At 72.2% G+C, this 52,430-nt stretch carries 43 protein-coding genes, 1 other RNA gene and 2 pseudogenes; 16 read left to right on the top strand and 30 right to left on the bottom strand.

What is annotated here, in order from left to right:
• The 6 genes from ABZ562_RS04985 to eccD form a co-directional block, all read right to left on the bottom strand.
• A partial coding sequence (locus tag ABZ562_RS04985; protein WP_361474155.1) for an AAWKG family protein occupies positions 1-1,528 on the bottom strand: 1,528 nt, incomplete at its 3' end.
• Positions 1,529-1,595: 67 nt separating this feature from the next.
• Positions 1,596-2,081, bottom strand: coding sequence for a type VII secretion system-associated protein (locus ABZ562_RS04980; protein WP_361474152.1), 486 nt, complete (start codon positions 2,079-2,081; stop codon positions 1,596-1,598).
• A gap of 98 nt (positions 2,082-2,179) precedes the next feature.
• Positions 2,180-2,503: a WXG100 family type VII secretion target gene (locus tag ABZ562_RS04975; RefSeq protein WP_063787132.1), complete on the bottom strand. Its 324-nt coding sequence runs from the start codon at positions 2,501-2,503 to the stop codon at positions 2,180-2,182.
• Positions 2,504-2,599: 96 nt separating this feature from the next.
• Positions 2,600-2,950, bottom strand: coding sequence for a hypothetical protein (locus tag ABZ562_RS04970; RefSeq protein ID WP_361474525.1), 351 nt, complete (start codon positions 2,948-2,950; stop codon positions 2,600-2,602).
• 269 nt (positions 2,951-3,219) lie between these two features.
• Positions 3,220-4,689, bottom strand: a complete 1,470-nt coding sequence (eccB, locus tag ABZ562_RS04965; RefSeq protein WP_361474149.1) for a type VII secretion protein EccB — start codon at positions 4,687-4,689, stop codon at positions 3,220-3,222.
• 25 nt (positions 4,690-4,714) lie between these two features.
• Positions 4,715-6,115 carry a type VII secretion integral membrane protein EccD gene (gene eccD, locus ABZ562_RS04960; RefSeq protein ID WP_361474147.1) on the bottom strand — a complete coding sequence of 467 codons (1,401 nt, stop codon included), beginning with the start codon at positions 6,113-6,115 and terminating at the stop codon, positions 4,715-4,717.
• Positions 6,116-6,394: 279 nt separating this feature from the next.
• Between eccD and eccCa the strand changes: the two genes are divergently transcribed.
• Positions 6,395-10,363, top strand: a complete 3,969-nt coding sequence (eccCa, locus tag ABZ562_RS04955) for a type VII secretion protein EccCa (protein ID WP_361474522.1) — start codon at positions 6,395-6,397, stop codon at positions 10,361-10,363.
• A gap of 271 nt (positions 10,364-10,634) precedes the next feature.
• On the opposite strand, the gene ABZ562_RS04950 is transcribed toward eccCa, so the two are convergent.
• Positions 10,635-11,843, bottom strand: a complete 1,209-nt coding sequence (locus ABZ562_RS04950) for a S8 family serine peptidase (RefSeq protein WP_361474144.1) — start codon at positions 11,841-11,843, stop codon at positions 10,635-10,637.
• Between the two features lie 244 nt (positions 11,844-12,087).
• Between ABZ562_RS04950 and ABZ562_RS04945 the strand changes: the two genes are divergently transcribed.
• A complete protein-coding gene (locus ABZ562_RS04945; protein WP_361474141.1) occupies positions 12,088-15,399 on the top strand; it encodes a right-handed parallel beta-helix repeat-containing protein in 3,312 nt (1,103 codons plus the stop codon).
• Positions 15,400-15,411: 12 nt separating this feature from the next.
• On the opposite strand, the gene ABZ562_RS04940 is transcribed toward ABZ562_RS04945, so the two are convergent.
• Entirely contained in the window at positions 15,412-16,014 is a 603-nt protein-coding gene (locus tag ABZ562_RS04940) for a YkgJ family cysteine cluster protein (protein ID WP_361474138.1), read from the bottom strand.
• Positions 16,011-16,580 (bottom strand): hypothetical protein, encoded by a 570-nt coding sequence (locus ABZ562_RS04935; protein ID WP_361474520.1) that lies wholly within the window; start codon positions 16,578-16,580, stop codon positions 16,011-16,013. The genes ABZ562_RS04940 and ABZ562_RS04935 overlap by 4 nt, the downstream gene beginning before the upstream one ends.
• A 152-nt stretch (positions 16,581-16,732) precedes the next feature.
• On the opposite strand from ABZ562_RS04935, the gene ABZ562_RS04930 reads away from it, so the two are divergent.
• Together ABZ562_RS04930 and ABZ562_RS04925 are read left to right on the top strand one after the other, a co-directional pair.
• Positions 16,733-17,314 carry a DinB family protein gene (locus ABZ562_RS04930; protein ID WP_361474135.1) on the top strand — a complete coding sequence of 194 codons (582 nt, stop codon included), beginning with the start codon at positions 16,733-16,735 and terminating at the stop codon, positions 17,312-17,314.
• A gap of 1 nt (position 17,315) precedes the next feature.
• Entirely contained in the window at positions 17,316-17,753 is a 438-nt protein-coding gene (locus ABZ562_RS04925; RefSeq protein ID WP_361474133.1) for a VOC family protein, read from the top strand.
• A gap of 13 nt (positions 17,754-17,766) precedes the next feature.
• Here the strand turns inward: ABZ562_RS04925 and ABZ562_RS04920 are convergent, their stop codons facing one another.
• Positions 17,767-18,159 carry a MerR family transcriptional regulator gene (locus tag ABZ562_RS04920; RefSeq protein ID WP_361474130.1) on the bottom strand — a complete coding sequence of 131 codons (393 nt, stop codon included), beginning with the start codon at positions 18,157-18,159 and terminating at the stop codon, positions 17,767-17,769.
• A gap of 62 nt (positions 18,160-18,221) precedes the next feature.
• On the opposite strand from ABZ562_RS04920, the gene ABZ562_RS04915 reads away from it, so the two are divergent.
• On the top strand, positions 18,222-19,325 hold the full coding sequence (locus ABZ562_RS04915; protein WP_361474128.1) for an alkene reductase: 1,104 nt from the start codon (positions 18,222-18,224) through the stop codon (positions 19,323-19,325).
• Positions 19,326-19,335: 10 nt separating this feature from the next.
• Here the strand turns inward: ABZ562_RS04915 and ABZ562_RS04910 are convergent, their stop codons facing one another.
• The 9 genes and pseudogenes from ABZ562_RS04910 to ABZ562_RS04870 form a co-directional block, all read right to left on the bottom strand.
• Positions 19,336-21,270, bottom strand: coding sequence for a cellulase family glycosylhydrolase (locus ABZ562_RS04910; RefSeq protein ID WP_361474125.1), 1,935 nt, complete (start codon positions 21,268-21,270; stop codon positions 19,336-19,338).
• A 27-nt stretch (positions 21,271-21,297) separates the two neighbouring features.
• The gene (locus ABZ562_RS04905; protein ID WP_361474517.1) at positions 21,298-22,338 is read right to left on the bottom strand and encodes a LacI family DNA-binding transcriptional regulator; all 1,041 of its coding nucleotides are present in this window, start codon (positions 22,336-22,338) and stop codon (positions 21,298-21,300) included.
• 5 nt (positions 22,339-22,343) lie between these two features.
• Positions 22,344-23,171 (bottom strand): carbohydrate ABC transporter permease, encoded by an 828-nt coding sequence (locus tag ABZ562_RS04900; RefSeq protein WP_361474122.1) that lies wholly within the window; start codon positions 23,169-23,171, stop codon positions 22,344-22,346.
• Between the two features lie 14 nt (positions 23,172-23,185).
• Positions 23,186-24,121 carry a sugar ABC transporter permease gene (locus tag ABZ562_RS04895; RefSeq protein WP_361474119.1) on the bottom strand — a complete coding sequence of 312 codons (936 nt, stop codon included), beginning with the start codon at positions 24,119-24,121 and terminating at the stop codon, positions 23,186-23,188.
• Between the two features lie 41 nt (positions 24,122-24,162).
• On the bottom strand, positions 24,163-25,455 hold the full coding sequence (locus ABZ562_RS04890; protein WP_361474116.1) for an ABC transporter substrate-binding protein: 1,293 nt from the start codon (positions 25,453-25,455) through the stop codon (positions 24,163-24,165).
• 119 nt (positions 25,456-25,574) lie between these two features.
• Positions 25,575-25,760: pseudogene (locus ABZ562_RS04885) on the bottom strand (SDR family NAD(P)-dependent oxidoreductase); the annotation flags it as partial.
• 56 nt (positions 25,761-25,816) lie between these two features.
• The gene (locus tag ABZ562_RS04880) at positions 25,817-27,007 is read right to left on the bottom strand and encodes an FAD-dependent oxidoreductase (RefSeq protein WP_361474113.1); all 1,191 of its coding nucleotides are present in this window, start codon (positions 27,005-27,007) and stop codon (positions 25,817-25,819) included.
• Positions 27,004-27,201: a ferredoxin gene (locus ABZ562_RS04875; protein ID WP_361474110.1), complete on the bottom strand. Its 198-nt coding sequence runs from the start codon at positions 27,199-27,201 to the stop codon at positions 27,004-27,006. The genes ABZ562_RS04880 and ABZ562_RS04875 overlap by 4 nt, the downstream gene beginning before the upstream one ends.
• A gap of 59 nt (positions 27,202-27,260) precedes the next feature.
• A complete protein-coding gene (locus ABZ562_RS04870; protein WP_361474107.1) occupies positions 27,261-28,466 on the bottom strand; it encodes a cytochrome P450 in 1,206 nt (401 codons plus the stop codon).
• A gap of 168 nt (positions 28,467-28,634) precedes the next feature.
• Here ABZ562_RS04870 and ABZ562_RS04865 point away from each other — a divergent pair, with 168 nt between their 5' ends.
• Complete coding sequence (locus tag ABZ562_RS04865) at positions 28,635-29,288, top strand: TetR/AcrR family transcriptional regulator (RefSeq protein WP_361474104.1); 654 nt, start codon at positions 28,635-28,637, stop codon at positions 29,286-29,288.
• A gap of 709 nt (positions 29,289-29,997) precedes the next feature.
• Here the strand turns inward: ABZ562_RS04865 and rnpB are convergent.
• Together rnpB and ABZ562_RS04855 are read right to left on the bottom strand one after the other, a co-directional pair.
• Positions 29,998-30,404: RNase P RNA component class A (gene rnpB / locus ABZ562_RS04860), an RNA gene on the bottom strand.
• A gap of 40 nt (positions 30,405-30,444) precedes the next feature.
• On the bottom strand, positions 30,445-31,017 hold the full coding sequence (locus ABZ562_RS04855) for a Uma2 family endonuclease (protein WP_361474101.1): 573 nt from the start codon (positions 31,015-31,017) through the stop codon (positions 30,445-30,447).
• A gap of 169 nt (positions 31,018-31,186) precedes the next feature.
• On the opposite strand from ABZ562_RS04855, the gene ABZ562_RS04850 reads away from it, so the two are divergent.
• From ABZ562_RS04850 to eda, 3 genes are all read left to right on the top strand, one after another.
• Entirely contained in the window at positions 31,187-32,869 is a 1,683-nt protein-coding gene (locus tag ABZ562_RS04850) for a glycoside hydrolase family 13 protein (protein ID WP_361474098.1), read from the top strand.
• Positions 32,870-32,950: 81 nt separating this feature from the next.
• Complete coding sequence (gene yaaA / locus ABZ562_RS04845) at positions 32,951-33,748, top strand: peroxide stress protein YaaA (protein WP_361474095.1); 798 nt, start codon at positions 32,951-32,953, stop codon at positions 33,746-33,748.
• A 172-nt stretch (positions 33,749-33,920) separates the two neighbouring features.
• Positions 33,921-34,556, top strand: coding sequence for a bifunctional 4-hydroxy-2-oxoglutarate aldolase/2-dehydro-3-deoxy-phosphogluconate aldolase (gene eda / locus ABZ562_RS04840; RefSeq protein ID WP_361474092.1), 636 nt, complete (start codon positions 33,921-33,923; stop codon positions 34,554-34,556).
• Positions 34,557-34,576: 20 nt separating this feature from the next.
• Here the strand turns inward: eda and ABZ562_RS04835 are convergent, their stop codons facing one another.
• From ABZ562_RS04835 to ABZ562_RS04820, 4 genes are all read right to left on the bottom strand, one after another.
• Positions 34,577-35,746 carry a bifunctional RNase H/acid phosphatase gene (locus ABZ562_RS04835; protein ID WP_361474089.1) on the bottom strand — a complete coding sequence of 390 codons (1,170 nt, stop codon included), beginning with the start codon at positions 35,744-35,746 and terminating at the stop codon, positions 34,577-34,579.
• Positions 35,747-35,749: 3 nt separating this feature from the next.
• The gene (locus tag ABZ562_RS04830; RefSeq protein ID WP_361474514.1) at positions 35,750-36,493 is read right to left on the bottom strand and encodes a C4-type zinc ribbon domain-containing protein; all 744 of its coding nucleotides are present in this window, start codon (positions 36,491-36,493) and stop codon (positions 35,750-35,752) included.
• A gap of 46 nt (positions 36,494-36,539) precedes the next feature.
• On the bottom strand, positions 36,540-37,415 hold the full coding sequence (locus ABZ562_RS04825) for a Nif3-like dinuclear metal center hexameric protein (RefSeq protein WP_055550763.1): 876 nt from the start codon (positions 37,413-37,415) through the stop codon (positions 36,540-36,542).
• A gap of 90 nt (positions 37,416-37,505) precedes the next feature.
• Positions 37,506-38,540 carry an iron-siderophore ABC transporter substrate-binding protein gene (locus ABZ562_RS04820; protein WP_361474085.1) on the bottom strand — a complete coding sequence of 345 codons (1,035 nt, stop codon included), beginning with the start codon at positions 38,538-38,540 and terminating at the stop codon, positions 37,506-37,508.
• 202 nt (positions 38,541-38,742) lie between these two features.
• Here ABZ562_RS04820 and ABZ562_RS04815 point away from each other — a divergent pair.
• Together ABZ562_RS04815 and ABZ562_RS04810 are read left to right on the top strand one after the other, a co-directional pair.
• Positions 38,743-39,768 (top strand): annotated as a pseudogene (locus ABZ562_RS04815) (hypothetical protein); the annotation flags it as partial.
• A 720-nt stretch (positions 39,769-40,488) separates the two neighbouring features.
• Entirely contained in the window at positions 40,489-40,653 is a 165-nt protein-coding gene (locus tag ABZ562_RS04810; RefSeq protein WP_361474082.1) for a hypothetical protein, read from the top strand.
• A gap of 97 nt (positions 40,654-40,750) precedes the next feature.
• On the opposite strand, the gene ABZ562_RS04805 is transcribed toward ABZ562_RS04810, so the two are convergent.
• From ABZ562_RS04805 to ABZ562_RS04785, 5 genes are all read right to left on the bottom strand, one after another.
• Positions 40,751-41,713 carry a 3-oxoacyl-ACP reductase gene (locus ABZ562_RS04805; RefSeq protein ID WP_361474079.1) on the bottom strand — a complete coding sequence of 321 codons (963 nt, stop codon included), beginning with the start codon at positions 41,711-41,713 and terminating at the stop codon, positions 40,751-40,753.
• Entirely contained in the window at positions 41,698-42,783 is a 1,086-nt protein-coding gene (locus ABZ562_RS04800; RefSeq protein ID WP_361474077.1) for a Zn-dependent alcohol dehydrogenase, read from the bottom strand. Before ABZ562_RS04800 ends, ABZ562_RS04805 begins: the two co-directional genes overlap by 16 nt.
• 65 nt (positions 42,784-42,848) lie before the next feature.
• Positions 42,849-43,703 carry a MaoC/PaaZ C-terminal domain-containing protein gene (locus tag ABZ562_RS04795; protein WP_361474074.1) on the bottom strand — a complete coding sequence of 285 codons (855 nt, stop codon included), beginning with the start codon at positions 43,701-43,703 and terminating at the stop codon, positions 42,849-42,851.
• 257 nt (positions 43,704-43,960) lie between these two features.
• Positions 43,961-45,427, bottom strand: a complete 1,467-nt coding sequence (locus tag ABZ562_RS04790) for an MFS transporter (RefSeq protein WP_361474071.1) — start codon at positions 45,425-45,427, stop codon at positions 43,961-43,963.
• Between the two features lie 71 nt (positions 45,428-45,498).
• Complete coding sequence (locus ABZ562_RS04785) at positions 45,499-47,691, bottom strand: acyl-CoA dehydrogenase (RefSeq protein ID WP_361474068.1); 2,193 nt, start codon at positions 47,689-47,691, stop codon at positions 45,499-45,501.
• Positions 47,692-48,324: 633 nt separating this feature from the next.
• On the opposite strand from ABZ562_RS04785, the gene ABZ562_RS04780 reads away from it, so the two are divergent.
• From ABZ562_RS04780 to ABZ562_RS04760, 5 genes are all read left to right on the top strand, one after another.
• Positions 48,325-48,921 (top strand): class I SAM-dependent methyltransferase, encoded by a 597-nt coding sequence (locus ABZ562_RS04780; protein WP_361474511.1) that lies wholly within the window; start codon positions 48,325-48,327, stop codon positions 48,919-48,921.
• A 120-nt stretch (positions 48,922-49,041) separates the two neighbouring features.
• On the top strand, positions 49,042-49,863 hold the full coding sequence (locus ABZ562_RS04775; protein WP_361474509.1) for an N-acetylmuramoyl-L-alanine amidase: 822 nt from the start codon (positions 49,042-49,044) through the stop codon (positions 49,861-49,863).
• Positions 49,864-50,023: 160 nt separating this feature from the next.
• Positions 50,024-50,848, top strand: coding sequence for a hypothetical protein (locus ABZ562_RS04770; protein WP_361474065.1), 825 nt, complete (start codon positions 50,024-50,026; stop codon positions 50,846-50,848).
• Between the two features lie 133 nt (positions 50,849-50,981).
• Positions 50,982-51,992 carry an LLM class F420-dependent oxidoreductase gene (locus ABZ562_RS04765; RefSeq protein ID WP_361474062.1) on the top strand — a complete coding sequence of 337 codons (1,011 nt, stop codon included), beginning with the start codon at positions 50,982-50,984 and terminating at the stop codon, positions 51,990-51,992.
• Positions 51,993-52,030: 38 nt separating this feature from the next.
• Complete coding sequence (locus tag ABZ562_RS04760) at positions 52,031-52,324, top strand: hypothetical protein (protein WP_361474059.1); 294 nt, start codon at positions 52,031-52,033, stop codon at positions 52,322-52,324.
• Positions 52,325-52,430 lie beyond the last annotated feature (106 nt).

Raw genomic sequence — 52,430 nt, 5'->3', positions numbered from 1 at the left:
CCTGCTTCTGCTCCGCCTCCTTCTCCTTCTGCTCCTGCTTGGCCTCCTGCTCCTTCTCCTTCTTCTCCTGTTCCGCCTTCTCCTGGGCGGCCTTCTCTTCCGCCTCCTTCTTCTCCTTCGCGTACTTCTCCTCGGCCTCCTTCTTCTCCTTCGCCGCCTTCTCTTCCGCCTCCTTCTTCTCCTTCGCGTACTTCTCCTCGGCCTCCTTCTTCTCCTTCGCGGCCTTGTCCTCCGCGTCCTTCTTCTCCTTGTACGCCTTGTCCTCGGTGTACTCTTCCTTAATGCCCTTGTCGCCCTTGGTCCGGATGGAGCCCAGATCGAAGTGCGACGATCCCCAGGCCGTGGCCAGATCCTTCAGCGCCTGCTCGGCGGGGTCGATCAGATTGGTCTTGACCGACGCCTCCCAGTCGGCGATCGCCTGATCGCCGACTTCCTTCCAGGTGCTCAGCTCCTTCATGTCGCCATAGGACCGCTTGGCACGATCGCCCTTCCCGTTGTCCCAGGCGTTCTGCGTGAAGTCCGAGGTCGTGCTGTAGTCCCAGTAACCGGTGCCGCCATAAGCGCTGTAACTGTACTGGTAGTCGGCGTCGACCTGGGTCAGATTCCACTTCCAGGTCTCAGTGGCGATATCCGACAACAGGTCGACAAGCCACCGCAGCGGGTTGCCCATGGCCACATTCCAGTAATCCCATTTGTTGTAGATCTTCTGGGCCTGTGTCCTGAGATCCGTCCCCGCCTGCCTGAGCGCCTTGCCCTGCTTGGACACGCTGCCGACTGCCTCCATGTCGTCGGCGTAGTGGCCGTATCGCCTGCCGAGTTCATGGATGAGGTCCCAGAAGACGCCGGCGGCCTGTCCCTTCCAGGCATCGTTCTCGTCCTTGCCCACCTTGTTCTGCCACTCGGTCATGGTGGCGTTGCTGTCCCAGAAGAATTTGGCCACCCGGTCGAAGGCATCCCCGGCCATGTCGAAGGAAGCCAGCCGCACGCCCTTGTCGAGCGGAATGGGAGGCTTCCCGCCCCAGGAGAACCCGAGGGTTCCATTGGGCTCTTCCAGCAGAGCCTTCAGCGCCTTACCCGTCCCATACGAGTAACTGGTCAGGTCGAAGGTGTTCCAGACCGTCCCGTTGTCGCTCGGCTTGAAGTGGCCACCCTCCAGCTCCTTGCCGTACCTGCTCTTTCCCTCACCGCCGACGACCTCGCCACCCACCGGCTTGCCGTCCGCGATCTTGGCCCCGAGCAGCGTGAAACGGGCCTTGTAATAATCGACGTCGCCTCCGCTGTACGTATAGAACGGGATCACGAAGTCGGTGTTCTGGATGTCCCACCCGGCGTTCTCGACCATCCAGTTGAAGTCATTCGCGTCGATGGTTTCGACGCTGCCCTGCTTGGTGATCTCCACCTTCATCTGCTTGATGCCGGCGTTGCCGACGATCTGGTCGAACAGCGTGTTCCTCGCCGGCGCTTCATAGCCGGTGAAGAGCTTGACCGCTTTCCACCAGTAGTCGTCGTACTCTTTGTTATCGGCCATGGCGAGGCTCCATCAGAAGGGTCGGTTACTCAAGCAGGGAAAGACTCAACGACGTCGGTGACCGGGCTTATTTGTCGTCCCCGCCGCCCTCCTCCTCGTTCGCCGGCGTCGTCAGGTCGTCCTCCACATCCTCGAAGATGTCGACCAGCTTCTGACCCTCGACGGCATCAAGGCTCTCTCCCTGGGTCTTGAACAGGGAGTCAATGGTTTCCTCGATGGCGTCATCGATGTCATCGAAGAGTGTCACATGGCTCTTCAGGATCCCGTCGAGGAGCGTCACCATGTCCACCACGGCCTTGTTGATCGATTCCCCGTGCGTGCCCGGATCCGACGCCAGATTTCCGATCGCCAACGGAACGGGCGTGCCGAACGGAAGGTTGGGGACGCCGTCGTCGTCCCCCTTGAGCGCCTTCATCGAAGGAATCACAGGGTCCGTCTTGCCGTTCTCGGTTACCGTTTTGAGCGCCTTTTTGAAGTCCGCGAGATCAACTTTGCGGAAGTTCTCGAGCCACTCCTTGTTGAGCTGTGTCGTCGGCTGATTGGTCTCGGCCATGCTCTCGCCCTTTCTCTTACCTCACTGTCCGGATGACACAGCGGGCGGCCGCCCCACGTCTTTCCTTATGTGGAACGGCCGCCCGCACAGCGCTGAGATCAGCCGCCAATCTTCACGTCCTGCCAGCTCTGCGTCTGGCTCTTCTCGTTCTGCGTGTACAGATCGCGGATGTGGTTCAGGGTCTGGGCATTGTCGCCGAGCCACTTGCGCATGTTCTCGACGGCCTGGTTCCAGGCGGCCTGCTTCTCGTCGTAGGCCTGGCGGTCGTCACCTTCCCAGGTGTTCTTCAGCGCCTGGAGTTCGTCGTTGAGACTGTTGATGATCTTCGCGATCTCCTGCGTCTGCAGCCGCATGTCATCAACGGCGTTGTCGACGTGCGCATAGCTGACGTAGATATATCCGTCAGTGAGGTTGTCGGACATCGGGGACCTCATCTCGCTCTGGGGGTATGGGGATGCGGAATATGCTCCGGCCCGCACAGACCGGAACCGGGCCGGTGCGACACCGGCCGCTCAGGGTCACTTTCCGGCGGTGCTGCCCATCAGATTGTCGAAAATGGTCTGTGACTGGGAGAACGCCTGGTTGACGGCCTCGTTCGACGACCCCTGAGTCATACCCTTGGAGCGAAGCGTGTCGTTGAGCTGGTTGATCATGTCCTGAAGGTTCTTGGAGATGATTTCCGCGTGCTCGTCCCAGGAGTCCAGAAGCTTCTGGAAGGCGCCACCGTCACTGCCCTGGAGGGCCTGCATCATGCCCTGCTTGGTGTTCTCGACGTCCTGCCGACGGCTCTGAACGCCCGAGAAGGCCATCTCGAGGGCCTGGATGCCGTTCCGTGTTCCCTGCTCTTCTGACCGCTGCATGCCTGCCATGACGCTGCCCTTTCCGGTGGATTTCCGCCGCCAGGCCCGATGCGCTGGCGTGGCTTGCGCAACCGGATGCAGATGCACCAACATCCAGTTGGTCCAGACAAGGATGGTAGGTGGCCGAACAAGCGATGAGCAATACTTGCCGGCCAGAAAAGCCGCAACAGACGGGTTTCAACAATTTCCCTAGTTTTGCCCGTCGCGACCCCGCTCCGACAAAAGCTCAAGCCATCCTCAAATGTCGATATGCCGATGGGGAAGACGGCCAATTACCGTCAGTACCCGTTCCCTTTCTTGTCTTTGTCGCCGCACGGCGGGGCCGTCGCCTCGCCCCGGCCGGACACCGCGGCCGCGGGCGTCAGATCCGGGCCCGTCGGCACCATGGACAGCAGCGACGACGGCAGCCGCTGCGCCTGCCCCGCGGTGTAGCCCAGCGCCTCCAGTGACTTGGCCGTCGGCACCCGGTACTTCACCCCGCTGTCCGTCACCAGGTACACGGTGCTGCCGACGTTCGAGCCGTCCGCGCCGAGCGTGTGCACCAGGGCGCCACCGCCGGGGGGCGTCACGATCCGGTTGACCGTCACACACGCCGGGGTCAGCCCCTCCGGTGTCGCCTGCGCGGCCCGTCCGAGCTGGTCGCTCGCGGCCAGGGTCACACTCACCCGCGTACCGTCGTCGCCGGACTGGATGCCCACGCACGGGGTCTCGCCCTCGCCGAGGTCCACCGCCTTCGGCGGGCTCGGGGGCAGGTCCTCGGTGGTGTCGGCGTCCTCGGCGCCGGGCGCCAGGTGGCCGATCACCGCGTCGGCGCCCAGGGGGACGGCGCTGACCGCCCCGCCCCCGTACGCCTTCTGCCTGGTCTCCGGGTTGCCCATGAGCAGCGCGGCGACGGTGGCGTTGACGGGGGTCAGCCCCTCCTTGCGCAGCACGTAGTACCGGGCGTCGGCACCGGGCGCGGAGACCTGGAAGACCTGTCCGATCCGGGTCTGACCGCCCCCCAGGGACGGCCCCCGGTTGCCGCGCAGGGGAACGTCGGGGGCGGCCAGATCGGGGCCGGTGGGCAGCGAGTTGAGCAGCGCCGCGGACACCTTCACCGAGGTGCGGGAGGCGTAGCCGAGGGCTTCGCGGGCCTGGCCGGTGGTGTCCATCCGGAGCTTGCTGCCCTGCCACACCAGGTAGTCGGCCTTGTCGGGCCCGGTGACCAGCAGCCCCTCGGAGTCGCCGAGGCCGGTGCCGTCGATGTCCTGGCCGACGGCCAGGGCGGTGGCGGTGGAGCCGCCGGTGGTGCCCGAACACACCTGCCACGGGTCGGTGGTGAGGCTGTCGCCGCCCGGCAGGTCGTCGGGGGCCCCGGCGATGCCGACCGGCGCGCCGTGCGGGGTGCCGCCGAGCGATGTGCTGCCGACGGAGGCGGTCTTCATCTTCGCGCCGAGAAGCAGCCGCGCCGAGGTGTAGTTGCGCACCGGGCGCAGCCGTCCGTCGAGGTAGAGGTAGCGGCCGCCGGTGTCCTTGTTGACCACCAGGGTGTCCTGGGCCCGCCAGGAGTTCTTCGCACCGGGCTTGATCAGGCCGAAGACGAAGGATCCGGCGGCGATCAGGATCGCGATGATCACGCTGATGGCCACGCCCCGGTTGGTCCGGCCCTGGGGGCTCTCCGGGGCGTCGGGGTCGGCGCGCAGCATGCCCGAGGTGAGCCGCCCCATGATGAACATGTGCGCCTGGACCTGGTCGCGCTTGGACTGCACTGTGCGTTTCCTCCGGTTCGGACGGTCAGCCGTTCAGGCCGCGCAGGGCGCTGTACACCCCGAGCACCCACAGGGCCAGCGGCAGCAGGGCGATGGCGGCGGCGGTGTGCAGGATCTCCGCCGCCCGGCCCCAGTACGGCACGAGCCGTCGCCCGGGCACGGTCCACGAGGCGATGGCGATGCCCGCGGTGGCGGCGAGCAGGCTCGCGGCCAGCAGCAGCCGGCGGTCCGGCGAGTAGGACAGGGCGTTGAAGAGGACCAGGAGGAGGAAACCTCCGGCCCCGGGGAGGAAGAGGGAAAGCCGCTGCCATACGTTCCCCAGACCGCGTCCGTGCAGCAACAGCAGCAGGGAGAGCACGACGGACATGATGACCTCGGGGAGTCCGCCGTCGTGGGTGAGCACGGCCAGGCAGACCGCGCAGGCGGCGCCCACGGCTCCGTACAGCGAACTCATCCAGCCGTCGGCGAGCACCGCGCGGGCGGCGACCACGGAGGTGGCGTGCGGCTCGATGCCCTCCTGGAGCTGCTGGGCGTTGGTCGGCAGCGGGGGCATGCGCATGCCGGACATCCGGAAGGACAGCGAGGGGACGAACGCCCCGAGGATGACGGCCACCAGGGCGAGGATGCCGGCCACATGAGCCGGTCCCAGGTCGGTGATGACCATCAGGGCACCGGCGAGGGTGCCGAAGACCATGACCACGGCGAGACCGAGGTAGAGCGCGGCGAAGGAGGCCACGGCGGCGAGCGCGACGATCGCGCCGCCCGCGCCCGCGGCGCAGGCGGCCAGCATCCGGGCGCCCAGCACCTCGTGGCTGTGCGGGCCGTCGAAGTCGCCGCCGGGCAGCAGCCATCCGGCGAGTGCGAGGTAGGGGCCGACCATGAAGCCGAGGACCGCGCCGGCGGCGGCGTCGCCGACCGCGCGGCTGGCCGAGCCGGCCCCGGCGAGCAGCAGCACTCCGGCCGCCGCCGCGCACAGGGCGCGCAGCCAGGGGGAGCCGCCGGGCAGGGCGAGCACGGCGAGCCCGGCCGCCAGGGCGGTCACCGCGAAGCCGCGCAGCAGCCGGGTGCTGGCCAGCGGGGACCAGCCGTGCGGCCGGTCCTGCATGGTGGTGGAGATACCGTCGACCAGGTCGTCGAGGTGGACCTCGGGGAGGGCGTCGATACGCGGCCGGAGGTAGATCGTCTCGCCGTCGCGCAGGTCGTAGGAGTCGAGGGTGCGCTCCTCGTCCATCGGTTCGCCGCCGAGGCGTTGCAGCACCCAGCCGCCGTGGTCGATGCCGGTCTCCGCGAGGTCGTCTCCGCTGTAGCCGAGGACGGCGGGCAGCAGGTCGGCCACCGGGACGTCGGAGGGGACCGCGAGGTCGATGGTCTTCGCCGGTGCACGTACGGTCAGGCGGCACAGACCGGCCACCTGGTTGTCAGTCATCGGGCTGGCTCACGCTTCTTCCGGGGGTCTGCGAGGGGGGTTCCCGGGTTTCCGTGGTGACGGAATGATGTGGGACGGATGATGCTGATGAGACACCAGCGTATGTGCGTGCCAAATGTGTCTCCGGGAGGGTGCACATTACTGGCCGCCTCCCTCTACTGGTATACCGAGTTGCACAGTTGTTGTATTCCGGTTGTCTGTGCGGACGTGACGATACGCCACCGACCGAGAGCATTGCCCCCACCGTTGTCCCACCCGTGAGGAGACCATTCCTTGAGTGTGGTCCTGTTCCGCCGCCCGGCCCGTCGGCGCGGCCCCGAAATGCCCGACGGCGAGCTGAAGCTGCAGGAACCCCCCACGCTGCCCGAAGTGGTTCCGGACAGCTCCGCCATCTGGACCTACCTGCCCATGGCGCTCATGTCGGTCTCCATGATGCTGATGTTCATGAGACCGGGCATGAGCGGCGGCGGCAGCAGCCACTTCATGTACCTGGCCATGGGCCTGATGGTGCTGTCCTCGGCGGCCATGATGCTCGGTCAGATGATGCGCAAGACAAGCGAGCGCAAACAGCGCCTGAAGGGTGAGCGCCGCGACTACCTGCGCTATCTCACCCAGATCCGGCGCAAGGTCCGCACCGCCGTGACCGATCAGCAGAAGGCGCTGGCGTGGCGGCACCCGCCGCCCTCGGCCCTGTGGTCGCTGGCGGGCACCACCCGGCTGTGGGAACGCCGCCCGCAGGACGAGGACTTCGGCGAGATCCGGGTGGCCGTCGGGGAGCAGAAGCTGGGCCTGCGGCTGTCGCCCACGGCAACCACCCCGGTCGAGGACCTGGAGCCGCTGACGGCGCACGCGCTGCGCAGCTTCATGCGGGCCTACTCCACCGTGCCCGAGCAGCCCATCGCCATCTATCTGCGGGCCTGGGCACGGGTGCTGTTCCGGGGCGACGAGGAGCGGATACGCTCCCTCGCCCGCGCGATCATCGCCCAACTGGCCACCTTCCACGCCCCGGACGACGTGTGGGTGGCGGTGTGCGTGTCGGACGAGCGGCGCGCGGACTGGGAGTGGGTGAAGTGGCTCCCCCACAACCTCCACCCCCAGGAGAACGACGGCGCGGGGGCGGCCCGGATGTTCGTCTCCGCCCTCAACGAGCTGGAGGACCTGCTCGGCGCGGAGTTCATGGAGCGGCCCTCGTTCGACCCGGACGCCTCGACGGGGCGTGACGAGCCGTTCACCGTGATCGTGGTGGACGGCGGTGCCGTCCCCGGCCGGCACCGGCTGGACGGGGCGGGCTTCCGCAACTGCGTCGTGCTCGACCTGACCGGCGCGCTGACCTGGCGCCCGGGGCGGGTCACCCTGCGCTTCGACGTCAGCGAGGACTCCTTCGAGCTGGTCCGCACCGACCGCGAGCGCAAGGAGCAGACCACCCGGCTCGGCCGCCCCGACACCTTCGGGCCGGTCGGCGCCACGGCCCTGGCCAAGCGCCTCGCCCCGTACCGGATGGGCATGGGTGGCGGCGACGCCGCCGAGCCGCTGTCCTCGGACGTCGAACTCACCACCCTGCTGGGCATCTCCGACCTGTACCGCCACGACCCGGACACCCTGTGGAAGCAGGCCACCGGGTCCAACCGGCTCAAGGTGCCGATCGCGGTCGGCCCCGACGGCACCCCGGTGGAGCTGGACATCAAGGAGTCCGCGCAGGGCGGCACCGGGCCGCACGGCATGCTCATCGGGGCCACCGGCTCCGGCAAGAGCGAACTGCTGCGCACCCTGGTGCTGTCGCTGGCGCTGACCAACTCCTCCGAGACGCTGAACTTCGTCCTGGTGGACTTCAAGGGTGGCGCCACCTTCCTCGGCCTGGACGAACTGCCCCACACCTCCGCGGTGATCACCAACCTCGCGGGGGAGGCCGCGCTGGTGGGCCGCATGCAGGACGCCCTGCACGGTGAGCTGATCCGCCGCCAGGAGCTGCTGCGCTCCGCCGGCAACTACACCTCCGCCCTGGACTACGAGAAGGCGCGGGCCTCCGGCACCCCGCTGGAGCCGCTGCCCAGCCTGTTCGTGATCGTCGACGAGTTCAGTGAACTGCTGGCCGCGCACCGCGAGTTCATGGAGCTGTTCGTGATGATCGGACGGCTCGGGCGCAGCCTCGGCGTCCATCTGCTGCTCGCCTCGCAGCGGCTGGACGAAGGGCGGATGCACCAGCTGGAGAGCCATCTGTCGTACCGCATCGGCCTGCGCACCTTCTCCGCCATGGAGAGCCGCGGCGTGCTGGGCGTGCCCGACGCCTACCAGCTGCCGCCGCAGCCCGGCAGCGGCTACCTCAAGTCGGGTGTGGAGGCGCTGACCCGGTTCCGCGCCGCGTACGTCTCCGGCCCGTACCAGCAGCGGCGCAGCCGGGTGAACCAGGCCCGGGTGGCCAGCCAGACGGTGCCGTGGACTTCGGGCTACGTGGTGCCCCGCCAGCTCCCCGACGTGCCCGAGCCCGAGCCGGAGCCGGAGGAGGAGACCAGCGACACCCTGCTGTCGGTGGCCGTGGACCGGCTGCTGGGCGCCGGACCCGCCGCCCACCAGGTGTGGCTGCCGCCGCTGGACCTGCCCGCGACGCTGGACCAGGTGCTGCCGCCGCTGACGCCCGATCCGGAGCTGGGGCTGACCACGGTCGGCTCGCCGCTGCGCGGGCGGCTGGCGGTGCCGATCGCCATCGTGGACAAGCCCTTCGAGCAGCTGCGCGACCTGCTGACCATCGACCTGTCGGGGGTCGGCGGCCACGTCGCCATCGCGGGCGGTCCGCAGAGCGGCAAGAGCACCATGGTGCGCACCATCCTGACCGCGCTGGCCCTCACCCACACCCCGCGCGAAGTGCAGTTCTACTGCCTGGACTTCGGTGGTGGCACGCTGGCGTCACTGGCCGAGCTGCCGCACACCGCCGGGGTCGCGGCGCGCCTGGACTCCGAGCGGGTGGGCCGTACGATCTCCGAGGTCACCTCGCTGCTGGCGGACCGCGAGCGGTTCTTCCTGACCCACGGCATCGACTCGATGGCGACGTACCGCCGCCGCCGGGCCGCGGGCGAGTTCGCGGACCAGCCGCACGGCGATGTGTTCCTCGTGATCGACGGCTGGTCCACGGTGCGCCAGGACTACGACCGCAACATCCAGACGTTCGCCTCCATCGCCTCCCGGGGCCTGAACTACGGCATCCACCTCATCGTGACCACCGCCCGCTGGGTGGAGCTCACCGCGGCGGTGCGCGACCAGGCCGGCACCCATCTGGAGCTGCGGATGGGTGACGCCATGGACTCCGAGATCGACAACCGCCGCGCCTCGACCGTGCCGCGCATCCCGGGCCGCGGCCTCACCCGGGAGGGCAAACTGCACTACCTCACCGCACTCCCCCGCATCGACGGGATGGAGTCGGCCGAGGACCTGTCGGAAGGGGTTTCCGGTCTGGTGTCGGCCATCAAGGAGAGCTGGACGGGCCCGGCGGCACCGCGGGTGCGGATGCTGCCGACAGAGCTGCCCGCCAAGCAGCTTCCCCCGGCCGGGGGCGACTTCCGGGTGCCGATCGGCCTGGAGGAGGAGCGGCTGTCGGTCGTCTGGCACGACTTCAGTGAGAGCCCGCACATGGTCGTGGTGGGCGACACCGAGAGCGGCAAGACCAACCTGCTGCGGCTGATGGCCAAGTCCATCATGGACCGGTACACCCCCGCCGAGGCGCAGATCGTGCTCGTGGACTACCGCCGTGACCTGGTGGAAGCGGTGCCGGAGGAGTACCGGCTGGGCCACGCGGTGTCCATGAGCGCGCTGAAGGACATGATCGACGGGACCGCCCGCGCCGTACAGACCCGGGTGCCGGGCCCGGACATCGCCCCGGGCCGGATGAAGCAGGCCGACTGGTGGCCCGGGCCGCGGCTGTTCATCCTGATCGACGACTACGACATGCTGGGCGCCGGCATCGGCAACTCGCCGTTCGACCCGCTGCTCAACCACCTCGCCCTGGGCTGGGAGGTCGGGCTGCACATCATCGTCACCCGCTCCGCGTCCGGCGCCGGGCGCGGGCTGAACGAGATGCTCATGCGGCGGCTGCTGGAGGTCAACACGCCCGCCCTGCTGATGTCCTGCCCGCCCTCGGAGGGCTATCTGCTGGGCAACGTCAAGGGCCGGAGCCTGAACCCCGGGCGGGCCATCCGGGTCGCCCGCCGCAAGACCACTCAGGTCCAGACGGCGCTCGTGGACACGTCGGCCACGTAAGCCGTGCAAGAGGAGTAAAACCCGTAAATGGATCCGCCCCCGGTGCTCGGCACCGGGGGCGGTTCCCGTTCTCGGCGGGGATTCCGGCGGAGATTCCGGCGGGGGCATCCGCCGGGGTATCCGGCCGGGATTCCGGTTGCGGGTATCCGGCCGGGGCGTCCGGGGGTCCTTTCCGGCCGGGGTAACCGGCCGGGGCAGCGGAAAATCCGGTGCGGATATCTAGGGGATTCCCCAGAATTCGCGGCGGAGATCACACGCGGTCCGGGCGTTCTCAGACCGCCGGCCGGTCCTCCTGGCCCGCCGGGCGCCAGCCCCGCGCCCGGCCTCGCGGGATCACCACCGCGGCGGCCGCCACGAGCAGCACCACTCCGCCGCCCGCGCCCGCGATCAGCAGCGCGCGGTGGAGCGGCTGCGGGGAGGCGGCCGGGGGAATCTTCGCGGGGGCCGGACGGGGTGTGGTGCCCTGCCGGTCGGTGAGGACGGTGGTCAGCGCCGCGTACGGGTCCAGCCGCGGCGGGACCGCCGGATAGGCCGCCGTGACCAGCTGGCGGGACACCTGGGCGGCGCTCATCCCCGGGTGCCGCGAACGCACCAGCGCCGCCGCCCCGGCGACGTTCGCCGCCGCCAGCGAGGAGCCGGAGCCGATGAAGTGCCCGGAGCCGCTCGGGCCGACGCTGACCGCCACGTCCCCCGGCGCCGCCAGATCCGCCCCCTCCTTCTCCGGCGCGTTCTTCGGGCGGGTGCCGTCCGGGCCGTAGTCCATGACCGACAGCACCCCGGGCGCGGCCGCGGGCCAGTACCAGGGGGCGGGCTCGGCCGGTTCGTTGGTCTCGGGGTCGTCGGGCATCGCGTCCGGCGCGAACGGGGCGACGACCAAGGCGTCGTTCCGCGTCGCGTACGCCACGGCGGCGGTCAGCACGGCCTTGCCGGTGGGCACCGCGCGCCCCACGTAGACGACCTTCGCGCCGCCGTCGACCGCGGCCCGGATCCCGCTCGCCAGCCGGTCCGCCGTGGGGTTGCCGCGGCTGTCCGTACCGCGCACCGCGAGGATCCGCGCCCCGGGCGCCGCGCCCGCCACGCCCGAACCCTTGCCGGGCGCGGCGGCGATCAGGCCCGCGGCGAAACTGCCGTGCCCCACGCAGTCGGTGCCCGCGCCACCGGCCGCGGTGACCCGCCCGGTCAGGGCCGGGATGTCCGTCCCCACACCGGTGTCCACCACCCCCACGGTCACGCCGTGGCCGTCCGCCAGCCGCCAGCTGCGGCTCAGGCCCAGCGCCTGCCGCGTCCACGGCTCGTCGCGGGCCGTCTCGCCCGACGCCTTGGTGCAGGGCGCGTCGGGGCCCAGAACGGCCGGGATGACGGGCAGTTCGACGGAGTCCGCGGTGGCGGGGGGAGCCTGGGCGGCCAGGGGTGCCGTGGCCAGCAGGGCGGCGGCCACCGCCCGTGCCGCCGTACGGCGAGGAGAACGAGCACGTCGCATGGCGCGCACGATACGCGCAGGACGTCACCACGGGGTAACGTGCACCGGGTACCAACTACCGTGGTGCGACCCGGGAGCGGGTCCACGGCCGGTCCCGCGGACCGGCGCCGGAGACACCTGGATGAGGGTGCCGCGGTTCCCGTAGCCTTTCCCCGCGTGCTCGTCCCTCCCTCCCCGGCTTCCGGCAAGCCCGGGCTCCGGGCACCGAGGGTCGGCAGCGGCATCACAACGAGGAGGTCCCAGCGTGTCACGGCAGTTGCTCACGGTCGGTCCGGACCAGCCGGAGGGCTTCCGGACGATCGGCGAGGCCCTGGAGAAGGCGCGCACGGGAGCGGTGATACGCGTCCGGCCCGGCCGTTACCGCGAGAACCTCACGGTCCGCACGCGCATCACCATCGCCGGTGACGGTGAGCGCGGCAGCGTGGAGATCTGCCCGCCCCGGGGCACCGCCGTGGTGCTCGTGGCGGACGCGGTGATGCTCACCGACCTGACCCTGCGCGGCGGCAACGAGGACCTGCCGGTGGTGGACGCGCCCCGGGGCCAGGTGGCCATGGACGGCTGCACCGTGGTGGGTTCGGGCTGGACGGCCGTCCTCGCCCGCGAGAACGGCTCGGTGGCCATCCGGGACTGCCGGATCTCCAACCCCGAGGGCGCCGGGGTCGTGGACACCGCGCCCACCGGCAGCGTGGTGGCCGACTCGGTCTTCGAGCACCTGGGCACCTCCGCCATCGTCCTCGGCGAGCAGGCCCGCACCACCGTCCGCGGCTGCCGGGTGCGGGACGCCCAGGGCAACGGCATCCTCGCCAACGGCGAGGCGCAGGGCCGGGTCGAGGACTGCGACGTGTCCGGCACCGAGAAGCCCTCCATCGCCCTCGAGGGCAAGTGCTCCACCCATGTGCTGCGCGCCCGTGTGCACGACACCTCGGTCGGCGTCTACATCACCAGCAGCTCCCGGCCCACCCTCGAAGAGGTCACGGTCACCGACACCTCCGGCCCCGGCATCGTCCTCTCCTCCGGTGCCGACCCGGAACTGCTGCGCTGTGTCACCTCCCGCACCAAGGGCAACGGACTGGCCGTCACCGAGCGCTCCCGTGGCACCTTCCAGGACTGCGCCTTCGACACCGCGACCGCCCCCGCGATCCGGGTGATCGGATCGAGCGCGCCGCTGCTCACCGGCACCACCGTGCGCGACTGCGCCGACAAGACCGCGTCCGTGCTGCTGGCCGAGGGGGCCTCGGCGGAGTTCGACCGGCTGGAGGTGGCCGACGCCGCCGGAGTCGGCATCTCCATCCGTACCAACGCCAATCCGCTGCTGAGCCGGGTGCGGGTGGCCGACGCACGCGGCCACGGCCTGGAGGTGGCCGAGGACGGCCGCGGGCGTCTTGAGGTGTGCACGGTCGAGAACGCGGAGGGCGCCGGCATCCGCATCTTCGACGGCGGCGCCCCCGACATCCGCGACTGCGCGGTGCGCGGGGCGGGCCAGGCCGGGATCGCGGTCGGCTCCGGCGGCCGCGGCACCCTCAGCGACTGCGAGGTCCGCTCCAGCGCCACCTCGGCCCTGCACGTGGAGGGCGGCGGCGAGGTGACCGCGCACCGCCTCCACCTGGCCGAGTCCGGCGCGCACGGCGCCCTGGTCGCCGAGGGCGCCCGGGCCACGCTGGAGGCCTGCCAGGTCACCGGCAGCACCGGCGACGGCATCCGGGTCGACAGCGCCGAGAAGGTCACCCTCACCGGCTGCACCACCCGGGACAACCGCGGCGCGGGGCTCAAGCAGTCCCGGCCCAGCGACCGGCTCACCGTCGAGGGGCTGGACAGCAGCGGCAACGCCGCCGAGGACGCCTGGGGCGAGACCGCCGGCGGAACCGGCGCCGAGACGGCCCCGGGCGGCTCGGGGAAGGCGCCGGAGGGCCCGCTGGAGGAGCTGGAGTCGCTCATCGGCCTGGCCGACGTCAAGCACCAGGTCCGCACCCTGATCAACCTCAACCAGCTCGCCCAGCGCCGCGCCAGCCTCGGCATGCCCGCCCCGCCGATGAGCCGCCACCTGGTGTTCTCCGGCCCGCCCGGCACCGGCAAGACCACCGTCGCCCGGCTCTACGGCGGCATCCTCGCCGACCTCGGCGTGCTGCGCTCCGGCCATCTGGTGGAGGTCTCCCGGGCCGATCTCGTCGCCCAGATCATCGGCGGTACGGCCATCAAGACCACCGAGGCGTTCAACGAGGCCCTCGGCGGGGTGCTGTTCATCGACGAGGCGTACACCCTGCTCTCCGACAGCAAGGGCTCCGGTGCCGACTTCGGCCAGGAGGCCATCGACACCCTGCTGAAGCTCATGGAGGACCACCGCGACGACGTGGTCGTCATCGCCGCCGGATACACCGACCAGATGACCACCTTCCTCGGCTCCAACCCCGGTCTGGCCTCCCGGTTCACCCGCACCATCGAGTTCGCCAACTACTCGGTGGACGAGTTGGTCACCATCACCGAGTCCATGTGCGGGGCCCACCGGTACGAGCTCGACCCGAGCACCCTGGGCGCCCTCGCCCGCCTCTACGAGCGGATGCCGCGCGACTCCACGTTCGGCAACGGCCGCGCGGCGCGCCGGGTGTTCGAGGAGATGGTGGACCGGCAGGCGTTCCGCCTGGGGTCGATGGCGAACCCGGCCGAGGCGGACCTCACGCTGCTGCTGCCCGAGGACGTCGCCGACGACGCGTCCGTCGGCGGCGCGGACAGCCCCCGTAACTCCAAGGACCTGCTGGCCGAGCTGGACGCGATGGTCGGCCTGGGCGCGGTCAAGCGCGAGGTGACCGACCTGGTCAACCTGCTGGAGGCCACCCGGCAGCGGCAGGCCGCGGGCCTGCCGACGCCGAAGATCAGCCACCATCTGATCTTCTCCGGCCCGCCCGGCACCGGTAAGACCACCGTCGCCCGGCTCTACGCGGACCTGCTGCACTCCCTCGGCGTGCTGAACACCGGTCAGCTGGTGGAAGTGGCCCGCGCCGATCTGGTCGGCCGCTACGTGGGACACACCGCGCAGCTCACCAAGGAGGTGTTCGAGCGCGCCTTCGGCGGGGTGCTGTTCATCGACGAGGCGTACACCCTCACCCCCGAGGGCGCGGGGTCCGACTTCGGCCAGGAGGCCGTGGACACCCTGCTGAAGCTCATGGAGGACCACCGGGACGAGGTGGTGGTCATCGCCGCCGGATACACCGAGGAGATGCGCCGCTTCCTGGCCTCCAACCCCGGTCTGGCCTCGCGCTTCAGCCGCACCGTCGAGTTCGAGCACTACGACTCGGAGGAGCTGGTCACCATCATGAGCGGCTACGCGGCCGCCTCCGGCTACGACTGCCCCGAGGAGACCCTGGCGGCGCTGCGCGCCTATGTGGACCTCATCCCGCGCGACCGTTCCTTCGGCAACGCGCGCACCGCCCGCCAGCTGCTGGAGGCGATGATGACGCGGCAGGCCCGGCGCATCGGCACCATGGCCGCGCCCGGGCTGGAGGACCTGCGGCTGCTGCGGCCCGAGGACCTGCCGGCGGGTTCCGCGCAACCCGCCGGCTGATCGGCGCCGCCGCTACGAGGAGGCCGTCTTCGCGGAGACGGCCTCCGTGTCCTCGCCGGGGGCGGTGGCCAGGATGAACTCGTACAGGTCCTCGTGGGTCAGCCCCAGCTCACCGGCGTCGATCCTGGCGTTCCACCGCTCCACCAGGTCCAGGTGCTCGCGCCAGGCCGCCCGGTTGCGCATGATGTCGCGCCGGTAGGTGACCAGGTCCATGGTGGCGAGGTTCCAGGAGTCCGGGCCGCCGCACAGGGTCTTCGCACGGATGCCCACCGAGCCCTGGTCGAGCGCGGCCGGGAAGGTGGCGCACACCATCGGGCGGTGGACGTACGCGCCGCACCGGGCCTTGCCGGGGGCGATCTCCATCAGGAACACGCACCCCTTGGTGTCCGGCCGGTGCCGGAGGTGGAGGTCGTACAGCGGGCCGCCGGGCCGGAAGCGGAAGTCGCTGTTGTCCTCCTCCTTGCCCTCCTTCAAGTAGACGAACTCCCTGGGGTGGACGGCCATTCCGGTCGCCAGCCTGCGGACGTCCGCGATGGTCACATGGACGTTGTACTCCCGGCAGCACCGGCCGCCGCAGTCGGCGCAGCCCGCCAGGTTCGCTCCGCCGCCGTTCACGCGACCACGTCCTCGGGCCAGGGCGCACCGGCTTCGCGCGCGGCCTGCGCCTCCAGCAGGTAGCGCTGGAAGTCCTCGGCGTCCGGCGGGGTCTCGGCCTCCCCGGCCAGCGCGTTCCAGCGGGCGACCAGCTCGAACCAGTGGTCCCGGTCGGCGGTCCACTGACGCTCGGCCTCGGCCAGCTCCTCCTCGTCGAGCCGGTGTCCGGGCCCGTCCGCGCGCTCGGTCTTCGCACCGGGCAGCGAGGGGAACATGCGGCAGGACACGGGGGCGAGTTCGCCCAGCCCGCAGCGGCCGGTGCCCTCCAGGGTGCGGATGTGGAAGACGCAGCCGTGGGCGGCGTTGGCCACCCGGAAATTCACCCGGCGCCGCGCGTTGTCCAGCACCACCCCGGTCGGATCGTTGGCGGCGGCCGGCGCGGTCTGCGTGAAGTGCCACGGCTCGAGGGCCAGGGTGCGGGCGATACGGACGAGGTCCGCGCCGGTGACGTAACGCGGTCCGCGATAGCACAGCGCCTTCGCTCGGGAGGTCTGCCATTGGGCTTCGGGGCCCGCGAGGCTGTCCACAGTCAATCCATCGTCCCCTTCGAACAGGGCGAACCGAGAAGCTTTTTCAACGTAGTCGCCAGTGAGCGTAGTCGAACGGATCTGTGAATCTCCCTGGAAAACGCCACCGATCGCGGAACGATCCTGTCCGCAAGGTGCGCGAGGCTGCGCTCATGACCGACCAGATGTGGAACCCCCTGCTACGGGACCAGCTCGCCCGGCACTGGACCCACCAGCTGCGCGACCGGCTCGACGGACTCACCGACGACGAGTACTTCTGGGAGCCCGTGCCCGGCTGCTGGAACGTGCGCCCGCGCGGCACCGGCACCGCCCCGGTGCGGGCCGGGTCCGGCGCGATGACCATCGACTTCGCGATGCCGGAGCCCGACCCGCCGCCGTTCCCGACGATCGCCTGGCGCCTCGGCCATGTGATCGTCGGCGTGCTGGCGATGCGCAACGCCGCGCACTTCGGCCGCACCCCCACCGACTACCAGTCCTACGCCTACGCCGCGACCGCCGCCGAGGCGCTGGCCCAGCTCGACGCGGAGTACGCCACCTGGCAGACCGGGGTCGAGGCCCTGGGCGAAGCCGGGCTCGCCCGCCCGTGCGGGGCGGCGGAGGGGCCGTACGCCGACCATCCGATGGCGGCGCTCGTGCTGCACATCAACCGCGAGATGATCCACCATCTGTCCGAGGTGTGCCTGCTGCGCGACCTCCACCTGCACACCCATCGGACCCCACGGGAGGCGAGCTGAGATGGCCCGCGACGTACAGATCACCTTCGACTGCGCCGACCCGGCCGGGCTGGCCGCGTTCTGGGCCGAGGCCCTGGGCTACCGGGTGCAGGACCCGCCCGGGGGCTTCGAGTCCTGGGATCAGGCCCTGGAGGCGATGGGTGTGCCGCCCGGGAGACGCGGCGACGCCTCGGCGCTGCTCGACCCCGACGGCTCCGGGCCGCGGCTGTTCTTCCAGCGGGTGCCGGAGGGCAAGCGGGCCAAGAACCGGGTGCACCTCGACGTACGGGCCGCGCCCGGGCTGGAGGGCGAGGCGCGGATGGCGGCCCTGGAGGCGGAGGCCGAACGGCTGATCTCCCACGGCGCCACCCGGCTGGAGCGCCACGAGCCCGCTCCGCCGCTCCTCACCGGGCACCTGGTGATGGCCGACCCCGAGGGCAACGAGTTCTGCCTCGACTGACCGGGGACTCCTCTCAGCCCCGCTCGGACGGCTCCGGGCGGGGCGCCGAGGCGTCCGCGGCCGCGTCGATGACCTCGCCCAGGGTCGCCCGGGAGCGCTGCAGGTCCCCGATCATCCGGTCGATGCGGTCGCGCTCCGCCAGCAGGTCGGTGACCAGCCGGGCGTCGGCGGTGGCGGAGGGGCCGCCGTCCGCGTCCCGCATGCAGGGCAGCAGCTGCGCGATCTTGGAGCTGCACAGCCCGGCCGCGTACAGCTCCTGGATGCGGACCACGCGGTCGACCGCGCCCTCGGTGTAGTCGCGGTGCCCGCCGGGGGTGCGCTCCGCCGTCAGCAGGCCCTGCTCCTCGTAGTAGCGCAGGGACCGCTCGCTCACCCCGGTACGCCTGGCCAGCTCACCGATCCGCATGACGCACCTCACTGTCTTCGCGGTTGAACCTGACACTGATGTTAACTCCTAGCTTGGCGGGCATGACGGATACACACCTGGCCCCGGACCTCTTCGCCCCCGCCCGCCTCGGCCCGCTGCGCCTGGCCAACCGCCTGGTCATGGCACCGATGACGCGCAACCGCGCCACCGCCGACGGCGTTCCCACCCCCCTCATGGCCACCTATTACGCCCAGCGCGCCTCCGCCGGGCTCATCATCGCCGAGGCCGCCACGCCCAACGCGGTCGGCCAGACCTACCCGAACATCGCCGCCATCCACAGCGCCGCGCAGGTGGCCGGATGGCGCCGGGTCACCGACGCGGTACGCGCCGCGGGCGGCGGACAGATGTTCCTGCAGCTCCAGCACGGCGGCCGGAACGGCCACCCCGACACCAGCGGCCTCACCCCGGTCGCGCCCTCCCCCATCCCGCTCCCCGAGCCGATCCACACCCCGGCCGGGAGGCAGCCCGCGGTCACCCCGCGCGCGATGACGGCCGACGACATCCGCACCACCGTGGCCGACTTCGCGACCGCCGCCCGCAACGCCCTGGAGGCAGGCTTCGCCGGTGTCGAGGTGCACAGCGCCAACGGCCATCTCCTCCACCAGTTCCTCGCCCCGAACACCAACCGGCGCACCGACGCCTACGGCGGCCCGATCGGCCACCGCGTCCGCTTCGCCGTCGAGGTCGCGGACGCGGTGGCCGCCGAGATCGGCGCCGAGCGGACGGGCCTGCGCATCTCCCCCGGCAACACCGTCAACGGCATCGAGGAGGGCGAGGAGACCGGCGACCTGTACGCGGCGCTCGTCTCGGCGCTGGCCGACCGGGGCCTGGCGTATCTCCACGTCGGCTTCGCCGACCCGGACTCCCCCGTCTACCAGGACATCCGCAAGCGGTGGCCGGGCACGCTGATGGCCAACCCCGTGCTCCCCGCCGACCGGATCCCCGACGACGGCGGCAGGCACGCGGCCGAACGCCTGCTGGCGGCCGACGCCGACCTCATCGCCCTCGGCCGCCCGTTCCTCGCCAACCCCGACCTGGTCGCGCGGCTGCGCGACGGCAGCGCCGTCAACCCGGTCCGGGACCGGTACCTGATGTACGTGGGCGGGGAGACCGGCTACACCGACTACCCCGTCGCCGGCGCGTAGCGGACGCCGCTCAGATCAGCTCCAGGACCCGCACGCCGTAGGGGTCCAGCCCGATCTCGGCGACGGGTTCGCCCGTCGCGAGGTCGTGCGGTTGCCCGTCCGCCACCGGCCGTACCGTCAACGCCTCCGGCGACTGGCTGACCAGCCACATGAACCGCCGCCCGTCCTCGTGCACCAGCACATCGGCGCCGACATACGGGGTGTCGACCGTCACCGCCCGGTCCGCACCGGCGAGTTCGGCGAGCGCCGCGTACAGCCGGTGGGTCTGCTCGGGGTTGACGTGGGCGGTGCGCGCCGCCATGTGCTCCAGCGGGTACGTGGCCAGCACGGTGCGGCCACGACCGGTCTCGTGGACCAGGAGCGCGGGCCGGCCGTGGGCGTCGGTGGCCACCACCCGGGCACCACGGGGGACGACGGGGAGGTAGGCGCGGGAGTCCTCGTTGCCCGCGACGGGGAACCGCAGCGTCTCCCCGGCGGCCAGCGGGCCGAAGTCCTCGGTGAAGGTCATGGCGAGGATGTCGTCCTCGATGGGCTCCGCCACCCCGTACGACAGCTGCAGCTCGACCCCGAACAGCGCGTCCAGGCCGTCGAACCAGGGGCCACGGGTGCCCGGGTGTTCACCGGAGCAGAAGGAGAGGTACACGGTGGCGCCGTCGCGGGCCCGCCGCTCCAGCGCGCGCCGGGTGCGGGTGGTCAGCTGGCGCGTCGAGGGCAGCAGATACAGCGCGGCGTCACCGGCCAGGCCGTCCGTCTCACGGGTGAGCCCCACCGGCAGGTCGGCGGCGCGCGCGGCGGCGTACGCCTGGTGGAGCGAGGTGAAGATGAGCGGCCGGTCGGCGGGGCGGCTGTAGGGGTAGTCACGCTCCAGGAACGCGGGCACCACCAGCGCCGCGCCCGTGTCCGAGCGGCGGCAGCGCGGGAAGTCCACGCGCCGCAACACCTCCGCGAACGAGCGGAGTTCGAGGAGCGGGGGCTTGGGCGCGCCGGTGGAGTCGGTGATGCCGAAGTGCATTTCGAAGGGGTGGTGGTCGTACGGGGACCGGTCCCACAGGTCGTCGTAGTCGGTGTTGTTCCAGGCGATCCAGCCGGTGGCCCCGCCGAGGAGGGAGTTGTGCAGCGTCTGGCGGTAGTACACGGCGGCGTTCTCGGCGGACACCGTGTCGGTCGACACCCCGAACTCCTCCAGCACCACGGGCGCGCCGGTCACCGCGGCCAGTTCGCATTCGAAGGCGGCGCGGTGGTGCTGCCGTACCCGGTCGGTGTCGGAGCGGTAGACGTGCGGGCCGACGAAGTCGACGTAACCAGCGGTCTCCCGCAGCGAGAAGCCGTTGTCCCGGCCGGACACCTCGATGCCCCACGCGCCGTCCCCGAGCGACACCGGCTGGGTGCCACCGGCCGCCCGCACCGCGTTGCACATGGCCTGGGCCCAGGCGGTCACGATGTCACTGGAGGGCGGATCGACCTGGTAGACACGGCCGTAGCCCGGCATCTCGTTGGTGATCAGCCAGCCGGTGACCGCCGGGTGGTCGGTGAAGCGGCGGGTCATCTGCGACACGAACCACGCCTGGCGGCCGACCATCCACACGTCCTCGTACAGGTCGCGGCCCCCGCGCCAGGCCGGATCCCAGTTCTCGCCGGACATGTGGCCGACGATGAAGGTGGGGATGGTGGCCATGCCCGCTTCGGTGTGCGCGTCCAGGAAGTCGCGGAAACGCTCGCACGACGCCTCGTCGATCCGGTGCGGTTCGGGGTGGAAGTCGGGCCAGTAGAAGAAGGAGCGGGTCATGGTCAGCCCGTGTTCGCGCAGCACCCCCAGCTCCTCGCGGACCGTCGTGGGGTCGTAGTCGCGCCACATCAGGGGCCCGCCGGTGCGGGACCAGAAGTTGGCGCCGAGCCAGGGCAGGACGGCGGGGTGGTGGGTGAGCTGGGCGCTGTGGCGTCGCATGGGCTCTCTATCTGTCGCGTATTCGAATCAGCGTGGCGCGGGGCCGGTGGAGTCGCGGGCGACGAGGCGGGGACGCCCGTCGAGCCGGGCGTCCCCGGCGTCCTCGCCGCAGCGGGCCAGGAGCAGCCGCGCGGCGGCCGCGCCGACCTGCCGCACCTGCTGGTCGACGGTGGTCAGGCGCGGGTGCAGCCAGCGGCCGATCGGCAGGTTGTCGTAGCCGACGACGGACAGGTCGGCCGGGACCCGCAGGCCGGTGCGCTGTGCGGCGCCGATGCCGCACACCGCCATGGAGTCGTTGGCGTACACGATGGCCGTGGGCGGGTCCGCCGCGTCCAGCAGGGCCTCGGTGGCGGCGGTGGCCGCCGCTTCGGAGAAGTCCGTGTGCAGCACGGCGAAGGGCCGCCGGCCCGCGGTGCGCAGGCCCTCCTCGAAGTGGCGGCGGCGCAGCCGGGTGTGCTGCAGTTCGGCCGGTCCCGCCACATAGGCGACGCGCCGGTGGCCGAGACCGATCAGATGGCCGACCACCTCGCCCACGCCCGCGCCCTGGTGCCCCAGGCCGACGCCCGGCACGGCCGCGTCCGGGTCGGGCGCGCCGAGCATGACGGCGGGCAGGCCGAGCCGGGTCAGCAGCGCGGGCCGGGGGTCGTCGGTGCGCGCGTCGGTGAGCACGGCACCGTCGACGCGGCCCTCCGCCGCCAGGCGTTCGTACAGCGTGCTCTCCTCGTCGACATCGGTGACCAGGTGGAGGAGCAGCCCGTATCCGCGCGGCGCCAGCTCGCCCTCGATGCCGGTGATCAGCTCGCTGAAGTGCGGGTCCGCGCCGAGGACATCGGTGGGGCGGCGTACGACGAGGGCGAGGGTACGGGTGCGGGCGCTGCGCAGCGCGGCGGCCGGGGCGCTCGGCGACCAGCCGAGGTCCACGGCGGCGTCCAGGATGCGGCGCCTGGTGGCTTCGGAGAGCCGCCCCTTGTTGTTGAAGGCCTGCGAGACGGCGGCGGTCGATACGCCGGCGACGGCGGCGACGGCCTTGATGGTGGGCCGCCGCCCCTGGACACCTTGGCCGGGCACCGTGCTCACATCTTCACCGCCCCGCTGATGAGCGCCCGCTGCATGCGCTTCTGCAGCACGGTGTAGACGGCCCACACCGGCACGAGGGTGAGGATCGTGCCCGCGGTGAGCACACCGTAGTCCGTTCCCGTGATGGCCTTGAGGGTGGGAAGCGCCACCTGCACGGTGCGCTGGGCGGGGTCCGGGCCGATGATGACGAGCGAGTACAGGTACTCGTTCCAGAAGGTCAGAAAGTTCAGCAGCAGCACGGTCGCGATCCCCGGCAGGCACATCGGTGTGTAGACGTGGCGCAGGACGGCGAAGGTGGTGGCGCCGTCGATGCGGGCGGCCTCCTCCATCTCCGCGGGCACGGTCCGCATGAACTGCACCAGGATCACCACCGACAGCGGCATCGCCGTGGCCGGGAGGAACAGCACCATGAAGGTGCGCGTGTGGAACAGTCCGGTCGCCGCGGCCAGCAGGAACGTCGGGAAGAGCGCGGCGAAGGTGGGGATGAGGAAGCCGAGCGAGAACACCTTCTCCAGCGCCGAGGCCAGCCGCCCCGTGGAGCGGGCCAGCGCGAACGCGGCGGGGATGGCCAGCGCGAGGGTGAGGACGAGTGACGCCACCGTCACCAGGCCGGAGTTGACGACCGCGAGTCCGAGGTCGGCGCGGTGGAAGGCGGTGGAGAAGTTGCCCGGGTCCAGGGACGACGGCGGCGCGAAGGGGCCGGCGAAGATCTCCTCGTTGGTCTTGAAGGCGGAGGAGAGGAAGTAGTAGAGCGGGACGACCAGCAGCACCACATAGGTCCACACGAGGACGTGCGCGGGCAGCCAGGACTTGCCGAGCTTCATGGTGAGCTCTCCCCTCAGTAGTTCTGGCGGAAGGTGCGGCGGATGAGCAGGAGGCCGACGAGTCCGGTCAGGAAGAGGAACACGCCCACGGTCTGGCTGTAGCCGAGGTCGGCCGCGATGAACGCCTTCTGGTAGACGAGGAAGGACAGTGTCGTGGACGAGGCGCCGGGGCCGCCCTGGGTGAGCAGCAGGACGTGCTGGGCGGAGCCGAAGAGGGTCCACAGGAACTGCAGCATCGTCACCACGCCCACGTAGTCGCGGATGACGGGGAAGTGGATGCGCCACATGGTCCGCCAGTGCCCGGCCCCGTCCAGCTGCGCGGCCTCCCCGACCTCGTCCGGCACGCTGGACAGGCGGGCGGCGAACAGGACGGCCGTGAAGCCGATGCCGCTCCACAGGTCCAGGGCGATCAGACAGCTGAGCGCCGTCGACGGCGACGCGAGCCACGCGTCGGTCAGCGACTCCAGCCCCACCGCCCCCAGCGCCCCGTTGACCAGGCCGTCCGGGGAGAGGGCGGCGTAGAACACCATCGCCTTGGCGGGGGTGGAGATCAGCCCCGGGACGAACAGCAGATACCGGATGACCCGGTGTCCCGGTGGCCGCTGCGCCACGTAGTAGCCCAGCATGTACGCGCACACGATCATCACCGGCAGCGCCACGGCCAGCTGCACGGCAGTGTTGCGCACCGCGTCCCAGAACACCGGATCGTCGAGGACGGTACGGACGTTGCCGAGCCCGGCGAACGTGACCGGCTGCAGCATCCCCGGCCAGCGCAGGGCGGCGACGACGAAGATGGCGGCCATCGGGCCGACCATGAAGACCAGGTACCAGACCAGGGCCGGTACGGCGAGGATCGTGCCGCCGTCGCGCCGTACGCGGCGCGGTGCGGACGATGACGGGACCGGGCGCCGGGAGGCGGTCCCGCCCCGGGTGGGCGTCAGCGTCGTCATGGGGTGACTCCCGGAAGGTTCGGGCAGACGGGGAGGGGGTCTCACGCGCCGCGGTAGGCGGCTTCGAGGGCGGCGCGCACCTTCGCGGCGCCGGTCCCGCGGGTGAAGGACGTGCTCGTCGCGGTGATGAGCGGCTGGGTCGCGGCGGGCGGGACGTACACGTCCGGCAGCAGCGCCTGGCTCACCCGGCCGCCGAGCCGCTGCGCCGCGGCCACCAGCGGGAAGCCGGTACTCACCGTGCCGGTCCGCAGGGCCATGTCCCGGCCGCTCTCCTCGATGAACCGCGCCACGGTGTCGGGCCGGTACATGAAGCGCACGAACTTCCTCACGGCCTCGATCTTCTTGGTGCCGTTCGGGCTGATCCAGAAGCCGATCAGGGTGTAGGTGCGCAGGATCGTGGGCTTGTCGTGGGCCGCTCCCGGCGCGAGCGGCCAGCCGCCCACCTCGGTCCGCCGCGCCACCTTCTTTGGCACCTCGGCCAGCGCCGAGGACATCGCGGATTCGATGGCCGCGGCGCCGGTGTTGAACTGGGTGGTCATCGAGTCCGAGGTGAGGCCCTGCGCCTTGTCGACGAAGACACCGGCGTCGCGCAGCTCCACGAAGTAGTCGATCCCCTGCCGCGCGCCCCGGCTCCCGCTGAAGTCGCCCGTGGCGAAGACGTGCCGGGCCTCGTCCCCGGTGAGGAAGGTCTGGATGATCTGCGCCAGCAGCTTCTGCCCGGTCCAGTCGTTGCCTCCGACGGTCACCGGGCCGATGCCCTTGGCGCGCAGCTTCCGCGCGGCGCCGATCAGCGCGTCGCCGGTACGGGGTATCCCGTCCACCCCGGCCCGCTCCAGCAGCGTGGTGTTGTAGGCGATGGGCCAGTTGGTGGCGAAGTACGGGAAGGCCCGCAGCCGCCCCTTCCCGTCGGTCCAGGACGTGAGGGCCTCCGGCAGGACCCGTTCCCGCAGCCCCCAGTCGTCCAGATAGCCCGCGACGTCGACCGTGGCGCCCACATCCGTCCAGGCCAGTGTCTTGGCGTACAGGTTGACCATGACGACGTCCGGCTCCTTGCGGGCCAGCCGCGAGGTTTCGTAGACCTGTGCCAGATCGTCGCCGTTGACGAGGTTCTTGACCTTCAGCCCGGGGTTCTCGGCGCGGAAGCGCCGCAGGGCCGCCAGATAGGTCGGGGAGCCCGGCGCGGTGGTGCCCAGCTGGCTGTGGACCACGAGCGTATGCGGATCGGAATCCGCGGCGGCCAGCGCGGAGCAGCCGGACAGGGCGGGCAGGGTGGTCGCGGCGGCGAATCCGGACCCGGCGGCGAGGAAGCCGCGCCGACTCAGGCGTGAGCGCACAACGGATGTCTCCAACCAGGGCGGTTAACGGATTGGTTAATCGATATACCGGCGAGGGTGCGAGGACAGTAAGGGCCGCTCCGGCACCGGTCAACCCCTTGAGCGCCTACGGGCCGGGCTTCCACGGCCGTGCTGATCACCTCGTCGGCGGTGTGCTGGTCGCTCAGGTCGCCGACGACCGCGCGGGCGGTGCCGCCGCCCGCTTCGATCTCCTTGACGACCGCCTCGGCGCCGTCGGCGTTGAGATCGGCGACGAGGACCTTGTCGCCGAGCTGCGCGAACCGCAGCGCCGTGGCGCGTCCGATCCCCTACCCGGCGCCGGTGACGACGACGCCGCGCCCTTGTGATCCGGTGGTGCTGCTCATGCTGCCGCTCCTTCCAGGAGGGACACGGCCTGCCGCCAGGGCCTGCGGGCGGCGAGGGCCTGTTGCCAGGGGCGGATGCTCTTGGGTGGCATGCCGACGGTCAGGACGCCGGCGAGGTGGTCACCGGTGCGGTAGACAGCGGTGAACTTCCGTTGCTCCAGGCTGCCTTCGGCGATCCGCATCTCGTCGTGGCCGCGCAGGTAGCCGTAGGCGCGGATCTTCATGTCGTACTGGTCGGACCAGAAGTAGGGGACGGGCGCGAAGGGACGCTGGGCGCCCAGGAGGTTGCGGGCGGCGGCCATGCCCTGCTCGGCGGCGTTCGTGCGGTGCTCGATCCGCATCGACGTGCCGAAGAGCGGGTTGTGCCAGCGGGCAACGTCACCCGCGCCGTACACCCCGGGCGCGGCGGTGCAGTACGCGTCGCAGACCAGCCCGTCGTCCAGGCCCAGCCCGCTGCCGGTCAGCCACTCGGTGTTGGGCCGGGAGCCGACGGCCACCAGCACCGTGTCGGCCTGCACCGTGCTGCCGTCGTCGAGGCGTACGCCGCCGGGGACGATCTCGCTGACCCCGGTCCCGGTGCGCAGGTCCACGCCGTGGTCCACGTGGGCCTGGGCGAGCATGCGGCCGACGTCCTCGCCGACCGCGTGGGCCAGCGGGACGGGCGCGGGTTCCAGGAGGGTCACGTGGGTGCCCAGGTCGGCTGCCACAGCGGCGGCTTCGGCGCCGAGGAATCCGGCGCCGACGACGGCCAGGGTGCGGCCGGGGCCGAGGCGGTCCTTGAGGGCGAGGGCGTCGTCTGGGGTGCGCAGGACGTGGGCCGGTGGGCCGGGCAGACGCCGGGGGCGGACTCCGGTGGCCACGATCAGTCCGTCGTACGGCACTTCGGAGCCGTCGGACAGCAGCACTGTCCGGGCCGCGACGTCCGCCCCGATGGCCTCGTGGCCGTAGCGGGCGTCCAGGTCAAGGGCGTCGAGGTCGGCAGGGGTGCGCAGCGGCAGCCGGTCGGGGCTCCAGGCGCCGGAGAGGATCTCCTTGGACAGGGGCGGGCGGTCGTAGGGGGCGGCGGGTTCGTCACCCATGAGGGTGAGGGGGCCGATGTGGCCCTCCCGGCGGAGGGTTTCGGCGGCGGCGAGGCCGGCGGCGGAGGCGCCGACGACGACCACGCGGCCGGTCGGGGGCACGCTCACGACTCCTCCAGGCGGATGGCGGCCGCGGGGCAGACGGTGGCGGATTCGCGGACGGCGTCGTGGAGTTCGGCCGGCGGAGTCTCGTCGAGGAGGACGACCATGCCGTCCTCGTCGCGCTGGTCGAAGACGTCGGGGGCGAGCAGTACGCACTGGCCCGAGGCGACGCACTTGGGGACGTCGACTTCTACACGCATGACGTTGTGCATGACGTTTCTTCCCTGCTCTTGGTGGGGGGGGGATCAGGTGGTTGCGGTCACCACGTGACGGGCAGTTCGCGGACGCCGTAGACGGCGGTGGCCTGCTTGAAGGCGACCTCCTCCATCGGTACGGCGATCTTCAGACGGGGAAGCCGGCGGAAGACCTCGGGCAGGACGATCTGGAGTTCGGCGCGGGCCAGCGGCTGGCCCAGGCACTGGTGGATGCCGTAGCCGAAGGCCAGGTGCTGGCGGACGTTGGCACGCTCCAGGTCCAGGTCGTCGGGGTTCGAGAAGAACTCCGGGTCGCGGTTGGCGACATGGACGGGAACGATCACGCCCTCGCCCGCGTGCAGGGTCACACCGCCGATGGTGACGTCCTCGACGGCGGTGCGGCGCAGTCCGCCGTGCACGATGGACAGGTAGCGCAGGAGTTCCTCCACTGCGCTCGCGACCTGGTCCGGTCCGCCGAGGATGTGCGGTATCTGGTCGGGGTGGCTGAGGAGGGTGATGGTGCTCAGCGCGATCATGTTCGCCGTCGTCTCATGGCCGGCGAACAGCAGGAAAGCGCTCAGGTCGGCGGCGTCCTGGTCGGTGATCACGCCCCCGTCCACCTGAGCGGCGAGGCGGGTGACCACGTCGTTCCCGGGCGTGGTGTGCTTGGTCCGCACGAGGCCCAGCAGATACTCGCCGAGGTTGGCGAACGCCCGGGCGGATTCCTCTGCCGGGGCGTTCAGATCGACGAGGGCCTTCGACTGCTCCTGGAAGAACGGATGGTCCTCGTAGGGCACACCCAGCAGCTCGCAGATCACCAGGGACGGCAGCGGCAGCGCGAAGTGCTCCACGAAGTCGGCGGGACCGCTCAGCTCGGTCAGGCCGGTGAGGAGCTCGTCGGTCAGGCGGGCGATGGCCGGGCGCAGCTCGTTGATGCGCTTGACCATGAACTCCCGGGTCAGGGTGCGCCGCATCGCCGCGTGGATGGGGTCATCGTGGCTCGCGAAGAAGCCGCGCGGGTTCTGCGGCTGGCCTTCCCTGAAGGTGGGTGCGCCGGGGTGCGCCGGGTCGGAGCTGAACGCCGGGCTGCCCAGTACCGCCCGGGCGTCCTCCCAGCGGGTCACCAGCCACGGAGTGAGCCGTCCCTCCCACAGGGAGACACGGGTGACGGGCTGTTCCTCACGTAGCTGCGCATACAGCGGCGGGGGGTCCAGGGGCGCGGCCTGCGGGCGGGTGAGCGTAAACGCGGGGAGGGTCGGAGACGAGGTCATGACTGTGCCTTTCCAGCATCGATTAACGCCGTTAGCCGAAGGATTGTTAGACTAACAGCGTTAACCGATGAATCGGAAGCCCGGATGTCGGACCCGACGAAGCACCGACCGCCGGCGACAGGAGGTACCGAGGGTCGGTAGGCTGCTGCGGGAAGCGAGGAGAAGGCCATGAAGTCGCAGGTCGAGCGGGTACCCAACGTGCGGGGCGAAGGCGAGCGGCTGCGGCAGGAGATCCTCGACGCGGCGACCCGCATCCTGGAGGAGACGGGGCGCGAGGACGCGCTCTCTCTGCGCGGGGTCGCTCGCGAGGTCGGCATTTCCGCGCCCAGCGTCTACCTGCACTTCAAGGACAAGGCCGACCTGGTCTCCACCGTCCTCGACGCCACCTACCGCACACTGGCCGTCGTGATGAGCGAGGCCGGCGAGTCGGCCGCCGCGGCAGGCGCGAGCCCGTTGGGGCGCGTGCGGGCCACCGTCAAGGCCTACCGCAGGTTCGCCATCGACAAGCCCCGCCGCTACCGGCTGATGTTCAGCCTGGAGTACGAGCCCGAGCGTCGGCCCTCCACCGACCACCCCATCGTCACCGTGCTCCAGGCGTGGACCGATACGGCTGACGCCTACCTCGCCGAAGCGGCCCCCGGCCGTCGGACGGAGGCACGGAACTTGGGTATCCACCTGTGGACCGCCCTGCACGGCCAGCTCGTCCTGTGGCACACCCTGCCGGGCCCCGTAGCCAGCAGCGAAGCCATCCTGATCGAGCTGGAGGAGTCCTTGCTGCGCTGCCTGCTCCCGGCATCGCAGACTCCGAGCCCCACTGAGTGACAGGCCGGGAAGGCTCCTTGTCCCCGGAAGGTGGACGGGAGCGCCCGATCACTCTTTGAGCGGTCGGCAGGCCCGACCAGGAAGTCGGCAAGCGGTGATCCCGGGGTATCGGCGTCGAGCCCGGCACCCGGGCGGCGCCGACGGGGACGCCGGGCACACTCGCTCTCCTCGCCGACCCGCCGCGCACCGCAGAGCCGGCACCCGTTGCGGATCGCGGGACGTCGCGATCACCTCGCGCCGCGTCCGTGTCTTGCACCGTGGCGTAGAGCTGCCATTCGAGCCTGACGCCACCCCTTCCTCGACGGCGTCCGCCAATCGCCGTCCGTGATGGCGAGACGCCGCGCTCGGATCAACCCCGACCAGGGTGCCACCTCGCGCTTGGGTAGTCCCACCGGGATCTGATTGACGCATTGAGACAGATGAGCTGGTCGGAATCGCCGGCCTGTTGCTGTTGGCCGGACATGAGACGACCTCGAACATGCTGGGTCTGGGCACCCTGGCCCTGCTGCGGCACCCCGAACAACTCACCTTGCTCCGCGACGATCCCGCCCGGATCGAGCCGGCCGTGGAAGAGATGCTGCGCTGGCTGTCCATCGTGCAAATGGACGCGCTGGCGCGACGCCGCCGTCTCCGGAGTCCGGGTGCAAGGCCTTGGGGGTGCAACGGAAGCGCTGCCCACCCGGTGTGGCCTGGTGGGCAGCGTGGGCGGCGGACGAGTCGGCCTGTACGCCGGGTTCTGTCTCCCGTGGGCCTTACGGCCCGCGGGGAGGCGGCCATCCATCTAGGGCCGACGTTGCCGCCGGCCTCGTGCGGTCTACCCGCGGACTCGGGCGGGCAGCCCTCGATCATCCGCGCAGAGCCACCTTGCGGCGGCTCCTCTTGACCTTGCTCCGGGTGGGGTTTACCTAGCTGCCCAGGTCACCCTGGGCACTGGTGGTCTCTTACACCACCGTTTCACCCTTACCGGGCGCCTTGCGGCCCCGGCGGTCTGTTTTCTGTGGCACTGTCCCGCGGGTCACCCCGGGTGGGCGTTACCCACCACCCTGCCGTGTGGAGCCCGGACGTTCCTCGGCGGGACCCCCAAAAGGACCCCGACGCGACCGCCCGGCCGGCTCGTCCGCCGTAGTGACCATGGTACCGGCCCGGGCGGGGCGGCTCAGACGAAGCGGGTCGTCTCCAGGGAGAAGGAGAACGGAGCGGGCAGCTCGAGCTGCTTGCCGAAGGGGACCGTGACGTGCTGGCGGTAGTCGCCGTTCTCCGGGTCGCTGAAGAGCGTCACGTCGCTGTTGTCCCGGTCGACGAGGAGGTAGAGGGGGATGCCCCCGCGGGCGTAGCAGTGGCGCTCGGCCTTGCGGTCCCGGTCCGGTTTGGTGGAGGTGACCTCGACGACCATGGACACGCCCTCACAGGGCATCCAGGGCTCGGCGCCCCGGAACAGCCGGAGCTCTCTGGGGGCGAAGGTGCCATCCGGGATCACATGGTTGCGAACGCAGAGCCCGCCACGCGGGACCTTGAGCCCCTTATTGCCCGAGACCTGCATGTCCACGGCGGCCTTGGTGATCACCTCCTTCATGATGCAGCTGAGGTGGTGCTCGTGGTCTCCGTCGGGAGGCGGGGTGAGCACGATCTCGTCGTCGATCAGCTCGGCCCGGAAGCCTTCCGGTGTCTCCAGGGCCAGGAAACCCTCGAGCACCACTTCCGCATGGGTGGAGGGCAGTTCGCGCGACATTCCGTCAGCCTAGGCAGGCAGGGGTCGGCACCTCGCGGAAAGCGTCTGCGTCACTCGATCGTGTCGCAGACATGCCGCGGCGGCCGGTCTCGACAGACCCCGGCGCGGGCGGGGACACTGCCTCGACGGCTGGGCCGCGTACCGCACCCCCACCACCCGCGAGGACACCGTGAGCGACGACCCCGTGAACAGCGACTGGTGGCGGCAGGCCGTCATCTATCAGGTCTATCCCCGCAGCTTCGCCGACTCCGACGGCGACGGGATCGGTGATCTGCCCGGGGTCACCAGTCGGCTGCCCTACCTCGCCCGGCTCGGCGTGGACGCCGTGTGGCTGAGCCCCTTCTATCCGTCCGCGCTCGCCGACGGCGGCTATGACGTGGCCGACTACCGCGACGTCGATCCGCGGCTCGGCACCCTCGACGACTTCGACCGGATGGTCGCGGAGGCGGACCGGCTCGGGCTCAAGGTGATGGTGGACATCGTCCCCAACCACACCTCCAACGACCATGCCTGGTTCCAGGAGGCCCTGCGCGCGGGCCCCGGCGATCCGGCCCGGGAGCGGTACGTCTTCCGGGAGGGGCGGGGGCCGGGCGGGGGGCTGCCGCCCACCGACTGGGTCTCGTGCTTCGGCGGTCCCGCGTGGACCCGGGTGCCCGACGGGCAGTGGTACCTGCACCTCTTCGCCCCCGAGCAGCCCGATCTCAACTGGGACCACCCGGAGGTGCGCGCCGACTTCCTCACCACGTTGCGCTTCTGGTCCGACCGGGGCGTGGCCGGTTTCCGGGTGGACGTCGCGCACGGGCTGGTCAAGGACCTGGCCGAGCCGCTGCGCGACATCGGGGAGGTGCCCGGATACGAGCCGGAGGACCTGCCGGAGGACGGCAGCCATCCGCTGTGGGACCGCGACGAGGTGCACGGGATCTTCCGCGAGTGGCGCACCGTGTTCAACGAGTACGATCCGCCGCGCGTCGCGGTCGCCGAGGCGTGGGTGCGCAATTCGCGCCGGGTGTCGTACGCCCGCGCGGACGAGCTGGGCCAGGCGTTCAACTTCGACTTCCTCAATGCCCCGCTCAACGCCCCCGCCCTGCACTCGGTCATCGACGGCGCGCTGTCCGCCGCCCGGGAGGCGGGGGCCTCGGCCACCTGGGTGCTCTCCAACCACGATGTGATCCGGCACCGCACCCGGCTCGCCCTGCCGGACGATCTGACGGGCGCGGGCCGGGACGCCTGGCTGCTGGCCGACGGCCGGGAGCCGGAGACCGACCTCGCGCTGGGGCTGCGGCGGGCCCGTGCCGCGACGTTGCTGATGCTGGCCCTGCCCGGTTCGTCGTATCTCTACCAGGGCGAGGAGCTGGGGCTTCCGGAGGTCGCCGACCTGCCCGTGGACGTGCTGCGGGACCCGACCTGGGAGCGCAGCGGCCACCGGGTCAAGGGCCGGGACGGCTGCCGGGTGCCGCTGCCGTGGACGCGCACCGGCCCGTCGTACGGCTTCGGCGCGGGCGGGGCGTGGCTGCCGCAGCCGGAGGGGTTCGGGGAGCTGTCGGTCGAGGCGCAGGAGGGGGACGCCGGTTCGACGCTGGAGCTGTACCGGGAGGCGCTGCGGCTGCGGCGGGAACTGCTGCGCGAGGGGACGGACGAGACGGTGGAGTGGCTGGGCTCGGTCGCCGAACTGAGCGCCGGGGTGCTGCGCTTCCGCCGCGTCGGTGGCTGGCACAGCGTCACCAACCTGTCGGCGGCCGCCGTGCCGCTGCCCGCCGTGGGCGAGATGGTGCTGAGCAGCGGGCCGCTGACGGACGGCGGGGCCGGGCTGCCGCCGGACACCACGGTGTGGCTGCGGGCGACGGGCGCGTAGGCCGTAGGCTGCTGGGCCGGGGCGGCGCCCACCGGCACCGCACCGCACCGCGCCGTACCGCCGAAGCTCGAAGGAGAGACCGTGCTCGTCCTGCTGCCGCCGTCCGAGGGAAAGGCCACGGGAGGCTCCCGATCCCCGCTGGACCTGGGATCGCTGTCGCTTCCGGGGCTGGGCGAGGCCCGGGCCCGGGTGCTGGAGGAGCTGGTCACGCTGTGCTCGGGCGACGAGGCGAAGGCGGCCGAGGTGCTGGGGCTGAGCGCGGGGCTGCGCGGCGAGGTCGCCAAGAACGCGGCGCTCCGGTCGGCCGGGACCCGGCCCGCCGGGGAGATCTACACCGGTGTGCTGTACGACGCGCTCGGCCTCGCCTCCCTCCCCGCCCCCGCCCGGCGGCGGGCGACACGCTCGCTGCTGGTCTTCTCGGGGCTGTGGGGCGCGGTACGGATCGGGGACCGCATCCCGTCGTACCGCTGCTCGATGGGGGTCAAGCTGCCGGGTCTCGGCGCGCTCGGCGCCTTCTGGCGTACGCCGATGGCCACCGTCCTCCCGGAGGCCGCCGGGAACGGGCTGGTCCTCGACCTGCGGTCGGCGGCGTACGCGACGGCGTGGAAGCCGAAGGGGGAGGTCGCGGAGCGCACGGCCACGGTGCGGGTGCTGCAGTCGAAGATCGTGGACGGGGTGGAGAAGCGGTCCGTGGTGAGCCACTTCAACAAGGCGACGAAGGGCCGGATGGTGCGGGACCTGCTGATGGCGGGGGCCGAGCCGAAGGATCCCGGGGAGCTGGTGGAGGCGCTGCGGGGGTTCGGGTACGTGGTGGAGGCGACGGCCCCGGAGCGGGCGGGGCGGCCGTGGGCGCTGGACGTGGTGGTGACGGAGCTGTAGCCCTCGTACGGAGCTGTGGTCCCCGTACGGAGCTGTGGTCCCCGTACGGGGCTGTGGTCCTCGTACGGCCACGCGGCGCTTCCCGGCGGCCGTAGCAGAGCGACGGCAGGGCGGCATTGCATCCTCCGCAACGTGCGTTGCGAGCCATGACACCCGCCCGCAGAATGGTCCCGTGACAGACACCGCGCCCTCCTCCTCCTCCCTGCTCGATCTCGCCCCCGTCATCCCCGTCGTCGTCATCGACGACGCGGCCGACGCGGTGCCGATGGCCCGTGCGCTGGTCGCCGGTGGCCTCCCGGCGATCGAGGTCACCTTCCGCACCCCGGCCGCCGCCGACGCCATCCGGGCGATCGCGGCGGAGGTGCCGGAGGCGATCGTCGGCGCGGGCACGGTGCTGACCCCCGGGCATGTGGAGACCGCCGTCGCGGCCGGGTCCCGCTTCCTGGTCAGCCCGGGGTGGACGGACCGGCTGCTGGGCGCCATGCGGGACTCGGGGATTCCGTCGCTGCCGGGGGTCTCGACCACGTCGGAGGTCGTGGCGCTGCTGGAGCGCGGGGTGACCGAGATGAAGTTCTTCCCGGCGGAGGCGGCAGGCGGTACGGCCTACCTCGGCGCCCTCGCCTCCCCGCTCCCGGGCGCCCGCTTCTGCCCCACCGGCGGCGTCAACGCCGCCCGCGCCCCCGGCTATCTGGCGCTCCCCAACGTGGGGTGCGTGGGCGGCACCTGGATGCTCCCCGCGGAGGCGGTGGCGGCGGGCGACTGGGCCCGCGTCGAGTCCCTGGCACGGGAGGCCGCCGCCCTGCGGTAGGGCGCGGGGCGCGGGGGCGCCTACCGCAGGTGGGACGTGTCGTTCAGCAGGCGGACGGAGGCGTTGCCGTCGCCGTAGTACGCCACCGCCGACAGGGACGCGGCCGAGAGTTCCATGCGGAACAGGGACTCCGGCGGGGCGCCGAGGGCCAGCCGGGTCAGGGTCTTGATCGGCGTGACATGGGTGACGAGCAGCACCGTGCGGCCCGCGTAGCGGGCGATCAGCTTGTCGCGGGAGAGGGCGACGCGGCGGGCGACCGTGGCGAAGGACTCGCCGCCGCCCGTGGGGGCGGCCTTGGAGGAGCCGAGCCAGGTGTCGAGGTCGTCCGGGTAGCGGTCGCGCACCTCGGCGAAGGTCAGGCCCTCCCAGGCGCCGAAGTCCGTCTCGCGCAGCCCCTCGTCGACGCGGACGTCGAGGCCGAGGCGCGTGGCCACCGTGTGGGCGGTCTCGCGGCAGCGCCTCAGGGGCGAGGTGACGACGGCCTGGATGGTGCCGCGCGCGGCGAGTGACGCCGCGACCAGCTCGGCCTGGCGGTGGCCGATGTCCGAGAGGCCGGGGTCGCTGCCGCCGCTGCCGGAGAAGCGCTTCTCCGGGGTGAGCGGCGTCTCGCCGTGCCGGAGCAGGACGAACGTGGTGGGCGCGCCGAGGTCGGCGGAGCCCCAGCCCACGGCAGGGGCGGCGGGGGCCGCCGAGGCGAGCGCGTCGTGGGCCGGGGCCTCGGGGGCGGCCGTCGCGAGGGTGCCGCCCGGCGGCACCTTCGGCTGCCACTGCTCGCCCCGCTTGCCCGCGTCCATCGCCTCGTTGGCGAGCCGGTCCGCGTGGCTGTTCTGCTCACGCGGGATCCAGCCGTACGTCACCTGGCCGGGTGGCAGGAGCCCCTTGGCCTCGGTGGCGAGCGGCCGCATGTCCGGGTGCTTGATCTTCCAACGCCCTGACATCTGCTCGATGACCAGCTTGGAGTCCATCCGGACCTGGACGTCCGCCTCCGGGTCGAGGGCGTGGGCGGCCCGCAGACCGGCGATCAGGCCCTTGTACTCGGCGACGTTGTTGGTCGCGGTGCCGATGTACTCGGCGACCTCGGCGAGCGGTTCGCCCGTCACCGCGTCCAGGACGACGGCGCCGTAGCCGGCGGGCCCCGGGTTGCCCCGGGAGCCGCCGTCGGCCTCGACGATGAAACGACGCCGCGCCATCGGCTACAGCCCGGACTCGGGCGTACGGACCAGGATCCGGCGGCAGTTCTCGCACCGCACCACCGTGTCGGGGGCGGCGGACCGGACCTCGTTCAGCTCGGTGATGGCCAGCTCCTGGCGGCAGCCGTCGCAGCGCCGCTGGTAGAGCCGGGCGGCGCCGACGCCGCCCTGCTGCTCGCGCAGCTTGTCGTAGAGCTTCAGCAGATCGGCGGGGATGGTCCCGGCGATGACCTCGCGCTCCTTGGTGACGGTCGCGATCTCGGCGTCGATCTCCTCGGCCGCCGCGTCGCGCCGCGCCGTGGCGTCGATGATCTTGGCCTGGAGGGATTCCACCCGGCCGGTCAGCTCGGTGGCCCGCTCCTGGGCGGCCTCACGGCGCTCCATGACCTCCAGGACGACGTCCTCCAGGTCGCTCTGGCGGCGGGCGAGGGAGGCGATCTCGTGCTGGAGGTTCTCCAGGTCCTTGGGCGAGGTGACGGCCCCGGAGTCGAGACGCTTCTGGTCGCGGGCGGCGCGCTGGCGCACCTGGTCCACGTCCTGCTCCGCCTTCGTCTGCTCGCGGGCGGTGTCGCTCTCCTCGGTCTGGGACGCGACGAGGAGGTCACGCAGCTGGGTGTGGTCGGCGTTCAGGGTCTCGAGCTCGGCGTGCTCGGGCAGCGTCCGGCGCTTGTGCGCGAGCTGCGAGAGCCGTACGTCGAGGCCCTGGACGTCGAGCAGGCGGATCTGGTCTGCGGGCGCGGCGTTCAGCGGGGGGCTCCAGAGGTGTGCGTAGGGGACGGAAAGAGGCGGGGCCTCAGGCGGGTGAGGCCGAGGCGGTGTCGGGCACGAAGGCCCGGAACGGGGCGGTGGCCGCGGCGTGGGCCGTCCACGGGTCGGTGACCCTGCGCGAGACATGGGTGCGCAGGTCCCAGCCGTGCCGGTCGGAGATCTCGTCGAGCTGCGCCGCGGCCTGCTCGGTCCAGGGCCATTCGGTGGCCCAGTGCGCGGCGTCCACCAGCGCGAGGTCGCTGTGTTCGCGTGCCTCGGAGGCCGGGTGGTGGCGCAGGTCGGCGGTGAGGTACGCGTCGACCCCGGCCGCGCGCGCCTCGGCGAACAGGCCGTCCCCGGAGCCGCCGCAGACGGCGACGGTACGGATCGTACGGTCCGGGTCGCCCGAGGCGCGGATGCCCTGCGCGGTGGCGGGCAGCCGGGCGGCGGCGCGCTCGGTGAACTCGCGCAGCGACTCGGGGCGGTCGAGTTCGCAGATCCGGCCGAGCCCCTGGCGTCCGGTGGGGTCGGCCGGGTCCGGCACCAGCGGGCCGACGGTCCGCAGGTCGAGCGCGCCGGCGAGGGCGTCGGAGACGCCGGGGTCGGCGCGGTCGGCGTTGGTGTGCGCGACGTGCAGCGCGATGTCGTGCTTGATCAGGGTGTGCACCACCCGCCCCTTGAAGGTGGAGGCGGCGACCGTGGTCGTGCCCCGCAGATAGAGCGGGTGGTGGGTGATCAGCAGATCGGCGCCGAGCGCCACCGCCTCGTCGGCGACCTCCTGGACGGGGTCGACGGCGAACAGCACGCGGCTGACCTGGGCATCGGGGTCCCCGCAGACCGTCCCGACGGCGTCCCACTGCTCCGCCCGCTCGGGCGGCCAGAGGGCGTCGAGGGCGGCGAGGACATCGGTGAGAGCGGGCACGGGGCAAGGCTACCTCCCAGATCACCGGGAAGCCTTGCCCCTGCCTTCACCCAGCGCGACGGCCGCGCCCTGGCCGGGTCTGAAGGGGGATCAGCGGACCAGGTAGCCGCGGAGGTCGTCCAGCACCCGGTCGGCGGCGGTGACGCCGAGGCCCAGGTACCAGGTCTCGTCCTCGACGTTCTTGGCGTGCCCCGCCTTGACCGCCTTGAGCTTCTTCCACAGCGGGTTGGACTCCGCCTGGTCCCGCTTGGTGGCCTTGGGGTCGCCGTAGACGCCGGTGAAGATCCAGTCGGCGTCGGCCTCCTTGATCCGCTCCGGGCCGATCTCCGTGGCCAGGTCGTCGACCTGCTGGTTCTTCGGCCGGGGCAGGCCGACGTCCTGGAGGATCGTGCCGATGAAGGACGCCTTGGCGTAGAGCCGGGTGAACTCCGGCATGAAGCGCAGCATGGTGACGGTCGGCTTCTTCGGGCCGATGTCCTCGCCCAGCTTCCTCGCCTTCGCCTCGTACGCGGCGACCTTGCGCTTCGCCTCGGCGGTGCGGTCCAGGGCCGCCGCGTTGAGGAGGTAGTTCTCCTTCCAGGTGAAGCCGGGGCGGATGGAGAAGACGGTCGGGGCGATCTGCTTCAGCTCGTCGTACAGCGGCTCGGCGCGCAGCTTGCTGCCCAGGATCAGATCGGGGTGGAGGGCGTTGATGGCCTCCAGGTTGAGGTTGTTGATGGTGCCGACGTTCTTCGGGTTCCCGGCGGCCTTCTTGAGGTAGCCGGGGATGGCCTGGTCGCCCTCGGAGGGCGCGTAGCCGACCGGCTTGACGCCGAGCGAGACGACGTTGTCCAGCTCGCCGACGTCGAGCACCACGACCCGCTTCGGCTTGCTCTTGATCTCCGTCTTGCCCATGGCCTGGGTGATGGTGCGCGGGAACTGGCCGGGCTCGGCGTCGGTGCCCATCCTCGCGGTCTGCTCGGCGGCCTTGCCGAAGTCCTTGCCGCCCTGCGCGACGGACTTCCCGCCGCCGCCGTTGCCCTTGGCGCCGTCCTTGCCGCTGTCGGACGCGCCGCAGGCGGCGAGGGAGAGGGCCCCGGCCAGGGCGAGGGCGAGGGCGGCGCTGCCGCGGCGGTGTACGGACATGGGGCGCTCCAAGATCAAGGTATTCAGGCACTTAGGCGTGCCTTACTTTAATCGCACCGCGAAAGTCCCTCCTTACAGCACATTCATCCGCGACCTCTCAGGCGAATCGGACAACAGCCACACGTAAGGGTGGAGCCGACCTCTTATCGACCACCGGGAGGGGGTACGAAACCTACGTTCAGTGGCCGGAGGTGACTGAACGATGACCGCCTGTGCCTTCGACGCCGCCCTCACCACGGGAGTCAGCGCCCGGCCACGAGAAAGGTCCACGGATTTCACCATCACCCCGGACCGTTCGTACGGTGCGCGGCTCGCCCTCGGCGGCGACACCGGCTGCTGGTTCCCCGAGCGCTGGACGCTCGACGGGCCCGAGCCGTACGCCGTGCCGCTGCCGGGCGCCCAGCCCGAGGAGCCGGACAGCGAGGTGCTGCCGCTTTCCGACGGGCAGGTGCTGATCCACCGCCGGGTGGCCGGGCACCACGCCTTCTCGCTGCTCTACCCCACTGGCCCGGGCACGGGCGAGCGGGTCCTCGGCGGCATCGACCGCGCCGATGTCTCACTGCTGCCGCCCGCGCCCGGCGGCACCTGCGCGTACGCGCTGGGGCGCGGCCCCCGCTCCACCTCCGTCTGGCTGATCCACGGCGGCGCCCGCGGGCTCCAGCACCTGACCGAAGTGCCCGGGCGCTGCACGGGCGGCGCCTGGCTGGACCGCATGGGCCGGCTGCTCGCCCTCGACCGCGAGCTGGAGGGCCGCACCAAGACCATCGTGGTGGACCTCGGGCGCGGCGGTGAGACCAGCCCGCTGCTCCAGATCACCGAGCGCAGCAACGACCGGCTGCTCCTCGCCGACCCCGACAGCGGTCTGCTGCTCGTACGGTCCGACGCGCCCGGCGACGAGCGGCTGGGGTGGGGCGTCCTGGGCAGCACCCTCCCGGTCCGCTTCCCGGACTGCCTCCGCCCGCCCGCCCAGGCGACGGCCGCCCCCTTCGCGATCCAGCCGGGGCAGATGCTGACGCCGGAGGCGTGCGCGGTCGCCTTCCGCATCGACGCCGCGGCGGGCGGGCGGCCGTGGGTGGGCGTCTGGCGGCCGTCCGAGCGGCGGTTGCGCCAGTTCTCGGCCCCGGAGGGGTGGCTGCCCGGGGCCGGTCTGTGGAGCCGGGACGGCGAGCTGTGGCTGCCGTACGCGACGCGGCAGGTGCCGTGCGGGCTGGCGCGGGTGTGGCTGCCGGAGGCACCGGCGCCGCGCACGCCCGCCGGACCGCGGGTGATCCGGCGGGCGCCCCGCCCCACCGCCCGCCCGGTGGAGGGGACCGGGATCACGCCGTGGCGCAAGGTGAGCGACGGCGGCGCGGCTTCGGAGGCCGTCACTCACGCGGGCGCGGGCCCCCGCGTGGGCGCGAGCGCGGAAGCGGGCGCGGGCGTGACTGCGGGCGTGAGCTTGCGCAGGGATGCGGGCTTACGCGCAGGCGCGCCGGGCTCGGGCTCGGGCGGGGAGGCGAGCGCGGGGGCGGGCGCGGGCCTGGGCGCAAGCGCCGGCTCGAGCGCAGGCGGGCGCAGGGGAGTGGGCTCGGGCGCGGACCCCCGGGTGGGCTTCAGCGTCCGAGTGCGCCTGGGCACGGACGCGGGCGTGATCACGCGCGCGGGCGCGGGCGGCGCGCGGGGGGAGTCCGGGGTGGAGCCGTGGGCCGGGACGGGGTCCTGGCCCGGGGTCGAGCAGGAGACCGGGCAGGAGCCCGAGCTGACCGTGGTCGCCCCGCGGCCCGTACCGCTCCAGCAGGCGCCTCTCGCCAGGTCACAGGAGCCCCGGCCACCCCGCTGGGTTCGCGATCACCGCCCTGGTTAGACTCGGTCGCTCGGGGCTGCGCAGCCGATTGGCACGGCGCATATCGACGTTGTGGCGGGCCCCTCGCGCAGAGTACGGAGCGAACTTACCGGGGTGACTTCCCACATGTCCGATACCCGAACCGACATGCCCCAGGCGCGCCCGCGGGAGGCTGCCGAGGCCAGTGCCGCCGCAGGCCAGGGCAAGCACCGGGGTCAGCAGGCCGCGTCCGAGGAGCCGCAGGCTCCGGTGCACGGCCGCCACCGCCGCCCGAGCGAGAACGCCTCGTAAGACGGCCGGGAGCGCAACCTCCCACCCCGCCCTTTCCCGCAGCACTCGCCGAGGCTGTGGGGAAGGGCGGGGTGGGCGTCGTTCACCCCGCCGTCGTTCACCCCCGCTTCAGGCTCAGCACCTCCGGCGCCGCGAACCCCTCACCGCGCCGCTCATCGAAGTACGGCGTGAGCAGGCCGTCCAGCTCCTCGAAGCCGAAGACGTCCCCCGCCGCATCCAGCTTCGCGGCCACCCTCGGCCGTTCCACGATCGCCACCATGCCCCCGTGGACCACGAACACCTGGCCGTTCACCTCCGCCGCCCGCGGCGAGGCGAGGTAGCCGACGAGCGGGGCCACGTGCTCGGGGGACAGAGGATCAAGGTGGTCCTCGGTGAGCCCGGCGTCGGGGAAGACGTCCTCGGTCATCCGGGTGCGCGCCCGTGGGCAGATGACGTTCGCCGTCACGCCGTATTTGGCGAGCGCGCCCGCCGTGGAGAGGGTCAGGCCGACGATGCCGCCCTTCGCGGCCGCGTAGTTCGGCTGGCCGGGCGACCCGGCGAGGAAGGCCTCGGACGAGGTGTTCACGATGCGGCCGTGCACCGGCCCGCCCCCGGCGGCCTTGGAACGGTCACGCCAGTGCGCGGCCGCGAAGCGGGTGGTGTTGAAGTGGCCCTTGAGGTGGACGCGGATGACCGAGTCCCATTCGTCCTCGCTCATCGAGAAGACCATCCGGTCGCGGAGGATGCCCGCGTTGTTGACCAGGATGTCCAGCGCACCGTAGGTGTCGACCGCGAGCCCCACCAGCCCGCGCGCCGTGTCGAAGTCGGCCACGTCGCCCCCGTGGGCCGTGGCCCGGCCGCCCGCCGCGCGGATCTCCTCGGCCACCTCCTCGGCGGGGCCGGAGGACGCCTCGCCCGAGCCGTCGCGGCCGCCCTGCCCGTAGTCGTTGACGACGACGGCGGCGCCCAGCCGGCCCAGCTCCAGGGCCTCGGCGCGGCCGAGCCCGCGCCCGGCGCCGGTGACGATCGCGGTCTTCCCCGCCAGCGGACGCCTCCCCTCCCGGGTCAGATCTCGATGCATGTGCGCAGCGCCTCCCCCGTCCGCATCTGGCCGAGCGCGTCGTTGATCTCGCCGAGCCGCACCCGGTGGGTGATGAGCCCGGCGAGGTCGATGCGGCCCGCCCGCCACAGCGCGATGGTCCGTTCGTACGAGCGCAGCACATCGCCCCCGCCGTACAGGGACGGCAGGATCCGCTTCTCGTCGAAGAACAGCTCGAACATGCTGAGTTGGAGGAAGTCGTCCACCGCGCCCGCGCCGACGACGCACAGGGTGCCGCCGCGCCGGGTGACCTCGTACGCGCGGCGGGCGGTGGCGGACTTGCCGACGACCTCGAAGACGTAGTCGAAGCCCTCGCCCGCCGTGACGCTGTTCTTGGCGTCGTCGAGCCCGTCCGGGGCGACCGCCTCGGTGGCGCCGAAGCGCAGCGCCGCCTCGCGCCGCGAGGTGATGGGGTCGACGGCGAGAATGTGCGCCGCGCCCGCCGCGCGGGCGCCCTGCACGACGCTGATGCCCACCCCGCCGCAGCCGATGACGGCGACCGACGAACCGGCCTCCACCCGCGCCGTGTTGAGGGCCGCGCCGAGCCCGGTGGTCACCCCGCAGCCGATGAGGGCGGCGATGTCGTACGGGACGTCGTCGGGGATCGGCACAGCGCAGGACGCCGGGAGGACGACCTCCTCGGCGAAGGTGCCGGTCCCGGCCATGCCGAAGACCTGGTCGGCGCCGTCGCCCGCGCGCTTGAAGTTGGCCGTTCCGGCGTTCATGAACCCGGACAGGCACAGCTGGCTCTGCCCGCGCTTGCAGGACGGACAGCCGCCGCAGGCGGGCAGCCAGCACACCAGCACCCGGTCGCCGGGGTTCAGCCCGGTCACCCCGTCGCCGACGTCCACGATCTCCCCGGCGCCTTCGTGGCCGGGGACGAAGGGCACCGGCTGCGGCAGGACGCCGCTCATCGCGGAGAGGTCGGAGTGGCACAGCCCGGTGGCCCGGATGCGCAGCCGGACCTTGCCGGGGCCGAAGCCCACGGCCTCGATGTCGTCGAGGACTTCGAGCTTGTCCTGTCCCGTCTCGTGCAGTACGGCTGCGCGCACAGCGGCTCCTCTCGGATCAAGGGATCAGGTCGGATCAGGGGGTACGGAGGGGTCGGATCACGGGGTCAGGCGTGCTCCACGACCGTGTCGCCGAGGACGGGCGCGTCGTCCCGCTCGACGGCGCTCGCCGTCACCTGGACGCGCCCCTCGTCCCGCCACATCCGGATGCGCAGGGTCTCGCCCGGGTACACCACCCCGGCGAAGCGCGTGGTGTACGAGCGCACGCGGGCGACGTCGCCGCCCAGCTCGGTGTCCACGACGGCCTTGAGGACCATGCCGTACGAGCACAGCCCGTGCAGGATCGGCTTCTCGAACCCCGCGAGCTTGGCGAACCCGGGGTCGGCGTGCAACGGGTTCCAGTCCCCGGAGAGCCGGTAGAGCAGCGCCTGGTCCTCCCGGATGGCCCGCTCCACGGTGCGGTCGGGCTCGCGGTCGGGGGTCTCCAGCCGCTCGGAGGGGCCGCGCTCGCCGCCGAAGCCGCCCTCGCCGCGCACGAAGATGCGGCTGTCGCAGGTCCACAGCGGGCCGTCCGCGTCGGCCGCCTCGGTGCGCAGCACGATGACCGCGGCCTTGCCCTTGTCGTACACCGCCGCGACCCGGGACGTCTGGGTGGCGTCCCCGGTCACCGGTATCGGCCGGTGCACCTCCACGGTCTGGCCGCCGTGCAGCACGGCCGCGAGGTCGACGTCGATCCCCGGGCCGTTCAGCCCCCCGGCGAGCGCCATGCGGCCGCCCGCGACGGTGGCGAAGCTGGGCAGGACGTGCAGCTCGCTCTCCAGGGTGTAGCGCAGCTCATCGGGGTCGGTGGCCGGGATTCCGGCGCCGATGCCCAGGTGGTAGAGCTGGATGTCCTTGTGTCCCCAGGCGAGGGCGGTGGTCCGGGGCTCGGCCGAGACGGCCGTGGCGGCGTCGATGGGCATAGGCGAACAGCACTCCTTGGCGGGAGGGGCGGGAGGCCCCCGGCTGGCGGGAGAACCCCCGGCTGGCGGGAAGACCCCGGCCCGCCCGTCCGCACCGTCGGCCGCGCCGGGGTCGTCACTGGTCGGCAGGGCCGCGCCGCGTTTAGAACGCGTTCTAGCCGATGGCACCCATGTATAGCCCAATCCCCCTGACGGGGGAAGACTGCTGACGGATCGTCAGCTTCGCGTGGCACGGGGCCGCCCGCCGGAACGGCCGGCTATGAATCCGCGGGTGTCGCTGCGGGCGTACGCGGCAGGGCCACGGCCATCAGCAGCACCGCCGCCGCGATGATCCCCGTGGCCACGACGAACGCATGGCCGTACCCGGCCGCCAGCGCCTCCGGTCCGTCCCCGCCACGGGCCGCGATCCGCTCGGCCGCGACCGTCGCCAGCACGGTCAGCCCGAGCGCACCGCCGATCTGCCGCGAGGTGTTGACCAGCCCCGACACCAGCCCCGCTTCCGACGGGCCCGCGCCCGAGGTGGCGGAGGCGGCGAGCGGGGTCGTCATCAGTCCGGCCCCGAGCGACATGATGATCGCGGGGCCCAGCACCGTACCGACGTAGGTGCCGTCCGCGTCCATCCGGCTCTGCCACGCGTAGCCGACGACGGCCAGCGATCCGCCCGCGATGGCCAGCAGCTTCCCGTCCAGCCGGGTCATCAGCCGGGGCGCGACCTTGGAGCCGAGGACGATCGACAGGCTGTGCGGGAGGAAGGCGAGACCGGCCTTGACCGGGCTGTAGTGCAACACGTTCTGCAAGTAGAGCGTCATGAGGTACCACATGGCGAACATGCCGCCGCCACACACCACCATCACCGCGTTCGCCGCCGTGACCGCCCGGATCCGGAACAGCCGCAACGGCATGAGCGGTTCCGCCGTACGCGCCTCGACGGCGACGAAGACCGCGAGCAGCGCCACCCCGGCGAGCAGCGGCCCGAGCGAGGCGGCGGCGCCCCAGCCGTGCGGCTCGGTCTGCACGATGCCGTACGCGAGCGCCGTGACGCCCGCCGTGACCAGCACCGCGCCGGGGACGTCGAGCCGGCGCACCGTCCCGGAGCGGCTCTCGGTCAGCCACACCACCGCGGCCACCAGCACCAGCGCGCCCACCGGCACGTTGACCAGCAGCACCCAGCGCCACGACAGGAACTCGGTGAGCACCCCGCCGACCAGCCCGCCCGCCGCTCCCCCGCCCGCGCCGACCGCCGCCCAGGTGCCGATGGCGCGGGTGCGGGCCGCGCCGTGCGGGAAGGCGGTGGTGAGGATGGTGAGGGTGGCCGGTGAGAGCACGGCCGCGCCGAGGCCCTGGAGGGCGCGGGCCGCGACCAGCTGCCAGGGCTGCTGGGCGACGCCGCCCGCCAGGCTGGCGGCGGTGAACAGCCCGAGCCCGGTGAGGAAGACCCGCTTGCGTCCGAAGAGGTCGGCCGCGCGCCCTCCGAGCAGCATGAACCCGGCGAAGGTCAGCGCGTAGGCGTTGACCACCCACTGCAGCGCGGTCTCGCCGAGCCCCAGGTCGGTGCGTATGGACGGCAGGGCGACGTTGACCACCGATATGTCGAGCACCACCACGAACTGTCCGGAGCAGGCGGCCAGCAGCACCGCCCAGGCCGGTGGCGAGGCGCGTGGCGGGCGCTGGGCGGGGTCGGTGGCGGAGGGAATGGCACGCGAGGGGGGAGTCGGGGTGGCCATGGCGGTGATGCTCGCACCCCGGGCCCGCCCCCCGCATCGGCATTTCTGCGCATTCGCGCGGGTCGATGGACCTAGGTACCGTCCCGGCCCCCATCGCGGGGCAGGCCGAGCAGCCGTTCCGCGACGACGTTCAGCTGCACCTGGGTCGTACCGCCCGCGATGGTCAGGCAGCGCGACATCAGGAAGCCGTGCAGGGCCCGTTCGCCCGCGCCCTCGCGCACCGCGCCGCCGGGGCCCAGCAGTTCCAGGGCCAGTTCGGCGACCTTCTGCTGGTGGGTCGTCTGGATGAGCTTGCGGACGCTCGCACCCGCGCCCGGCTCCACCCCGGACACCTGGCGCAAGGTGGTGCGCAGCCCGATGCAGGCGAGCGCGTGGGCCTCGGCCATCAGCCCGCCGACGCGCTCCCGCTCCGGGCCGGTATCCGGAACGTGTGCGATCAGCGTCTCCAGGCCGGTGTCGAAGGTCAGCTGGTCGGCCATGTGGACGCGTTCGTTGCCGAGGGTGTTGCGGGCGACCGCCCAGCCCGCGTCCACCTCGCCCACCACCGCGTCCGGTGGGAGCAGCACATCGTCCAGGAACACCTCGTTGAAGAGGGAGTCCCCGGTGATCTCCCGCAGCGGGCGGATGGTGATCCCGGCCGTCCGCTTCATGTCGACCAGGAAGTAGCCGAGCCCCTTGTGCTTGGGTGCCTTCGGGTTCGTACGGGCCAGCAGGATGCCGTAGTCCGCCGACCGGGCCCCCGACGTCCACACCTTCTGCCCGTTGACCCGCCACCGGCCCTCCGCCGTGCGCTCGGCCCGGGTGCGCAAGCCGGCGAGATCGGAGCCGGCTTCGGGCTCGGAGAACAGCTGGCACCAGCGCAGTTCGCCGCGGAGCGTCGGCAGCAGGAAGCGCTCGCGCTGGGCGTCCGTGCCGTACGCGATGAGCGAGGGCACCACCCAGGTGGCGACGCCCAGATCGCTGAGCGCCACGCCCGCGTCGCGCAGCTCGCGCGCGATGGCGAGCTGATGCAGCGGGCTCGCGCCGAGGCCGTACGGGGGTGGCAGATGCGGTGCCGCGTACCCGGTGGGCGCGAGGGCGCGCCGGGCAGCGCCCGGGTCCAGCCCGCGCGCCGTCGCGATGACGGCGCGGGCGGCGCGGCGGTGGGCCTCGGCCTCGGGCGGGAGGTCGAGCCGCAGTTCGCGGCGGGCTCCGGCGGCGGCGAGGCGCGCGGCGCGCGACCGGTGGTGGGCGCCGGTGCCGAGCAGCGCGCGGGCCGCCGTGGCGCGGCGCAGATGGAGGTGGGCGTCGTGTTCCCAGGTGAAGCCGAGGCCGCCGAGGATCTGGACGCAGTCCTTGGCGCAGCCGTACGCGGCGTCGAGCGCGGTGGCGGCGGCGAGCGCGGCCGTGAGCCCGCGTGTGCTTTCGTCGGCCTGGGTGTCCTCCGCCGCGCGGGCCGCGTCCCAGGTGAGGGCGCGGGCCTGCTCGACACGGACGAGCATGTCGGCGCACAGGTGCTTCACGGCCTGGAACTGCCCGATCGGCCGCCCGAACTGCTCCCGCACCCGGGCGTGCCCGGCCGCCGTCTCCAGCGCCCAGCCCGCGGTGCCGCACGCCTCGGCGGCGAGCAGGACGGCCGCCAGGTCCGTCACCAGCGCGGGGTCGACGTCCAGCACCCGGGCCCGGGGGACGGCCACGCCGGAGGCGCGTACCTCGGCGGTCGGGCGGGTGGGGTCGGCGCTGTCGTGGACGCGGAGGGTGAGGTCGGCGCCGTCCACGGCCAGCCAGACGGTCGCCGTCCCCCGGGCGGCGGCGAGGACGATCACATCGGCGTCCGCCGCGCCCAGGACCGGCGGTGCGCAGCCGTCGAGGACCAGTCCGCCGTCCGGGCCGGGCGCGGCGGTGAGCGATCCGGCGCCGAACGCGACGGCGCCGGTGCGGCTGCCGTCGGCGAGGCCCGCGACCAGTTCGTCCCGGCCGGCCCGGTGCAGTACGGCGGAGGCCAGCACGGTGGGCAGATACGGCCCGGGCAGCACCGCCCGCCCGGTCTCCTCCAGGACGACGGCGAGGTCGACCAGTCCCCCGCCGCCTCCGCCCCGCTCCTCCGGCAGATGCGGCCCGAGCAGGCCCTGCGCGGCCAGGCCGGGCCAGTAGGCGGCCCGTTCGCCGCCACCGGGCGGGGCGTCGAGCACCGTGCGCACCGCCTCCGGCGGCACCGCGCGCGCCAGCCACCCCCGCACCGCGCGCGCCAGTTCCTCGTGGTCTTCCGTGACGGCGATGCCCATGGGCGGATGGTAGAACCTGTTTCAATCTGACGGAAGGTCAGATGCGTGCTCACCTGGGCGCCGGAGCCGGAGTCATTTCCCCACCCCGCCCCTTCCCGGCCCTTGTCGATGTGCGGCTCCGCCGCGTGAGGGACTCCGCCCCGGACCCCTTCGAGGGCTCCGCCCCGCGCCCCCGCCGGGTTTCGGCCCTGCACCCCCACCGGGGCCCCGCCCCGCACCCCCGCCGGAGTCGCACCCCTGCACCCCCACCGGGGCCCCGCCCCAGGACCCCACCGGGGCCCCGCCCCAGGACCCCACCGGGACTGCGTCCCCGCGTCCACACCGGGCCCGCAGCCCCCACACCCCACCGGGACCCCGCGCACCTCCACCGGGGTCCCGCGCGCCCACACCGGGGCTGCACCCCGGGCCCGAGTCCCGCCCCACCTCCGCCCGTTCACGGGCACCGGGCCGCCGGCCGCCGGCCACCGAACGCACCGGTTCATGGGCAATCGCCCCGCGGGGCGGGACGGGTGGGCACAAACCGGCCGCCGGGCCGCACCCGGCAACGGAACCACCGACCCCATACGGCAGGATGACCGCGTGACCCGACCCGCGACCGCGACCCTCAACGCCTTCGAGGCGGCCAAGGGCTTCATGCCCACCGACGAGGGCCTGGCCCTGTACGCGGCCGCCGCCGAAGCCGCGCATCGCCTGGGCCTGCCCCTGCTGGAGGTGGGCACGTACTGCGGCCGCTCCACGATCCTCCTCGCCGACGCCGCCCGCGCGACCGGCACGGTCGCCGTCACCGTCGACCACCACCGCGGCTCCGAGGAGCAGCAGCCCGGCTGGGAGTACCACGACCCGGAGGTCGTCGACCCCGAGGTCGGCCGGATGGACACGCTGCCCACCTTCCGCCGCACGCTGCACGCCGCGGGCCTCGAAGACCACGTCATCGCCGCCGTCGGCCGGTCCCCGCGGGTCGCCGCGGTATGGGGGAAGCCGCTGGCGCTCGTGTTCATCGACGGCGGGCACACCGACGAGCACGCCACCGCCGACTACGAGGGCTGGGCGCCGCACGTCGCGCCCGAGGGGCTTCTCGTCATCCACGACGTGTTCCCCGACCCGGCCGACGGCGGGCAGGCCCCGTACCGGATCTACCGCCGCGCCCTCGCCTCCGGCGCGTTCACCGAGGTCTCCGCGACCCGCTCGCTGCGCGTGCTGCGCCGTACCGGGACGAACCCACTCACCTGACCCGCAGCCGCTACCATCACCGACGTGTCGAAAGGCAGCTTTCCCTCCGCGTCCGGCCGCCGCGGCGGCACCCTCACCCTCGTGCTGGCCGCCCTGGCACCCGTCTGCCTCGGCGGCTGGATGGTGTGGGACACCATGGGGTCAGGGCAGAACGACGGCGGCGGCACACCGGCCTCCTCCCTGCCGACCGTTTCGTCCACCTCCTCCCCGCTGCCTCCCCAGCCGCCGTCCGCCTCGCCCAAGAACGGGACCAACGGGACCGACGGCAAGCCGCTCACCGGCAAGGTCGTGGTGCTCGACCCCGGCCACAACCCCAACAACCGCGATCACACCTCCGAGATCGCCCGCCGCGTCGACATCGGCACCAACAAGAAGGAGTGCGACACCACCGGCACGGCCACCGACGCCGGATACTCCGAGGCGGCCTTCACCCTCGACGTCTCCCGCCGCGCCCGCGCCCTGCTCGAAGCGCGCGGCGCGACGGTGAAGTTCACGCAGGACGGCGACCGCTCGTACGGGCCGTGCGTGGACGAGCGGGCGCGGATCGGGAACGGCGCGCACGCCGACGCCGTGGTGTCCGTGCACGCGGACGGCGCCCCCGCCGGGGATCGCGGCTTCCACGTCATCCTCCCCAAGTCCGTACGCGGCGGCGGCGCGGACACCTCGAACATCGCCGCGCCCTCCCGGCTGCTCGGCGAACGGGTGCGCGGTGAATTCATGGATGCCACCGGCAGTGCGCCCGCCGACTACATCGGTGACGGCAGCGGGTTGAATGTCCGCGGCGATCTCGGCGGTCTCAATCTCTCCACCGTTCCGAAAGTGTTCATCGAGTGCGGCAATATGCGCGACCCGAAAGACGCGTCGGAACTGACCGATCCGAAGTGGCGTGAGCGCGCGGCCCTCGGCATCGCGCAGGGCATTACGGACTTCTTGAACCGCTAAGTCTCCAACAACCGAACGCGAGGTCACGACCGGGATACCGATGCCCCACCCCCGGTCTCAGCAGCTTGATTCCCCCGTACGATGGGTCCACCCCCGACGCCTTCGCGCCACCGCGCCTGGCGGCAGCGTCCGTATACGAGAAAACAACAAAGGACTCACGTTGAACATCCGCTCGCTCACTCGAGGCGACGGCGTGGTGATCGGAGCAGCGGTGTTGCTCTTCATCGCCTCCTTCCTCGACTTCTACTCGGCCGATTGTGACGGCTCGTACTGCCCCGACATGCCGAATGGCTGGGACACGGACTTGCTCCTGGTCGTCCTTCCGTCGGTGTTCCTGATCGGGCTGATCGGCGCGGGGCTGGTCATCGCGGGGCGGTTCCAGCCCGAGAGCCGTAAGGTCAGCGGGCTCACCCTCGACCAGTGGGGCGCCGGCTTCACCGTGGTCGCCGCCTGGGACTCGCTGTGGTCGCTCATGGTCACGCCGGACAGGCTCAGCCCGGGTGTCGGCGCCATTCTCACGCTGGTGGCGACGCTCGCCAGCGCCGCGGCGGTCATCGCGACCCCGCGCGTCCCGGCCCTCAAGGCGCCGCTGATGAACGCCTCCGGTCCGGCGGCCCCGTCCCAGTACGGCGCTCCGTCCCCGTACGGCGCGCAGGCCCCGCAGCCGGGCTACGGCTACCCGGGCCCGGGTGGCGCCCAGCCCGGTCAGCCGCAGGGCGGCCCGGGCCAGCCCTCGTTCGGCGGTCAGCCGGGCCAGCCGGCCCCGGCCCCGGCGGCGGGCGGCTCCGACTTCGCGCCGTTCTGGTTCGCGGTGCCGGTGACCCGGCCGCTGTACGCCGAGGACGGCTCGTCCGGCACGATCGCCGAACTGGCCCCGGGCACCTGGTACCTGGCCGTCGAGCAGCGCGGGCAGGCGCTCGTCGCGCAGACCCAGGACGGGCGGCGCGGTGTGCTCCAGGACACCACGGGAATCCAGCGCGGCTGACCTCCCCATGACACGGCCCCTCGCCCGCTACCGGGCGAGGGGCCGTCCGCTTTCCCGCCCGTTGCCATGTGCGCACCCGGGCCGTACAGTCCAGGCGGCAAGCGACCTGACGTGACGTCAGAGAGGGGTTGTCATGCGGCTCGGCCTGGCGCTCGGCTACTGGGGCCGCGGCCCCGACCCCCGCCATCTGGAGCTGGCCCGGCAGGCCGAGCGGCTGGGCTATCACTCCGTGTGGACCGCCGAGTCCTGGGGTTCGGACGCCTTCACCCCGCTCACCTGGATCGCCGCCCACACCTCCCGTATCAAGCTCGGCACGGCGATCGCGCAGATGGCCGCGCGCACCCCCACCGCCACCGCGATGCAGGCACTCACCCTCGACCACCTCTCCGGCGGGCGCGTGATGCTCGGCCTCGGCCTGTCGGGGCCGCAGGTCGTGGAGGGCTGGTACGGGCGGCCGTTCCCCAAGAGCCCGCTCACCGCCACCCGGGAGTACGTCGACGTCATCCGGCAGGTGCTGCGCCGCGAGGCGCCCGTACGGCTCGACGGGCGCTATCACGCGCATCCGTACGCCGGGCCGGACGCCACCGGCCTCGGCAAACCCCTGAGGCCCATCGTCCACCCGCTGCGCCCCGGCCTTCCGGTGCTGCTCGGTGCCGAGGGGCCGAAGAACATCGCCCAGACCGTGCGCATCGCCGACGGCTGGCTGCCGCTGTACTGGTCGCCGCGGCGGACCCCGCTGTACGAGGCGGCCCTCGCGGAAGCGCCCGAGGGCTTCATGGTGGCGCCGATGGCCCAGGCGCGGGTGTGCGACGACATCGCGGAGGGGCTGCTGCCGGTGAAGGCGATGCTCGGCTTCTACATCGGCGGCATGGGCCACGCGGCCCGCAACTTCCACGCCGATCTGATGGCCCGCATGGGCTACGAGGACGAGGCGCGCCGGATCCAGGAGCTGTTCCTCGCGGGCCGCCGCGACGAGGCGATCGCGGCGGTGCCGGACGCCTTCGCCGACGAGGTGTCCCTGATCGGCCCGCGCGGACGCATCGCGGAACGGCTGGAGCTGTGGCGCGAGGGGCCGGTGACGGACCTGCTGGTGATCGCGCCGGACGAACGGACGCTGCGGGTGCTGGCGGAACTGGCCGGGTAGGTGGTTTGGCTCCGCACGGCGGGGCAACACGTCCGGGCATGTCCCGAAGTTATCGCTACGGAAACAATCAGGCGGCGACCGTCGTGATGGTCGTCGCGGACATCACCGCCGTGATCCTCGGCCTGTGGATCCTGTTCGCCCTTCTGGACGCCAACCCCGCCAACGACCTCGTGACCGTGGTCCGCGACGCGGCGGGCTGGCTCGCGGGCTGGTCCCACGACCTGTTCACGATGGACACGGACTGGCTGCGGACGGTCCTCAACTACGGGCTGCCCGCCGTGGTGTACCTGTTCGTCGGGCACGCCGTGGCCGGCCGCATCCGCCGCGGCTGAGGACCGTACGGCTAGGGGGTGTCGTGTGGATCAGGCCGGATCAGCGAGCGGCGTCTGGTGCAGGGGGCACCTCCCAGCGGTAGCTGGGGGAGCCTCGCAACCCGCG

The sequence above is a fragment of the Streptomyces sp. NPDC019937 genome, from assembly GCF_040631655.1.
In the GTDB taxonomy this organism is placed as follows: domain Bacteria; phylum Actinomycetota; class Actinomycetes; order Streptomycetales; family Streptomycetaceae; genus Streptomyces.
Note: the sequence above shows the minus strand (reverse complement) of the source record. Positions and strands in the feature narration are given on the sequence as shown.

Coding starts and splice junctions, on each gene's coding strand:
- ABZ562_RS04980 (WP_361474152.1), bottom strand. CDS start 2,081: ATGGCCGAGACCAATCAGCCGACGACACAGCTCAACAAGGAGTGGCTC.
- ABZ562_RS04975 (WP_063787132.1), bottom strand. CDS start 2,503: ATGTCCGACAACCTCACTGACGGATATATCTACGTCAGCTATGCGCAC.
- ABZ562_RS04970 (WP_361474525.1), bottom strand. CDS start 2,950: ATGGCAGGCATGCAGCGGTCAGAAGAGCAGGGAACACGGAACGGCATC.
- eccD (WP_361474147.1), bottom strand. CDS start 6,115: ATGACTGACAACCAGGTGGCCGGTCTGTGCCGCCTGACCGTACGTGCA.
- ABZ562_RS04950 (WP_361474144.1), bottom strand. CDS start 11,843: ATGCGACGTGCTCGTTCTCCTCGCCGTACGGCGGCACGGGCGGTGGCC.
- ABZ562_RS04930 (WP_361474135.1), top strand. CDS start 16,733: ATGACCGACCAGATGTGGAACCCCCTGCTACGGGACCAGCTCGCCCGG.
- ABZ562_RS04925 (WP_361474133.1), top strand. CDS start 17,316: ATGGCCCGCGACGTACAGATCACCTTCGACTGCGCCGACCCGGCCGGG.
- ABZ562_RS04920 (WP_361474130.1), bottom strand. CDS start 18,159: ATGCGGATCGGTGAGCTGGCCAGGCGTACCGGGGTGAGCGAGCGGTCC.
- ABZ562_RS04915 (WP_361474128.1), top strand. CDS start 18,222: ATGACGGATACACACCTGGCCCCGGACCTCTTCGCCCCCGCCCGCCTC.
- ABZ562_RS04910 (WP_361474125.1), bottom strand. CDS start 21,270: ATGCGACGCCACAGCGCCCAGCTCACCCACCACCCCGCCGTCCTGCCC.
- ABZ562_RS04900 (WP_361474122.1), bottom strand. CDS start 23,171: ATGAAGCTCGGCAAGTCCTGGCTGCCCGCGCACGTCCTCGTGTGGACC.
- ABZ562_RS04895 (WP_361474119.1), bottom strand. CDS start 24,121: ATGACGACGCTGACGCCCACCCGGGGCGGGACCGCCTCCCGGCGCCCG.
- ABZ562_RS04875 (WP_361474110.1), bottom strand. CDS start 27,201: ATGCGTGTAGAAGTCGACGTCCCCAAGTGCGTCGCCTCGGGCCAGTGC.
- ABZ562_RS04870 (WP_361474107.1), bottom strand. CDS start 28,466: ATGACCTCGTCTCCGACCCTCCCCGCGTTTACGCTCACCCGCCCGCAG.
- ABZ562_RS04865 (WP_361474104.1), top strand. CDS start 28,635: ATGAAGTCGCAGGTCGAGCGGGTACCCAACGTGCGGGGCGAAGGCGAG.
- ABZ562_RS04855 (WP_361474101.1), bottom strand. CDS start 31,017: ATGTCGCGCGAACTGCCCTCCACCCATGCGGAAGTGGTGCTCGAGGGT.
- ABZ562_RS04835 (WP_361474089.1), bottom strand. CDS start 35,746: ATGGCGCGGCGTCGTTTCATCGTCGAGGCCGACGGCGGCTCCCGGGGC.
- ABZ562_RS04820 (WP_361474085.1), bottom strand. CDS start 38,540: ATGTCCGTACACCGCCGCGGCAGCGCCGCCCTCGCCCTCGCCCTGGCC.
- ABZ562_RS04810 (WP_361474082.1), top strand. CDS start 40,489: ATGTCCGATACCCGAACCGACATGCCCCAGGCGCGCCCGCGGGAGGCT.
- ABZ562_RS04805 (WP_361474079.1), bottom strand. CDS start 41,713: ATGCATCGAGATCTGACCCGGGAGGGGAGGCGTCCGCTGGCGGGGAAG.
- ABZ562_RS04795 (WP_361474074.1), bottom strand. CDS start 43,703: ATGCCCATCGACGCCGCCACGGCCGTCTCGGCCGAGCCCCGGACCACC.
- ABZ562_RS04790 (WP_361474071.1), bottom strand. CDS start 45,427: ATGGCCACCCCGACTCCCCCCTCGCGTGCCATTCCCTCCGCCACCGAC.
- ABZ562_RS04785 (WP_361474068.1), bottom strand. CDS start 47,691: ATGGGCATCGCCGTCACGGAAGACCACGAGGAACTGGCGCGCGCGGTG.
- ABZ562_RS04780 (WP_361474511.1), top strand. CDS start 48,325: ATGCCCACCGACGAGGGCCTGGCCCTGTACGCGGCCGCCGCCGAAGCC.
- ABZ562_RS04775 (WP_361474509.1), top strand. CDS start 49,042: ATGGTGTGGGACACCATGGGGTCAGGGCAGAACGACGGCGGCGGCACA.
- ABZ562_RS04765 (WP_361474062.1), top strand. CDS start 50,982: ATGCGGCTCGGCCTGGCGCTCGGCTACTGGGGCCGCGGCCCCGACCCC.
- ABZ562_RS04760 (WP_361474059.1), top strand. CDS start 52,031: ATGTCCCGAAGTTATCGCTACGGAAACAATCAGGCGGCGACCGTCGTG.